This window comes from Shewanella marisflavi (assembly GCF_023283925.1).
GTDB classification, from domain to species: domain Bacteria; phylum Pseudomonadota; class Gammaproteobacteria; order Enterobacterales; family Shewanellaceae; genus Shewanella; species Shewanella marisflavi.
In genome coordinates, this window is sequence record NZ_JAKIKX010000009.1 from 1 (window position 1) to 56998 (window position 56998).

A 56998-nucleotide genomic window follows, 5' to 3' on the forward strand; every position below is an offset into this window, starting at 1 on the left:
AACTCTGCACTGAATGTCGGTCTTGTGTTCTTCATTTCTACCACCTTTTTTCTGGAAGTGAGTCTATCACTTCGTCTATTCAGGTGGCCAAATTCACTATGCCACTACATACATAAGCCAAAATCCACGTATTAGGCTTTCGTATTGAGGTCGCATCAATGCAAAGCCCGATGATGTAAAACCATCAGCGATTAACTTAAGAGAAGATAGGCCATGCTCAAATGACAAAATACCTGATTGAAATGCCATACGCCATTTTAGCTCAGGAACAGCTCCAAGATGTTGTAGTTGCTCTACGTGTTCCGCCATATAATCATACATTTCAAAGCAGCGCGGTAATAGTGTCTCTAATTTTTTGTCGTACACAGCAGTTCCATTATTGTCTCAAACTTAAAAATTAAGCTGAAGTGTTCGAGATAGGTAATCTCGACTTCTGCTAGTCGCTTTTACCATTGCATTTAATCTTTTGAATTATAAGTATGACCTTCCCCCGAAACAATAGACACCTAGCTTGCCGATTTGCGGACGGTAACAGATAGGCAAATTAGTGAGATTGAACGGGCATTAAATGCTAGACCGAGAAAGTGCCTCGGCTTCAGGCAACCTGTTGCGGTATTCAATGAATTACGCAAGGCAGCCTAATTTAGCGAGTGGTGCACTTCGGAGTTGAATTCGCGGCTTGTAGTGGTCGACTAAATTGGCCTCTACGGGTAAATAATTATTTGATGAAAAAAGCGAGCCATTTGGCTCGCTAGTAGGCGTTACAAGTCATCATTTAACCTGTCTGCCCAGTGTTGCTCAGCTTGGTCAAAATATTCATTAGGATAGAGGCCGTATAGTTCCAAAAACTCATGTTTGAACAAGTTACAGAAAGCTCTGATCTCTTCCTTTAGCAAGAGGAGAATGATGTACATGTCAATGCCCTCAAGATATTGGCTAGTGAACTCTGGAAAGTCCTCTAGGATAGACTTGCTTACGCTGATTCCTAAAATTCTTCCAGCTGAATCCCTATGCTGATAGATGTACTGTCCGAAGCTAACTTCGATGGTTCCTTGAACATTCTTTTGCTGCTCAGCAAGCAAAAGAACAGTGCAGTGGTCATCCCAGGGACTTTTTGATTTCCTTTGATACTCTCTAATAAACAGTGACTTGTTGTTGCTCATGGCTTCTCCTAGCTAATGGATGATGTGTCCTCTTCAATAACTAGGTTCGTTAGTGGCATATTATTCAAGCATTGATACAAGAACTCTAAAACAAGTTCGCATTCAATTTCATTTAAGCCATTTTTGCCAAGGTAAGATTCAACCGAGTAGAGTAGAAATTCCTGTTCAGCAAGTAGCCCGAGTTGAACATCGCTGACGGTTTCAAGCTCTATGTTTATCGCCTTATAAAGTTTTTTAATGATGGCTCTTAGGCTGATGAGCTGAAGAGCGATAGTGTTGTTTTTCATAGGTACTCCTTAAAAGATTTAGTGACGACCAGATTTAGCCGCAACACCAAGTAGTATCTGTTTGGGCAAATTTTGGAGCACTAGAATGGTTGCACTGCTGAGGAGGCGTCTAACTCATCTTTCTTGTCAAAATAATTATTTTCATGCAGCTAACGTTAAGGTTGGGCGGGGGGGATTTCCATTTTTATGCGATTTATCTGTTTAAAAGCGGTAGAAAATAAAATCGTATAATAAGGGAAATCAAGCTGTTATAGCTCTAAAATCGGTGGTTTATTTTCTACGGTCTTTTGTTAAGGTGTTGATTTTATTGATTTTGACAGCGGTCTCCAAAACCGATGGTTGCGGGTTCGAGTCCTGCCACCCCTGCCACATTCTAGAAAAGCCGTTCAGAAATGAACGGCTTTTTGCTTTTCTAAGCTTTATCATTTTACTCACCCTCCCTGATTATTTACGTACAGTGACATAGGTAGTGCCAAGGGGTATCCTTATGGAGATGATTTTTGTCGGGAGGCGACTTGGAAAGAAGTGCATATTTAGATGCTATGGGCATTACCCGTTGGGTGGAGAAAGGTGCTGATCTCCCCCTTTATCCGATCTTGGTAGACAGGGGCGCAAGTGTTTCAGCCGAGCACCCTATTATACGCCAAGTGTTGACACTCTTTCCTGAACAGGAAAAGCAGGTGGTCATCAGCGATACCTTGAGCGGTACTAAAGAGGTATTTTGGGATATGCGCAGTGTTAGATTACCTAAGGTGGCCTGTGTCATTAGCTCGGCGCCTTTGGCGGTTTTAGAGCAACAGAGCAAGGCCAAACGTGCTTTGTGGCAGGCGATATGGGAGGCAAACGCCCAATGACATTAGCGCTGAAAACCCTTAATCGAGAACAGGCTCCGCTTTTACATGAGCTGGAGAGCGTCTGTCATCGTTTCCCAATGTCTTTGACCAACCTTGAGACCTGTTTTGGGCGTTTCTACCATGTTATCGGCCTGTTCGATGATGAGGAGCTTATAGGGTTTGCCATTTTGCATCAACTCTTTGAAGATGCCACCTTGATGGATATCTGTGTCAGACCCACTTCTCAGGGACAAGGTTTAGGCAAGCGTCTCACGGAGGCATTAATCGAGCTGGCAGCGACCCAGGGCGCCGAACGTATGATGTTAGAGGTAAGGGCCTCTAATGAGCGGGCTATCGCCTTATATCGCCAAATGGGCTTTGTTGAGACAGGGATGCGCCCTAACTATTACCAGCTGGAACAAGGTAAAGAGGATGCCATCTTGATGGAGCTCTTGTTTTAGATGGCTCTTAGATATAAAAATAGCGCCATTTGGCGCTATTTTTATATAGAGGTAATGCAGAATTACTTAACTTCTTTTCCCTGAGCCTGAAGGTCGGCATGGTAGCTAGAGCGTACCATAGGTCCACAGGCTGCATGGGTAAAGCCAATCTCTTCAGCGAACTCTCTCAGTTCATCAAACTCTGCTGGCGGTACGTAACGTTCAACCGGCAGGTGGAATTTAGAGGGCTGCAGGTATTGACCGAGTGTCAGCATCTCAACATTATGGGCACGTAGGTCACGCAGTACCTCGGCGATCTCTTCGTTGGTTTCGCCCAGTCCCATCATCAAGCCCGATTTGGTCGGAATATGTGGGTGTTGTTCCTTGAATTTCTTCAGCAGATCCAGTGACCATTGGTAGTTTGCCCCTGGTCGCGCCTTACGATAATGCTTAGGTGCGGTTTCCAGATTGTGGTTGAAGACATCGGGTGGCTCGGTAGCCAGGATCTCCAAGGCGGCGTCGATACGGCCCCTGAAGTCGGGCACTAAGATCTCAATCTTGATCTCTGGGTTGAGCTTACGGATCTCGCGGATACAGTCAGCAAAATGCTGTGCACCACCGTCACGCAGATCGTCACGATCCACTGAGGTGATCACCACATACTTAAGCTTCATGTCTTTGATTGTCTGCGCTAGTTTAACCGGCTCTTCTGCATCGGGTTTCAGTGGGCGACCATGGGCCACGTCACAGAAAGGACAGCGGCGGGTACAGATCGCACCCAAGATCATGAAGGTTGCCGTACCATGGTTAAAACACTCAGCCAGGTTAGGGCAAGATGCTTCTTCACAGACAGAGTGCAGACCGTTTTTACGCAGTGCCTGCTTGATGTCGACGATACGCTGATTTGACGCTGGCAGTTTTACTCTCAACCAATCGGGTTTGCGTAGCATGGTTTCGCGCTCGGAAGGCACGACTTTGACCGGAATACGAGATACCTTTTCAGCATCGCGTAGCTTGACTCCAGGTTGTAATCTTTCAGGCCTAGTCATATTAGTCTGTTAACCCTTGATGATGTTCTAGATGTTGATAGCCCAATTCTTGGCTAAAGGTTTGTATCAGTTTTTCGCCAGCTTCTTCGACGCTCTGGGGCCCGTTGAGAGCTTTGCATTGGATCATCTCTAATCCAGCATAGCCGCAGGGGTTGATGCGTTGAAAAGGAGACATATCCATATCGACGTTAAGCGCTAGGCCATGGAAGGAGCAGCCTTTACGTATCCTCAGGCCCAGAGAGGCGATCTTACGCTCATCGACATAGACGCCGGGCGCATCGGCCTTGGGGTAGGCTTGGATATCATATAGGGCGAGCATATTGACGATACTCTGCTCGATATCGGTCACCAGTTGGCGTACGCCTATTTTGAGGCGCTTAATGTCCAGCAGCGGGTAGGCCACCAGTTGCCCTGGGCCGTGGTAGGTCACTTGGCCACCACGGTCGACTTGAATGACGGGAATATCGCCGGGATTAAGAATATGCTCACTCTTACCCGCTTGGCCTTGAGTGAAAACCGGAGGATGTTCTACGATCCAAAGTTCATCTTGGCTGTTTTCATCGCGATTATCGGTATAGTCCTGCATGGCATGCCATACCGATTCGTAATCTTGGCGTCCAAGATGGCGAATATGTAAAACCGTATCTTTCAAGGGCAACCTCTCCCCTCAGGATTAAAGTGCGCTTATTATACGCGCGAAATCAAGAAATGTAAGACAGATCACATTTCGAACTTGGGTGAAGGCGTTTTACAGGACGCGTTTCACCCCTTCGATGGCCGCTAACTCTATGTAGAGCAGTTCGATCTGTTCTTTGCTGTGGACGGTCACCTTGATGGTAATAGAGTGATAGGTGCCTTTACTTGATGCTTTAGAGGTCGGCATATAGTCGCCGGGCACGTGGCGTTGAACCACACTCACTACGTCATCGGCGAGGTTGTCTCTGGCATCACCCACCACTTTGAAAGGGAAGGCGGCTGGGAACTCTAAAAGTTCATGAAATTTGGTGTCTAACATAACGGTATATCTCTTGCCCAATCTAATGGCTATAAAATGGGGGGCATTATACCTAATTCAACCCTCGGAGGCTAAAAACAAAAAAGCCACCCTTAGGTGACTTTTCAATATAGGGGCGTTAACCCCAGCCGTTTTTAGCTAAACCAGCTGGCAAACATCTGCTTAAAGTAGTCCATGAGCTTGCTAAACCAACTACCTTCATTGACCTCTTGCAGGGTAACCAGTGGGAACTGGGCGATATCTTTGCCGTTAAGCTGGAAGTAGATGCGGCCCACGGTTTCGCCTTTGGCGATTGGCGCGGTCAGCTCTTTGTTTAGCTCATAGTTGGCTTCCAGGTTTTTGGCCTGACCACGATTGATGGTAATAGGGGTATCGGTAATAACGCCTAAGTCCACCGACTCTCTGTCGCCATACCAGATCTTCTGCGTCACAAAGCTATCGCCTGCCTTGTAAGGCGTGATCGTTTCGAAGAAGCGGAAACCATAGTTCAGCAGTTTTTTACTTTCAGCCTTACGAGCCGACTCGCTGGCGGTACCCATAACCACAGATACCAAGCGCATGCCATCTTTAGTGGCAGAGGTCACTAGGTTGTAACCGGCTCCTGAAGTGTGGCCCGTCTTGATTCCGTCGACGTTTAGGCTCTTATCCCACAGCAGACCGTTACGGTTATATTGCTTGATGCCGTTAAAGGTAAAAGATTTTTCTGAATAGACGCGGTATTCCTCAGGAACATCGCGGATCAGCGCCGCGCCCAGCAGTGCCATGTCGTAGGCTGTGGTCTTGTGGTTTTCAGAGTCTAAGCCGTGAGAGTTCTCGAAGTAGCTGTCACGCATGCCCAGCTGTTTGGCCCAGGAGTTCATTAGGTCGACAAAGCCATCTTCTGTACCGGCAATGTGCTCGGCCATGGCCACACAGGCATCGTTGCCCGATTGAATGATGATGCCGCGGTTAAGATCGTCTACTGATACCTGCTTACCCACCTCGATAAACATCTTGGAAGAGTCAGGGAAGTTTTTCGACCAGGCGTTCTTGCTGATGGTGACCTTATCTTCAGGTGAGATGTTACCTACCTTGATCTCATGACCTATCACGTAGCTGGTCATCATCTTGGTCAGACTGGCGGGGTTGAGGCTCTCGTAGGCATTCTCTTCGGCGATGATCTGTCCTGAGTTGTAATCCATCAGGATAAAGGCTTTTGCCGCTACCTTGGGTGCATCTGGCGTAACAACGGGTGCCGCGTTGGCCGCCGTGAAGGAGAGTGAGGAGACAAGGAGCAGTGTTTTGAAGCTGTGATTCAATAATTTCATATTTTCAAGGCACGTCTTTTGGTTGAATGCAAAAATTTGGGCGCTATGTCGGGCGAGTATAACATTAGTCGACCACCGAAATCAGTGAAGGTTCCTTAATCTTAAGGAAAAGCTCACTGATTTAGGGTGGTGATGTTATTCGGTCACCAGATAGCTTTGGGGATAACCGTTTTGCTGCAGGGTTTGATGCAGCTGGGCGGCGATCTGTTGGCGGCCTATCGGGCCAAGTTGTAAGCGGTAGAGATTGCCGTTTTGTTGTATGCGGGTCTTAACCTGGTATTGGTCGGCCAAGGTTTGCGCCAGATGATCGATACGCCCTTTATCGGATGAGGCGATCACCTGCACATAGTGAAGTTTGGTATTTTTGAGCGCCGCCAGTGCAACCGACTCTGGGTTTTCGATATAGATCACCTCAAGCTTCACCTTGGCGGTGCCCGTCTTGAGCATATCCAGACGATGAGCGGCGGCGTAGGAGAGATCGATGACACGATTGTCATGGAAAGGACCGCGATCATTTACCCGCACTATGACGGTCTTGTCATTGGCCAGATTCGTCACTTTGACATAGCTGGGCAGCGGCAACGTCTTGTGCGCTGCAGACATGGAGTACATATCATAGGTTTCGCCATTCGAGGTAAGGTGACCATGAAACTTGGCACCGTACCAGGAGGCGATACCTGTCTTCTGATAGCCTTTGCCTGAGTCGAGAACCCGGTAGGTCTTACCCAAGACGGTATACTCTTTACGGTTGCCGCCACGACTATAGGGTTCAAACTTGGGGTGTGCATCCTCCACCTTAGAGACATCGGGTGCATCTTTAGGTGCCAAATCGTCGGCAATCTTATAACGGCTGCCGCTCTGAGATGAACATCCCGCAACGATTAATAGCAGGACTAAGGTCAGTAGGGGGAGGCCTTTACTGGTTCGCATAAGCTTCTTTTAGTTGTTGGCTAAATTGATAAACCGCCATGGCGTAGAGCGGGCTGCGGTTATAGCGGGTGATGACATAAAAGTTGTTCAGTCCCAGCCAGTAATCGTTGCGGTCTTCTTGCACCAGCTCTACCAGGAGCGCTGGTTGCTGCACATCTAAATCGACATTCTGCGCCAGGGCAATGGTTGGCGACAGGATATCGGCCACCTTGTAAGAGAGCTTTTCACCGGACCAGGTCTTTAAGTGGTTAGGCAGCTGGTGCGTGGTCAGCGGTAGGGTAACCAAAGCGCCCTTTTGCCAGCCATGCTGGTGAAAGTAGTTGGCAACACTGCCAATAGCATCGAGCGGATCGCCAAGCAGATCCCGGCGGCCATCACCGCTGAAGTCTACCGCGTAGTGGCGATAGCTCGAGGGAATAAATTGGCCATAACCCATGGCTCCCGCGTAGGAACCTTTGAGTTCGGCGAGCTCCAGGCGTTCCTCTTTGACTAAGGACTGCAACTGCGCCAGCTCTTTGCGGAAGAAGTCGGCGCGGGGCGTGTAGTGAAAGCCTAAGGTGTAAAGGGCGTCGATGACAGGGTAGGTTCCCATGTAGCCACCATAGAAGGTTTCGATCCCGATAATGGCCACTATGATCTCTGGATCTACCTGATAGGTTTTTGCGGCCTTGGCGATCGCCTCATCATAGGTCTGCCAAAAGGTTAGTCCTTTGGCGAGACGCTTGTCGGTCAGAAAGATGGGATGATACTGATACCAGGGCTTAGCCTCCCACGGAGTGGTAATGGCATCGATGACCTTTTGGTTGTACTGGGCGCTGCCAAGAAACTTGTCTATCTCAGCCTGGGTAAAGCCAGCTGCGCGTTGCTTTACGATAAAGTCGGCCTTGAGCTGACTAATATCGCCGTCTTGAGGGATGACTTTGTCATCGGCATGGGCCAGTAAAGTGGCGCTGCCCAGCAGTAGGGACAAAAGAATGCGTGCAACGGGTTTCAAATTGTCTTCCTTTAACGGTCGATGAATCGTCTATGGGTATGTATGCTCATCAAGATGCCGAAACCTGTCATCAGGGTCAACATAGAGGTACCGCCATAACTGATCAGTGGTAAGGGCACGCCAACCACGGGCAGCAATCCAGATACCATGCCGATGTTGACAAAAACATACACAAAGAAGGTTAAAGTAATACTGCCTGCGAGTAAACGGGCAAAACTGGTCTGGGCGCGCGAGGCAATCACCAGACCGCGACCTATCACGTACAGATAGAGACAGAGTAAAATCAGACTGCCTATCAGGCCAAATTCCTCGCCGATCACGGCAAAGATGAAATCTGTGTGACGCTCGGGTAGAAACTCAAGTTGAGACTGAGTACCGTCAAGCCAGCCCTTGCCCCAGAGGCCACCAGAGCCGATGGCGATCTTAGACTGAATGATATGATAGCCGGCGCCCAAGGGATCCTTTTCAGGATCCAGCAGAGTCAGTACCCGGGTGCGTTGGTAATCGTGCATCAGGAAGTACCAGAGCACGGGGAGCATGGCCAGGACGCCACCGATAAAACTGCCGACAATGGCCCAGCTCATGCCTGAAAGAAACAGCACGAAGATCCCTGAGGCCGCTACCAGGATTGAGGTGCCGAGATCGGGCTGTTTGGCGATTAGCAAGGTTGGGACCAGCAAGATCACCCCGGCGCCAGCCAGATAACGTTTCTTCGGTGGTAGGGGATACTTACTGATATACCACGCCATGGTAATAGGAAAGGCCAGCTTTATCAGCTCTGAGGGTTGAAACTCCATGAAGCCCAGGTTGAGCCAGCGCTGCGCACCCTTATTAATCTCACCAAAAAAGTGCACCCCGAGCAGCAGGATCACCCCCGCAATATAGATGGGAAACGCCCAGCGTTTGAGTACTTCGGGATTGATCTGCGCCACGAACAACATGATCCCCAAGGAGAGCCCCATACGGGTCAGCTGACGCTCCATCAGTGCCATATCTTCACCGCCTGCTGAATAGATGACAAACAAGCCAAAACACATGAGTGCCAGCAGGCCCAGGAGCAGTGGCAGGTCGAGATGCATCCGCTGCCAGATATTGGGGCGATGACTATGGGCGTTCATTGTGAGGGCTCCCGGCGGTTTCTATGGGCAGGTTATCGCGTAGAATATATTCATCTAACAGGGCGCGGGCGACAGGGCCTGCGTTTGCGCCGCCCCAACCAGCGTTTTCTAACACCACGGCTAGCACGATACGCGGCGCCTCATAGGGGGCGTAGGCAACAATTAGGGCGTTATCTCTTAAATGTTCATCGATGGTTTCGGCGTCATACTTCTCATCTTCCGCCACGCTAAATACCTGGGCGGTACCTGTCTTCATGGCTGCCGTATATCCGGCATCCACAAAGCGTGACTTGTGGGCGGTATCTTTCATTGCCTCGTTGATGATATCCCAGTTATTGGGGTTTTTCAGTTCAACGGGCGGCATCCTATCTACCGGCGTGTCGACCTTTACGGTATCGTTTTTGATCGATTTCAGCAGGTGCGGCACAAAACGCTCACCCTTATTGGCCATGATGGCGGTAGCGTTGGCCAGTTGCAGCGGCGTGGTGGTCCAGTATCCCTGGCCAATTCCCACAGAGATAGTGTCGCCGATATACCAAGGCTGATTGTACTTGAGGCGCTTCCAATCCTTAGAAGGCATATTACCGGCCGATTCTTCAAAGATATCGACCCCTGTTCGCTCGCCAAAGCCAAACTGCTGCATGAAGTTACTGATCTTGTCTATACCTGTCTTGTAAGCCAGATCATAGAAATAGGTGTCGCAGGAATGCACCAAGGCGCCGTTAACATCGACCCAGCCATGACCCCAGCGTTTCCAGTCTCGGTATTTGCGTTCTACGCCGGGGATCTGCCAAAAGCCAGGATCCCAGACCCGAGTTTTAGGGGTTACCGCCTTATCTTCCAGGCCCAGCAGTGCCATATGGGGTTTGACCGTTGATGCCGGGGCATATTGCCCTTGGGTCGCGCGGTTGATCAGTGGGCGTGAGCGTGCATTAAGCAGATCGCTATAGGCCTTAGAGCTGATGCCGTGAACGAACTGGTTGGGGTCGTAAGTGGGGCTAGATACCATGGCCAGGATACCACCATCGCGCGGATCCATGGCCACGATGGAGCCTCTACGTCCGGCAAGGAGTTCCATTGCCTTCTTCTGCAACTGGAGATCCAATGTCAGGTAGATATCCTGTCCCGGCTCTGGTGCTACCGACTTGAGGGTGCGAATGGTTCTGCCGCGGTTGTTGACCTCTTCTTCAAGATGCCCAGGCATGCCATGAAGTAAGGTTTCATAAAATTTTTCAATGCCTTGCTTGCCGATATCCTTGGTGGCTGCATAGTTTGGCCACTGGCCATTACTCTGTAGCGCCGCCTGATCTCGGTTGTTGATGCGGCCGACATAACCCAGTACGTGGGTTAAAAGACCATCGTAAGGGTAGTGACGCTTAAGGCCTGCATCGATAGAGAAGCCAGGGAACCTGTGTTGATTGACACTAAATATGGCAACTTCATCTTCCGATAGACGGTTTTTCACAGTGATCGGTTTGAAGCGGCGATGGAATTTGAGTGACGACAATAGGCTTTCCCGCTCATCTTTGCTGATGGCGATCACTTCGCTCAAGGCATCTAAGGTGGCGGGAATGTCTTTAACCTTTTCAGGGATCAACTCAAGCGAATAGAAAGGCTGGTTCTCGGCCAGTAGCTGGCCATGTCTGTCATAGATCAGACCACGACTGGGCGCCACAGGAACGACGCGAATACGGTTGTCGTTGGAACGGGTCTCATAATCTTTATACGACAGGATCTGCAGATGATATAGGTTGGTGAGCAATATGCTCAGTAGCACCACCACACAACCAAAGGTAAAGATAGCCCGGCGTTTGAATAGCGAGGCTTCGGCAGCATGGTCATGCATGGCCATCCGTTTGCGTGGCGCCAATTATACTCTCTCCGGCAGTATGTTGGTTGTCACTATCATTGTCTATCCCTTGATTGACTCGAGTGTCGCGCTAAGCGCTACTCTCTATGATACGGGTGGTTGTTGTTGATGCTCCAGGCACGATACAGGCTTTCGGCTACTAAGACACGTACCAGTGGGTGTGGCAGCGTCAAGGCCGACAGACACCAGCTTTGGCTTGCTGCTTGTTTGCAGGCGGGGGCCAGTCCCTCTGGCCCGCCGATCAGCAGGCTTACATCGCGGCCATCGAGTTGCCAGCGGTTGAGCTGAGTGGCCAGCTCTGGCGTAGTCCAGTTTTTGCCGGGCAGATCCAGGCTGACGATATGGTTCCCCTTGGGGATAGCCGCCAGCATCTGTTCGCCCTCTTTTTGCAAGATACGGGCGATATCGGCGTTCTTACCGCGTTTTCCCGCTGGGATTTCGATCAGCTCGAAGGCCATGTCCCGGGGGAAACGGCGTTGGTACTCTTCGAAACCTTTGGTGACCCAGTCGGGCATACGCGTGCCCACGGCAACGAGTTGTAACTTCATTAAGCCGGCTTTTCAGACCACAGCTTTTCAAGCTGATAGAAATCACGGGTTTTGTCTTGCATGACGTGAACGATCACATCGCCCAGATCAACCAGTACCCATTCGCTGCTATCACGGCCTTCAACGCCATGGATATGCAGATTAGCACGCTTGGCTTCTAGTACCACGTTTTCGGCGATAGCCTTAACGTGTGTTTTAGAAGTACCAGAACAGACCACCATATAATCGGTGACATTAGATTTGTCGGTGACTTCTAGCACTACGACATCTTTGGCTTTTAAATCTTCGACTTTGTCGACTACAAACTGTTTAAGCTCGGCGCTTTGCACGCTAATTTCCTCATTCATTTTTAACAGCGAGGCAGTATAACAGGTTATCCCTTCAAAGTAATTGCTAATAGTGCCCGCCTTGCGGGCTGGCGCGCCATAAATGCTAGCGATTTATATCACCTTTAAAGGCTTGTTAACGCGAGGTTAGCGGTAGAGTCGATGGGCGTCGATATAGTCGATGACGGCTTGGGGAATAGCGTTAGGGGCTGGCGCATGTTGGCGCAGTTGCTGACGGATCTCTGTAGAGGAATAGGGCTGAGGCGTGATGGTGACCGGAAAGATGAGTCCACTGAACTGCTCGGTCGTTGCGGCATTATCCAGAGCAGGTTTATCAGCGCTGCGCTCACTGAGCAGCTGCGCCATTTGCGGCGCATCTGCCAGGCTCCAACCGGGGCGCTGACACACGGCGATATGGCAAAGCTCAAGCAGCTGCTGCCAGCGATACCAGCTGGGCAAAGTCACAAAGGAGTCCATCCCCATGATAAACACCAGTTGATCTTGAGGGTGAGCCAGCCTTAGCTGGGTCAGGGTGTCGACCGAGTAGGAGGGCGTGTTGCGTTTTGCCTCAATGTCGCAAAGCTTAAGCTGTGGGTATTGCTGGCACACCAATTGAGCCATGGCGAGGCGATGGCGCGTTGCCGTGCGGGTCTCAGATTTGTGAGGCGGTATATGGTTGGGCATCAACCAGACTTCATCGAGCCCCAGCGCCTGCTGGACTTCCAGCAGAGGCTTGATATGGCCGTAATGTATCGGGTCGAAGGTGCCCCCCAGCAAGCCTATTTTCATGTTAGCTCAGCTCGATATGACTCAGGTGAGCGTGGGCCTTAGGATCGTACAAGAGGCAGAGGTGGCTCATGGCCGTCCAATCTTCATCCCCTTGCTGTTTGAGCTTAAGCTCAGTCTTAGAGGCGCAGGCGAGCAGGGTCTCTATTTGACTCAGGCTCAGACGCGATAGCGCGCCCTGGTAGAGCCCTTTACGTTTATCCCAGATCCTGAACTTACTCCAAAGGCTTTGCAGTGGTGTACCAGCCTCCATGGCCTGCTTGAGCTGCAGCAGGGTGGTGAGCTCTTTGAATTGTCCCCAAAGCAGTATGGGGAGTGCAGTGCCTTCGGCTTGCAGCTGGGCCAGGATGTGCTGGGCCTTTTCTTGTTGGTTGGCCAGCAAGCAATCCGCCAGTTGAAATACGCTAAAACGGGATTGATCTTCAAAGTAGCTCTGCAGTTGTTCGCTGGTGATCTGCTGATGTGGACTCAGTAGTTGCAGCAGTTGTATGGCTTGATCCGCCGCTAGCAGGTTACCCTCATACAGAGATTGCAGCAGTTGCTGAGCATCAGGGGATAGGTTTAACCCCGCGGCGCGGATCCGCCCCTGCAGCCAGCGCTGGAACTGCGGTCCCTCAGGTGTTGCGCAGGGGATATAAATGCCCTTGTCGTCGAGTTGTTTAAACCATTTTGATTTGGTTTGTTCACTGGCCAACTTGGGACCCGTGACGATCAGTAGCAGATCGGGATTGTCCTGCTGCATCAGGCTTTGTAGCTGGCTGCTGCCTTCGCTACCGGGTTTGGCCTGGGGCAGGTGCAGTTCTATGATGCGTCGACTGGCGAACAGGCTCATGGTATTCCATTCATCCTGCAATTCACGCCAGTTGAATCCCGTCTCTTGGGTGAGCACAATACGCTCCTCGAACCCTTCTCGCTTGGCTTGGGCCAAGATAGCCTGCTTGCTGGTATCACACAGCCAGGGATCGTCACCAAAGATAAGGTAACAAGGCTTTAGCGGTGAGAGCTGCTTGGCGAGTTGATCCGGGTAGACGCGCATCAGTTGGTCTCGATGGACGCCAAGATCTGTAAGATCTGGTCAGCGGCTTGAATGCGCATCTCTTTGACTAAGAGCTCCATTTCACGGCTCTTTGCCAGGGCGGTGCGGGGATCGTCCAGGTAGTCGCGATGGATATCCACATCGAAGGCCTTGGCTTCGCGCTCTGGGTACTGCACCGCGAAACGCACATGGTAATTCAGCTCATATTCGGCCACGTTGCCCGTAGGGTAAAGTGACAGTGTGCTTCTGTCTAACGAGTCGCTGATGATGCGTACGCTTGGTACGCTGGCATCTCCTTCGACCACACTGATGTTATTAAGACGCAAACGCTCACGCACCAGGCGGGTAAGCTCGCTATATTCATCCTGACTGGTCAGGTTGAGGGTCTTAAGATCATCTGGGATCGAATAACTGCGCTGAAGTTTAAAACCGCATCCGGCGCTCAAGAGTACCGAAAGGGCCAAGATTGCAAAACATAAGCGTTTAATGAGCATAGGCTAAGCCATCTATTTCCATAATTGATAAGACTCGGCCACCCAAGGTGGCCGAGTAGAGAGGGCGATTAGTTTGCTACGATATTGAGTAGCTTACCTGGTACGTAAATCACTTTACGAACCGTCTTGCCTTCAGTGTGTTTGAGTACGCCTTCTTCTGCCATACCTGCCGCCTCAACCGTTTCCTTATCGGCATCGGCTGCTACGGTGATCTTGGCGCGCAGCTTACCGTTCACCTGTACGATGATCAGCTTGCTGTCCTCCACCAAGGCTGACTCGTCAACGTCTGGCCAAAGCACGTTCTCGATGGCCTCTTCGTGACCCAGTGCCTGCCAAAGCTCGAAGCTGGTGTGCGGAATGATAGGGTAGAGCAGACGGACTACGGCGCACAGGGCTTCCTGCATTAGGGCTCTATCTTGCTCGCTTTCCATCGGCGCCTTCTGTAGACGGTTCATCAGCTCCATCACAGAGGCGATGGCGGTGTTGAACATTTGACGACGCTCGATATCGTCGCCCACTTTAGCGATGGTCTTGTGCAGCTCACGGCGAAGCTCTTTTTGAGCGCTGTCGAGAGAGGCTAGATCCAGTGCGACGGTTGGGCCTTTTGACACATGGTCGTGCGCCAGTTTCCACAGACGCTTGATGAAGCGGTGAGCCCCTTCAACGCTTGACTCTTGCCATTCCAGTGTCAGTTCTGGTGGCGAGGCAAACATCATGAACAGACGCACAGTATCAGCGCCGTACTTGTCTACCATCTCTTGTGGATCGATACCATTGTTCTTCGACTTAGACATCTTGCTCATGCCGGTGTAAACCAGTTCATGACCCTGACTGTCAACGGCCTTAACGATACGGCCTTTGTCATCGGTTTCGGTGACCTTGGCATCGTTTGGCGATACCCAGACGCGCGCACCCTTCTCATCTGTGTAGTAGAAGGCATCAGCCAATACCATGCCCTGGGTCAGCAGGCGCTTGGCAGGCTCATCGCTGTTTACCAGGCCTATGTCGCGCAGTAGCTTGTGGAAGAAACGGAAGTAAAGCAGGTGCATACAGGCGTGCTCGATACCACCGATATATTGATCCACTGGCAGCCAGTAGTTGGCCTTGGCTGGATCCAGCATCTGGTCTGCCTTAGGGCTACAGTAGCGGGCATAGTACCAAGATGACTCCATGAAGGTGTCGAAGGTATCAGTCTCTCTGAAAGCTTCTTGACCGTTCACCTGCGTCTTGGCCCACTCTTTGTCGGCCTTGATTGGGCTTTGGATACCGTCCATGACCACATCTTCAGGCAGGATAACGGGCAGCTGATCTTCTGGCGTTGGCATCACAGTGCCATCGGCTAGAGTCACCATAGGAATTGGCGCGCCCCAGTAACGCTGACGTGACACACCCCAGTCGCGCAGACGATAGTTCACCTGACGCTTACCTTTGCCTTCACTGGTCAGTTTGGCGTCGATGGCATCAAATGCCGCTTGGAAGTCTAAATCATCGAATTCGCCAGAGTTAAATAGGATCCCCTTCTCTGTGTAGGCTTCTTCGCTGATATCCAGCTCGCCGTCCACAGGCTTGATCACGCCCTCAATAGGCAGACCATACTTAGTGGCAAATTCGTAGTCGCGCTGATCGTGACCCGGTACCGACATCACGGCGCCCGTGCCATAGTTCATCAGGACGAAGTTGGCGGCCCAGATAGGCACTAGCTTACCAGTGAGCGGATGAATCGCCTTAAGGCCAGTATCGACACCTTTCTTCTCCATGGCGGCCATGGCGGCTTCTGTGGTGTCGGCGCTCTTGCACTCTTCGATAAAGTCGGCCAGTACAGGGTTGTTTGCCGCTGCTTGCTCAGCTAACGGATGACCCGCGGCGATCGCCACATAGGTTACGCCCATAACAGTGTCGGGACGAGTGGTGTAGATGTCGAAGCTCTGATCGCTACCTTCAACCTGGAAGGTCATCTCGATACCTTCGCTGCGGCCAATCCAGTTGCGCTGCATGGTCTTGACCTGCTCAGGCCATTCGTCCAGTTGGTCGATATCGTTTAGCAGTTCTTCGGCGTAGTCGGTGATCTTAATGAACCACTGAGGGATCTCTTTTTGCACCACTTGAGTATCACAGCGCCAGCAGCAACCATCTTGAACCTGTTCGTTGGCCAGTACGGTTTCATCGTTTGGACACCAGTTGACCGAGGCAGTCTTCTTGTAGACCAAGCCCTTCTCGTAAAGCTTAGTGAAGAACCACTGTTCCCAACGGTAATATTCTGGGGTGCAGGTGGCGATCTCACGGCTCCAGTCGTAGCCAAAACCCAGCATCTTGAGCTGGTTTTTCATGTAGTCGATGTTTTCATAGGTCCAAGGCGCTGGGGCGGTCTTGTTGTTGATTGCTGCGTTTTCAGCAGGTAGACCGAAAGAGTCCCAACCTATGGGTTGTAATACGTTTTTTCCTTGCAGGCGCTGGTAACGCGCAACGACATCGCCTATGGTGTAGTTACGGACATGGCCCATATGCAGTCGGCCTGAAGGGTATGGAAACATAGAGAGGCAGTAAAACTTCTCTTTGCTTTCGTCCTCGGTAACTTCAAATGTTTTAGTGTCTTGCCAGTGCTGCTGCACCTTAGCTTCAATCTCTGAAGGTAGATATTGCTCTTGCATTGATGATTCCCGGCCATGCCGCTTATTTATTTGATCTTGCGCATCTTGCGCGCGAGTTAGATCTGCATAGAATAAACTAGAAGTGAGTCATTAAAAAGGTTCGCATGAAGGAGTATTGAACATGAGCAAAAGAAGTACCGAGTTGCTATCGTTATACGAGGCCCTGTTTGATCAGGTGAAATCGGATTTCTCTGAAGATAACTCAATGACTGCAAAGGAATTATATAAAGTCGTTACTGCGAGCAAGGAGTTCTTGCTACTCAAGAAGCAGGCCAAGGAAGAGGAGCTTGCTTTGGTGGAAGAATTTTTAAAGCGTGATATCGGCAGCTTCCTTGCCGAGAAAAACGCTAAAGATCTCAGCCACAGTCCTACTGTTATCGCCGCGGAGAACACTTTGTGGCACTGGTTGAGTGAGATCACTGACAGGAGCCAGGTTGAGTGGCATGAGGTGACCCAAGACTTCAAACATCACGGTTATTACCAAAGTGGTGAGATTGTGGGTCAGGGCACTATGGTCTGCACAGACTGCGGTCATGAGATGCGCATCGAGTTTCCTGGTGTGATCCCTGAGTGTCCCGAGTGCGATGGCAGCCAGTTTACCCGTGAGGCTCTCGCTCCCTAAATAGGAGCTTCTTAAATACTAGCCCTTAACTAGGTGCCGATAGAGATTGCCAGTGTTATTAAAAAATCCCCGCTAAGGCGGGGATTTTTGTTTGTTGTGGGCTTGCTTATCTAAGTTGCAGACGTCTTATCACGGCGCCAATTAACACTAGAGTGCACAGAAGCAGAAGCGGCGTCTGACCCCATCGGGCAAATCCTGTCATCCCTGCCACTAGCGGCACCTCAGCCTTAAGTACTCCGGTTTCAAACTGGGGTAAACTATGGGTTATCTTGCCTTGGGTATCGACGATTGCCGTGACCCCGTTATTAGTGGCTCTTAGCAAAGGTCTACCTAATTCGATGGCGCGCATCTGGGCGATCTGCATATGTTGCAAGGGGCCATTGGAGCGGCCAAACCAGGCATCGTTGGAGACGGTAAGTAGTAGCTCTGTCCCTGCGTTGACGTTGGCTCTGAGCTGCTCGGGGAAGGCGATTTCATAGCAGATGGCAGGTGCTATCTGATGTCCCACAGCGCTCAGGTTCGGCTGCTTAAAATCGCCTCTGGCGAAAGAGGACATGGGCAGGTTAAAGAAGGGCGCCAGTGGCCTGAGTAGATCTTCAAGGGGCACAAACTCGCCGATGGGCAGCAGATGATGCTTACGGAATTCGTTATTGCCATCGCCGCTATAATCGGCGCTTTTCTGTTGTCGCTGCTGGTGGTTGCCTAGGACAATCAGCGAGTTATAGAAGCTATTTTGCTGCTTGCTGATAATGCCAGTGATGATGGCACTATCGTTCAGGCCCGCAACCTTGTTAGCGTTATCGAGAAACTCTTCGACCATATATTCGGGCGCAGGAATCGCCGCCTCCGGCCAGATAAACAGATCTGTGTCCGCCAGCGAAGGCCGTGAAAGATCCATATATTTCAGCATGGTTGGCCAAAGCGCTTCTGGTTGCCACTTCATGCTTTGAGCGATATTGCCTTGCACAAGGGCGACCTTTACCGATTTACCCGTAGGCGTAATGCCAGACCAGTGACCGCTGGCATAACTGCCGCTACCGGCAAGGATTGAGATGAGGATGAGAGGCGTAAACCTGACTGCGAGTTTGTGACCCGGCCTTGCCGCGATAACCAGAGCACCAGAGAGCATCACCAGCAATAAGCTAAGGCCTAATGCGCCTATGTTGCTGGCCAGTGGCGCCAATGGACCACTGGTTTGACTGTATCCTGCCCAGATCCAGGGGAACCCGGTCAGCACCCAGCCTCTAGCCCATTCCATTAACACCCAAGAGGCGGGAAAGACGGCAAGATAGCGTAACCAATATGAATGAGGGGATAACTTGGCGCTGAGATAACCGGCAAGCGCGGGGTAGATCGCCAAGTAGAGCGCCAACATTGCCATCAGACCGAGGGAGGCAATAAGTGGGAGGCCACCGTAGACGTCCATGCTGACATGGACCCAACTGATGCCGATAGAGAAACAGCCAAAACCAAAACTTAGCCAGTAGCCAAATGCCTGTTTAGGGGCAAGTGAATGACTGTGACCAAGGGCGAAAGCGAGTGCCAGCAGATAGATGGGCCAGTAACCATAAGGGGCGAAGGCCAGTGCGGTACTGGCACCCGCCAGATAGGCGAGTACCAGCCGTATTACAGGATGATGGGCAATTGCCCTAAGTCGTAGCAGCATTATAGCCTCATCAAGGGACTGAAAAGTTAAGCGTTTTCTTCTTCAGTCTGGGGATCGGGGAGCTTGACCCTAAGCTGAACCAGCCTGCGGGTATCGGCGCTAATCACCTTAAATTCAATGTCATCTATGGTGATCTTTTCGTTACGCTCGGGCAGGTGGCCAAAGGCATGGGAAACCAGGCCGCCGACGGTATCAAACTCTTCGTCACTAAACTGAGTGCCGAAGGTTTCATTGAAATCGTCGATGGGGGTGAGCGCCTTAACCATATAGAGTTGTTTGCCGACCTTGCGGATCTCTGTCTCCTCGGCTGAGTCATGATCGAATTCATCTTCGATTTCACCGACGATCTCTTCGAGAATATCTTCGATGGTGACCAGGCCTGATACTCCGCCGTATTCATCGACTACGATGGCCATATGATAACGCTGAGAACGAAACTCCTTGAGGAGGACGTCGACGCGCTTGCTCTCTGGCACAACGACCGCTGGGCGAATCACCTGTTCGAGGGAAAAGGGTTCGTCGTTATTTTTAAAGCCGTACTGCAACAAATCTTTAGCCAGCAGTATGCCTTCGATATGATCTTTATCTTCATTGACCACGGGGAAGCGGGAATGCGCCGAGCTGATAACGGTCGACAGCAGCTCCTCTACCGTGTTGTCTATTTTTAGCGCCACAATTTGTGCTCGTGGGATCATGATGTCACGCACGCGCAGATCGGAGACTTCTAAAACACCTTTAATCATTTCGCGCGTGTCTTCGCTGATCACTTCTCTTTGTTCAGCGTCGTGGATCACCTCCACTAACTCGTCGCGACTTTGTGGTTCGCCCTGGAATAACTGACTTACTTTTTCTAACCAGCCCTTCTTATGGGCGTTGGTACTCGGTGGGTTATCGTCACTCATAGTATTTACCTGACCAAAAAGGTCGATTATTGCTCCTTGTAAGGATTGGGAAACCCCAAGCTTTCAATAAGTTGAGTCTCTAAAGACTCCATCTCTTCTGCTTCGTTATCAATGATATGATCATACCCTAGCAGATGCAGACAACCATGTACAACCATGTGAGCCCAGTGGGCTTCGAGGCTTTTTGCTTGCGCTTTTGCCTCCTGTTCAACCACAGGCACACAGATGACTAAGTCGCCAAGTAGTGGCAGTTCGACCTCTGGTGGAGACTCGAACGGGAATGATAGCACATTTGTCGGCTTGTCTTTGCCTCTATAGGTATGATTTAACTGCTGACTTTCAGCCTCATCCACCAAGCGAATAGTCAGCTCGGCTTCTGGCATAGTATTGCCAAGAGCGAGGCGTACCCAAGACTCAAACTGCGCCTGAGTCGGTACCTCGCTAGCCTCTGTGGCGAGTTGTAGATCCAGATTAAGAATTAAGGGGGTATCAGGCGTCATGGTGCTTTGGTTCCTCAGCCCTAAATTGGCTCTCACGCTTGGCCTTTTCGCTGGCCACCTTCTGTTCGTGAACCTCATAGGCTTCGACGATACGGGCCACCACAGGGTGACGTACCACATCCTTGGCCTGGAAGAAGTTAAAGCTCACTTCATCGACTTCGCTCAATACCTCGATAGCATGGCGTAGGCCTGACTTTTGATGCTTAGGTAGGTCAATTTGCGTGATATCGCCTGTGATCACCGCTCGGGAGTTAAAACCGATACGGGTAAGGAACATCTTCATCTGCTCTACCGTAGTGTTTTGGCTCTCATCTAAGATGATAAAGGCATCGTTAAGGGTGCGACCACGCATGTAGGCCAGTGGCGCAACTTCAATCACGCTGCGCTCAATTAAGCGCTCCACCTTTTCGAAGCCCATCATCTCAAATAGGGCGTCATATAGGGGGCGCAGATAGGGGTCGACCTTTTGGCTGAGATCGCCAGGCAGGAAACCCAGCTTCTCGCCCGCTTCAACTGCCGGGCGGGTTAGCAAGATGCGTCTCACTTCCTGACGCTCCAGGGCATCGACCGCCGCAGCGACTGCCAGGTAGGTCTTACCTGTACCAGCAGGACCGATACCAAAGCTGATGTCGTGGCGCACAATATTGGCCACATATTCACTTTGATTCGGGTTGCGGGGCTTGATCACGCCACGCTTGGTCTTGATATAGAGTTCTTTATCGTCGCGGGGCGCCTCGGCTTCCAGGGCTATCGCCTCCTGAATTGCCATATGCACCTTATCGGGTTCCAGGTCTGGGGTGCTGCCGCGTACCGGTTGTGTCTCGATATAGAGTTCTTTGAGCAGATTATTGACCGTTAGACAGTTACGCGCCTGACCGACAATTTGAAAGTGGTTGTTGCGGTAGTTGATCTCTACACCGATGCGGCGCTCGAGTTGTTTGATATTGTCATCAAAGGGACCGCATAGTGACGCGAGTCGACGGGTATCAGAAGGCTCTAGATACAGATTGAGCGTAGTGAGTTTGTTTGACAAAAATAGCTCCAGTTGCAGATTGTCGTTAAAGCATATCTCGTGAGGCTTAACCTCAACAGACTATAGAGACAGTTTACGAGGCATTAAGTTTAATTGCTAACGCTATTTGTTTGAAGTTATACGCTCGGTAAGTCAGCGTAGCGCCAAGCACAAAGCGGCAGCAATAAAAAAGCGACCCGATTAAGGTCGCTTCTTGTCTGCTGTTAGCTGATCACGGTTACGGGATAAACTGAGTCACGCCGAGGTCGTCATCTTTCTTGTGCTTGGCCAAGATGTCAGATGGGCGCAGGTCGCGGCGCAAATCCATCTCATCTTCTCCGCGAATGAACTTGCCACGCAGTGAGTTGGTAAACACATCGACAATCTCAACATCGACGAAGCTGCCAATATGTTTAGGGTCAGCCTCGAAGTTGACCACGCGGTTGTTTTCGGTGCGGCCGCGCAGCTCCATCGGGTTTTTCACCGAAGGGCCTTCTACCAAAATACGCTGGACTGTGCCGAGCATCTGACGGCTGTAGCGCATTGCCTGCTGGGTGATCCTGTCTTGCAAGATCGCCAGACGTTCCTTCTTCTCTTCCAGCGACACATCATCGGGAAGATCCGCTGCCGGTGTACCCGGACGCGCGCTGTAGATGAAGCTGAAGCTGTGGTCGAATTGCACATCTTCAATCAGCTTCATGGTATCGGCGAAGTCTTGCTTAGACTCGCCTGGGAAGCCGATGATGAAGTCAGAGCTGATTTGGATATCAGGTCTTGCCTTACGCAGACGGCGAATGATCGACTTGTATTCGATCGCCATATGGCCACGTTTCATCTGGGTGAGAATGAGATCCGAACCCGACTGCACCGGCAGGTGCAGGAAGCTCACCAATTCAGGCGTATCCTCATATACATCAATGATGTCTTGGGTAAACTCGATAGGGTGGCTGGTGGTGAAACGAATACGATCGATACCATCGATGGCGGCCACATAACGCAGCAGCTCGGCGAAGGTACAGATATCGTCATCATGGGTCGCACCGCGATAGGCGTTAACGTTCTGGCCTAGCAGGTTCACTTCGCGCACGCCTTGCTCGGCAAGCTGGGCGATCTCAAGGATCACATCGTCCACCGGACGACTCACCTCTTCACCGCGGGTATAAGGCACCACGCAGAAAGAGCAATATTTGCTACAGCCTTCCATGATGGAGACGAAGGCGCTTGGGCCTTCGGCGCGCGGCTCAGGCAGACGGTCGAACTTTTCGATTTCGGGGAAGCTGACGTCGATAACCGCCTTGCCACCTTGTTGGATCTGCTCGATCATCTCAGGCAAGCGGTGCAGCGTCTGTGGACCGAAGATCAGGTCGACACACTGGGCTCTGTCTTTGATCGCCTTACCTTCTTGAGACGCCACGCAGCCACCTACACCTATTATCAGGTTAGGGTTCTTATCTTTTAGCGTCTTCCAGCGCCCCAGCTGGTGAAAGACTTTTTCCTGTGCTTTTTCGCGAATCGAACAGGTATTTAGCAGTAGGACATCTGCCTCTTCTGCCTCTTCGGTCAAGGTATAGCCTTGATATTCGTCGAGTAGGTCGGCCATCTTTGATGAGTCATACTCATTCATCTGACAGCCCCAGGTTTTAATGTGGAGTTTCTTACTCATCAGTTTTGCGCCGTTGTTGCAACTACTGGGAAAAATAGCGCGACATTTTACCCTCTGAGCACTCCGCTGGCTAGCTTTTGCGCGTCATAAGCGTGAATTTACTCTGCGCGCGCCATTTGCTCAGCCGGGAAATCCACTAGCGCGACCTGTCTGGGCGTGTCCTGTGCAAAAAATGCTTCGGCCATCGCCTGGCTGCTGTTTTTAGCTTGTCGTTGTATGCTTGTTCGGATCTCGGCTCTATAATGGCTCATTAATTCAATCGTATATTGATATAGGGCATAATCGAGCGAGTTACGATAGGTTACAGTCATCGTCTCCATTTGGGAGGTGACGCTAGCACCTGCCAGGTTAGATAACAGGGCTGATGCGGTGAATACACTAGCTATCATTAACTTTTTCATCGGACACTCCATGACACTCAGTAAGTGGTAAAGATTGCTTTGAGGTGAGAGTGTAGGGGGCATAGCTCAGGCTTGCCCCCTGGCTTTGTAACTGAGTGTGAGCAGTAGCCGTGCTGGTAACATTTATATACGCAATCCGCCCAAGTGACATATTTGGTAATAAAAGAAGTAGGGAGTCGAACTCAAGGTGAGTCAGAACCAGCGCAAGACCTTAGTAAAAGATGTCGTCGTCATTGGCGGCGGTATGGTGGGGGCGGCAACCGCCCTTGGCTTGGCGCAGCTTGGCCTGTCTGTAGCTGTGGTTGAGGCCTATGCGCCGCAGGCTTATGACAGTGAACAGGCTTTAGATCTTAGGGTTTCGGCGATCAGTGTGGCGTCAGAGCAGTTGCTTGAGCGTCTAGGGGCCCTAGCGTCGCTTGGCGAGATGCGGCAGGTCGCCTACAAGGGGCTGGAAACCTGGGAGCTCGATGCTTGTATCACCCAATTTCATAGCGACCAGATTGGCGCCTCTCACCTGGGTCATATCGTCGAGAACCGTCTGGTGCAATTAGCCTTGTGGCAGCAATTTGAGCAACATGAGCAGTTAAGTTTGCTTTGTCCGGCTAAGGTGAGTCAATTCGAGCGCATGGATGAAGGCGTTCGGGTCAAACTAGAGGATGGCTGCGAGATAGAGACCCGTCTATTAATCGGCGCCGATGGTGCCAACTCTCAGGTGCGTCAGTGGGCGGGTATTGGCGTTACTGGGTGGGACTATGGCCAGTCGGCTATGCTGATTAATATTGCCACAGCGCAAGAAGAGCAGGATGTGACCTGGCAACAGTTCACCCCGAAAGGACCAAGATCTTTACTGCCGCTACCGGGCAAACATGCCTCTTTGGTGTGGTATGACGATGCCAGTCGCATTGCACAGCTACAAAGTCTGAGTAACCAGGCGCTCTTTGAGCAGATAGATGCTCACTTTCCTAAACGCCTGTCGCGGGAGTTTAAGGTGCTCTCGAAGGGCAGCTTTAAGCTGACCCGACGTCATGCTCAGCGTTACTATGATGATCATCTGGTGATCCTGGGTGATGCCGCTCACACCATTAATCCGCTAGCCGGTCAAGGGGTTAACCTGGGCTTTAAGGATGTCAGCGCCCTTATCGACACTTTTGCCGATGCTATTGCCAATCATAAATGCTGCTGGGATAGGGCAGTGCTCAAGAATTACCAATGTAAACGCTATAGCGACAACCAGCTGATGATGACCACCATGGATCTCTTCTACGCAGGTTTTAGCAACAATCTGTTGCCATTAAAAGTGCTGCGAAACGGCGCCCTCAAACTTGCCAATATCGACGGTCCCATCAAGCAGAAAGTGCTCAAGTACGCCTTGGGGCTTTAAGATGTTCAGATCAGGGTTTCTCTAATAAAGCAGACTTTGGGGGCGTTTAGCCCCCTTATTCTCTGGGCTCGGGATAAATTTGTTGCTGGCTCGATTGAGTGCTAAAATGCCGCGTTTTTTATTGGCACTTGCGAGATGGACTAGAGTGAGATGAGCAACATAAAGCTGATTGTCGGGTTAGCTAACCCGGGCGATAAATATGAGCAGACTCGGCACAACGCAGGTGCATGGTATGTCAACGAGCTAGCGCGAGTGTGTGGCGTGAGTTTAGTTGCCGACAGCAAATACTATGGCCTTACCGCCAGAGCCACCCTCTATGGTAAAGATGTACGCCTGCTGATCCCGACCACCTTTATGAACCTTAGCGGTAAGTCGGTAGCGGCCTTGGCGAATTTCTTTCGCATCGAACCCGAGGAGATCTTGGTGGCCCATGATGAACTGGACATGCCGCCGGGTGTGGCTAAGTTTAAGCTGGGTGGTGGGCATGGGGGGCATAATGGCCTCAAGGATATCATCGCCAAGCTGGCGAATAACAAAGGCTTCTATCGATTACGTATCGGTATCGGTCATCCAGGGGACAAGAGCTTGGTCAGCAACTATGTGCTGGGCAAGGCGCCACAAACCGAACAGCGCCTCATAGAAGAGGTGGTTGATGAGGCGGTGCGGGCGACTGAGATCCTCTTTAAAGAAGATATGAGTAAGGCGATGCACAGGTTGCACTCTTACAAGGCAGGTTAATGCCAATCGTACTAAATAACTGAGCTTTCTAACTTGTTAAAACGCTCGATAACTGTGTTTTTCAGTGCTATGACTGATCACTTATTTACTGTGATTGGTAGAGCCAAGAATTCGACAGTGAACAGCTTCATTATCGCTCAGGCGATAAGATTAATTGAATAAAGGTAAATATATGGGTTTTAAATGTGGCATCGTCGGCCTACCAAACGTAGGTAAATCGACACTGTTCAACGCCTTAACTAAGGCGGGTATCGAAGCGTCTAACTTCCCGTTTTGTACGATCGAACCTAACACGGGTGTAGTGCCTGTGCCCGATCCACGTTTGGAGGCCCTGGCGGAGATCGTTAATCCTGAGCGTGTATTGCCAACCACCATGGAATTTGTCGACATCGCTGGCTTAGTTGCTGGCGCCTCGAAAGGGGAAGGTCTGGGCAACAAGTTCCTGGCTAACATTCGTGAAACCGATGCGATTGGTCACGTGGTACGTTGTTTCGAAGATGACAATATCGTGCACGTTGCTAACAAGGTGTCGCCAGCTAGCGACATCGAAGTGATCAACACTGAATTAGCGCTGGCCGACTTAGATTCTTGCGAGCGTGCTATTTTACGTCAGCAAAAGCGCGCCAAAGGCGGTGACAAAGATGCTAAGTTTGAGGTAAGTGTCCTTGAAAAGATGCGCCCTGTGTTAGATGAAGGGCATATGCTTCGCTCTATGGATCTGACCAAGGAAGAGCTGGCGGCAGTTAACTATCTTAACTTCCTGACGTTGAAGCCGACCATGTATATCGCCAACGTTGCCGAAGATGGATTTGAAAACAATCCGCACCTGGATGTGGTACGTGAGATCGCCTCGAAAGAGAATGCGGTTGTGGTTGCTGTGTGCGCCGCCATCGAATCTGAGTTGGCCGAAATGGATCCTGATGATCGCGACGAGTTTATGGCCGATCTTGGTTTGGAAGAGCCTGGTCTTGACCGCGTGATCCGCGCCGGTTACCAGTTGCTGGACCTACATACTTACTTTACTGCGGGTGTGAAAGAGGTTCGAGCTTGGACTGTGCCTGTGGGCGCCTGTGCACCACAAGCGGCTGGCGTGATCCACACTGACTTTGAACGTGGCTTTATTCGTGCTCAAGTCATGTCTTATGATGACTTTATCGCCTATAAGGGTGAGGCCGGCGCCAAAGAAGCGGGTAAACTGCGTGTCGAAGGTAAGACCTATGTGGTTAAAGATGGCGATGTGATGCATTTCCTCTTTAATGTCTAGCATCTAGCGCCGAGTTCGGCGCCCTAGAAGTAGATGACATAAAGGCGGCTCGGTAGTGATATCGGGCCGTTTTTGTTTTAACAAAGGGGCAAAATAGCCGCAAATCTTCGCTTTTAAGGGGGAAATTGCATAAGGCCTGGCCACTTTGGTGAGTTTATAGGCGAACGGCTTAGATAGTTTAAATTAGCGAAAAAAAGCTGTTGACCTGCCTACGCTGAATAAGCATAATACGCCCCGTTCCTCAGCAAGAGGGGCGCGAAATATTGATGGCTATGTAGCTCAGCTGGTTAGAGCACAGCACTCATAATGCTGGGGTCGCAGGTTCAAGTCCCGCCATAGCTACCATCTATTCAAGATGTAAAATTGATTGTGGCATACGCCGCCATCTGTTCAAGATGTAAAACTAGAAGCAGTGCGGGAGTGGTGGAATTGGTAGACACGCCAGATTTAGGTTCTGGTGCCGCAAGGTGTGAGAGTTCAAGTCTCTCCTCCCGTACCATTTATTTTTGACTAGAGGTTGTCTACTTTTAGTCTTAAGCAAGATTGATTGGGGTATCGCCAAGCGGTAAGGCACCGGGTTTTGATCTCGGCATTCCCAGGTTCGAATCCTGGTACCCCAGCCATATTCTTTCTCGCTTACAATGTTTTTGGGGTATCGCCAAGCGGTAAGGCACCGGGTTTTGATCTCGGCATTCCCAGGTTCGAATCCTGGTACCCCAGCCATTTATCAATAAGATAAATGTGGCTATGTAGCTCAGCTGGTTAGAGCACAGCACTCATAATGCTGGGGTCGCAGGTTCAAGTCCCGCCATAGCTACCATCTTATTCTAGGTAAATCCGCCGTTATCGGCGCCATCTGCTCGAGATGTAAAACTTGAGGTTTGCTAGTTAGTTGAGCCCTTAGTGGTTCAGACATATGACTAGAATCTTTATCAGGATGTAAAACTAGATGCAGTGCGGGAGTGGTGGAATTGGTAGACACGCCAGATTTAGGTTCTGGTGCCGCAAGGTGTGAGAGTTCAAGTCTCTCCTCCCGTACCATTATTTTTTAGGTTATAGGTTTAGCCTGTAATCTGAGCCAAGCTTGTTGGGGTATCGCCAAGCGGTAAGGCACCGGGTTTTGATCTCGGCATTCCCAGGTTCGAATCCTGGTACCCCAGCCATTTTTATCTAGCTTAAGATGTAAAACTAAGCCATCTGATCAGATGTAAATCGATGCGGGAGTGGTGGAATTGGTAGACACGCCAGATTTAGGTTCTGGTGCCGCAAGGTGTGAGAGTTCAAGTCTCTCCTCCCGTACCATTATTTAGACACAAAAAAGCCTGTCCAAGTGACAGGCTTTTTTGTGTCTAAAATTTAAAGGGATGTTGAGGACTTCTGAAATTAAGATATATCAATCAGTATGAAGCTGTAATTACTCTGTGGTCGTTTAGCGCTTTTAATGCAAGCTCATTCAATGCACTTCTGCTTTGGTATCCGCAGTAATAACTCAATGTGTTGACCTATCTCCAGATGACCCCCATCTATCGTCGTTAGATGCTCTCTGCGTTACCCTAGCGCTTCCTTAATCCCTCTATGCAACATCTTACCTATAGCGGGGGAGTGAGAAATACATTAGGTATGAAAACTGAATGAATACACTATTGATTGTTACAGGCGATTTGAATAACTGAACTAGATTCAAGTTAGTTAATACAGTAAAGGAAGCGCTAAAACTCGCCTGTTAGATGTGTTGCTGTCTGCTTACTTCAGCAAAGAATGCTCTCAAAATTACGTCATTACATGCTGTGCTCAGAGTCAGGAGCGATGCACTCTTCTTGAGTGACGGTATTAAATTATCGGTGGGATAATTGCAAACAGGTTTTAAATCCTAGTGCTTGGTAACAAATCACCTTTTTGTTAACTTTTGTTAGCCGTTTTAGTGCTAACAGTCACGCTTTTTTTGTCTGGGTTAACATTTTCACAGCAGGGGTGAGTGGTTTTTTTAACATGTGTCGGCTTGATTGTTAACAATTTGGCCTTTGTTTGTGCTGTATTTCTCGTTGAGTAATTTGTTCTAAAATGCAACCGAGACCGTCACACTTTTATTGCACTCGGTTAGTTACATTTCGCTTGCCTCAATAAAGAGGGCTAAATAAAAAAGTGAGTTGAACAGATGATGAAACGAGTCGATATAAAAGTTACTGCTTTAGCAGCCTTCATTGGGCTGGCTTTAACGGGTTGTTCTGGAGATGATGGACAAAATGGTAAAGATGGTGAACCAGGTGCTCCAGGTCAACCAGGGTTCCCTGTTGCAACGGATGCTAAAGCATTAACGGTAGCGGTTGATAAGATAGTCGTTGGAACACAGTCTGACATTACGTTCACCGTGACCAACGAAAAAGACCTTCCTGTTGTTGGTTTAGAAAAATTTGGTTTTATACTCTCTGGCCTTGAGGAAGGCACTGAAGGAGATGCTAACAACTGGAAGCTGCTTAGCTCAGAAGCATGTCCCGCCAGCAAGTACGCTAAGTGTGGTAGCTTGGTAGATAATCAAGACGGAACGTATACCTATAGCTTTGAAAAAGACGTTACTGCAGAAACTGCCTTTACCATTTCCGATGAAAAGACACTAAGACTAGTGGTAAGAACCGGTGGCGAAGCCGTTGGTGCAACAGAGTTAAGCTATGCCAATATGCATTATGACTTTAGAGGCCAAGGTTTAGAGCCACTATATACCAAGAATGTGGTCAACAACCAAAACTGTGTAAGTTGTCATGACGGCTTTACTATTCATGGTGGTAAATACACTGAAGTAGAAACTTGTGCTTCTTGCCATGCTGACAACAAAGTCAGTGATATCAGCAAAGTATTTCCAATGTTAGCGCATGAAGTTCATATCGGTGTGATCTCTGCGCCTGTTGGTGGTTGTGATAATTGTCACTCTCAAAATGAGCAAGCCACTGACTTTGCAAACTGGAAAAACGTTCCAACCCAAGAAACTTGTATTACTTGTCATAGTGACGTCAATTTCAAGGAAGGCATTGGTCATTGGCCATATCAGGACAATGCACAATGTGCTAACTGTCATACCTCAGAGACTCTTGAGATGGTGCATTTGTCTACCTACAAGGGCCAGAACGAGCGTCGCGAAAACCTTCATCTGACTGTGACCGACGCCAGAATGGTTGATGCTCCAGAAGCCAAAGCCAACATCGATGCTAACTTAGATACCGATAAGACTGGCTATGTGCAATTAACTGTCGACATCTTAGATAAAGATGGCAATAGCCGTAATGAGCAGTTGGATCTGGTTAAGTATATGTACTACGCCGAGTTCTATATCAACTGGGGTGGGCAAGATATGGGCATGGAGCGTGGCAAGGTTCTGCGGGTTCACACTAACAAAGAGAACTTCCCTGGTTACGTAGACGAGCCAATCGTACTTAACTATGAAAATGGAAAGACGACGTTTGAGATAGGCCCATTTGACCTTGAAGATGATTTCGACGGCGACCTTAACGCTAGCTACGGTATGGTGACGCCGCGGATCTGGTTCTGTATCGACAAAGATGGTGAAACCATTCAGGACTGTGATGGTAAGACTGATTGGAGTAACGGCGCTGCGGGTTACAACTGGCAACACTTCTTCAATAAGCAAGGGTTGCTTGAAGAGCGCCCACGTCGCCAGATTGTTACCAATGAGCTTTGTGGGGACTGTCATGGTACGACTACCTCAGGAGAAGGTTTCGTGCAAATGACGCTTAATTGTCGTAGCTGTCATTCTGTGGTTAAGAACGATAGTACTTACTTTGGGACCACCTGCGCTTCAGGTTCAGTTGACTCCGATGGCGACGGTGTTTTAGACCCAATGATTATGATGAAGAATTTGATGCCACGCGGTGAACGTGATTGGACCACTGCATCGAATGCAGCTGAAGAATGTGTAGCTTGTCATAACGCCAACAATATGCCGACTCAGGTCATCCGAAATTCACAGACGAAGCAAGGTGATGATGATTACGTTGAGCAGTTGACCATGAGCCACCCCGATCAGAAGGTATGGATTCATGCTATGCATGCTAATAACCGTGCTAATCAAAGTGGTGAAGGCTGGAGACGTAATGTCGAATACTCAGCAGATTTAGCAAACTGTGCCAAGTGTCATATTGGTGACAGCTTTGATGCTAAATATCTAATAGGGCGTAAGCCGTTAGCGCTTGACCTTGATTACATGGATACTTATGACGGTCTAGACCCTGCAAATGGTAAAGACACTAGCGGTAATAAACGTTATGCCGTCGATGCTGTTGCCGATGCTTTCGTATCGCCAACTGCGGCAGTGTGTTTAAGCTGTCACGGTAAACGTGCGGCCAAAGAGGGCGAAGATCGTCGTCAGGTGCGTAAAGATGTTGTGAGTCATATGAAACAAAATGGGGCACAGTTTGGTGTGGAGCTCGGTCAGTACACAGGCGAAGAGTCATGTGCTGTGTGTCATGATTTAAATAACCTCAAGGAATCACATAACCTGAAATAAAGTTTTCATCCTGCAATATTTTTGGCCCTAGTTTTTTGCTAGGGTCTTTTTTTACGGGGATCACAAATATTAACAAAGCGTCAATTGTTTAATTGGAACTCAGCATTATGTCAGATTTAGGATTAATAAAGTGCCGTAGAATACTGATTGGGGGCTGCTAAAAGTAGTAAGGGTTAGGTTGTGAAAATTACAGAATTTTTAATGATTGATTTAGATGCTAGAGAGTTAGTCGATACTAAACTTTCTACTCGTTGTGCATTATCGCTCTCTGAATTAGAAGTACTAAAAAGCTTAGTCAAGAATGTAGGTGAGGTGGTTAGTAAAGAGACTCTAAATGCCGCCGGCTGGCCAGGCAGAGTCGTTGCGCCTTCATCATTGACTCAATGCATGAGTAGCTTAAGAAAAAAGTTGCATGGAAAAACAGACATTGAAATAAAAAATATCCCGCGTTACGGATACAGCTTGTGCATTATTGAGTCGGTAGAAGCAGTAACACCTGCATCGCCTGCTAATGTAAGTTCTCTAAGTAATCAAGAATCATATCATTCATTAACGGCTACGACTCGCGAGGGGAAGGCAACAGCTTATCCGACCAAGAGTGTAAGCAGGCTTAAGTCCATGCTCTATCGTATTGTAGCAATTAGCCTTATTGCCGCGCTAATTATTGGGCTGCACTTTTCTGGTGGGTTAAAGCTTATAGTTAATGACCTTTCTTTACTTGCTGAACCCGAAGTGGCATCGATTACTGCAAAACCTTTTTTACTGGCTCAAAACCAATCCTTGTTACATACAGTGCAATTAGATGACCAAGCAAAAAACATAGCTACAGAAAATGTGGGTGATAATTGGTTTAATTATGACAATATTTTCAACAACTCGAGTGAAAAACAGTTGTTTACATTTGAAAATGGCCGTTATGAATCGGTGGCATTATGTAACCAGTTTAACGGTAGTTGTATTGACAAACAGCCACTCAATTTAGTCAGTGCCGTGAATAACCTAACTCCACCACTCGATATCCAATGGTTAGCTGATACCAAGCTCAGAATGGAACAAGTGACTTACAACAATATCCTTTTAGATAAATTTTCACCCGCAGATAAGGGGCTAGTTGAAGATGTTTATAGAGCAGATGTTTACTACTATTCAGATAGTAAGAATGTGGTTCGTGCAGATGTTCGTTTATCAATGATATTTGATTCTGCAAACCGAGGTAAAATGGTTGCAGCTGCATGTATCACCGATGATATGTTGAAAGAGATCTCTATTCGTTATCAGTTTAGTGGTGAGTTTAAGGTGACGCAAAGTGAAGTCGATGGTAAAACTGTTCGCACTTTCCTTGTAGATGTAGAAGACCATTCATTTACTAGCCCACAACAGATATCAAAAGAGTCTGCAACCATCTATCGTGAGATCCGTAAGCATGTATTGAAAAACGAGCAAATGGTGTTAAGGCAGCTTTATCAAGATGATGATAGCGGTGTGTGGATGCTGCCGTTATGGGGTGAGACTATGGTATGGGCTCACAGAGAGCTGGTGTCACTCTAACGATAATCGAACCGAGTGATAATATTGATGTAATGAGCCTGTCCAAGTGACAGGCTTTTTCGTGTCTGTCCGTTAGGATCTTAAATCTCTCGCCTGTATCTGTTTCAGCTTACCTCAGAGTATGAAACGGTTTTTTATCTGGCTCTGCTAGGGCGAATAGTCGGCTGCTGGTGGCTGCTAGCGCCTTGTGATAGCATGAGTTTTTTATCACAGGGAGTGAATACCTTGAGCCTTAAAACCTTACTCTGTGGCCTTAGCCTGCTGACCCTAAGTCCATTTGTACTGGCCGAGCCCAGTGTCTTATCGATAAAGCAGAGCGTCAAACCAAAATCTTCAGATCGTTATATTCGCGCCGTACACCAAGAGATAGAGACCAATAACCTAGGGCTAGAAAAGATTCGCTACGCCATCTTGATGGGCATGCTCAATACCAAGGGCTTCGCCTGGGTGTATGATGGTGAGGGCGAGGGCTATATCTTGGCGCGCTTCGACTATCGCGGCGACACTAACGTCATGCGTATCGAATACGATGAGTCTTTGGTGCAGCTCAAGTATCAGGACGCGCTAGGAGATTATCAGTGCGCCAATCTCATCGATGGGATCTGCTATAAAAATGGTCGCGGCTATTACAACTACATTAAAAATCTTAGGGCCAGCATAGCCAGACAGCTGCAAATGCGTTAGGGAAGGATGAAGATGAAGAAGATAACATTTGGAATGCTATTAACGCTAAGTCTTATCAGCCCGCTACAGGCTGAGGGCCTGCACATCTATCAAGATCCCATTCCACTGGGGAGCTATGTGAGCGATTATGATGACATGCTGGATAAAGCCGTTGCCCGTAATCATTGGGTCTTTGAGCGCCAGGGAGACAAGCGTTTCGCTAGGCTTAATTACAAAACTTATCTGATCAATGTTGAGCTTGTTGAAAGCGATAAGGGAATTGCCGTTACCTTGCTTGATGCCAAACGCGAAGGTTGCACTAAAAGTTGTGACGTCGACATGGACAAGGTCACTGGCTGGTTAGTGAAACTGCGCCGTGCTATCGCCTATGAACTAACACTTCTGGTTCGTGACGACGCTTTGCGGCGCGCGGTTCACTAACCCATATATGTGATTATGATAGACACAAAAAAGCCACTCAATTGAGTGGCTTTTTTCGTTAAGCAGCAAGCTTGCGATTAGTGCTTGAACATCGCAGAGATAGACTCTTCGTTGCTTACGCGGCGAATCGCTTCGGCCATCACGCTAGACATAGTCAGCTGAGTCACTTTATCCTGCGCCGCCATCTCTTCGCTCAGCGGGATAGTGTCGGTAACGATCACTTCATCGATCACAGACTCTGCGATGTTCTTAGCTGCGTTACCCGAGAATACTGGGTGAGTAGCATAAGCAAATACGCGGTTTGCACCGTGTTCTTTCAGGGCTTCAGCGGCTTTACATAGTGTGCCACCGGTATCGATCATGTCGTCGACTATGATGCAGTCACGGCCTTGTACGTCACCTATGATATGCATCACCTGGGCAACGTTTGCCTGTGGGCGACGCTTATCGATGATTGCCAGGTCAGAATCGTCCAGTAGCTTAGCGACGGCGCGAGCACGGACAACACCACCAATGTCAGGTGAGACAACAACAGGGTTGTCTAGCTGCTTAGCTAGCATATCTTCAAGCAGCACTGGGCTACCAAATACGTTGTCAACAGGTACATCGAAGAAGCCCTGGATCTGCTCGGCGTGCAGGTCACAAGTCAGTACGCGGTCAACCCCAACGCTTGATAGGAAGTCGGCGACAACCTTAGCGGTAATAGGTACACGAGCACTACGAACACGACGGTCTTGACGTGCATAACCAAAGTAAGGAATAACCGCAGTAATACGGCCAGCAGATGCGCGACGTAACGCGTCTACCATAACGATAAGTTCCATCAGGTTATCGTTAGTAGGTGCACAAGTAGATTGAATGATAAACACATCCGCCCCACGTACATTTTCGTTAATCTGGACACTGATTTCACCGTCGCTGAAAACGCCAACCTCAGCGTCTCCGAGTTTACAAAATAGGCGATCTGCTATCTTCTTTGCGAGACTGGGTGTGGCGTTACCGGCAAATAGTTTAATGTCAGGCACTGTATGGACCTCAGGCGTATGCTTCATTGTAATGACCGGGATAAATGGCTTATCCCGCATGATCTTAGCGCTGCTCTAATCTCAGCACTAATGGTGATTTATTTGTCCCTTTGGCGATAAAACCGCGCAATTCCGCCGGCAACTGGGCAAAGACCTGCTCTGCTTGCTGGCGAGTGTCAAAGATACCGAATACACAAGCACCGGTTCCCGTCATTCTGGACGGCGCATATTCTATCAGCCACGCCAATGCTTTGGCAACTTGGGGGTATTGCTCGGCGACCCTCTGTTGGCAATCGTTGTGCCAATCACTGCTCATTAAATCGTCCATCGACAACTTAGGCGTATCCCTTGGGAGTTGCGGATCGTTAAACACCTCGGCGGTGGAAACGTGTACATCAGGCGTCAGGATCAGGTACCAATTTTCAGGGGCGTCGACTGGGATTAGCTTTTCCCCGACCCCTTCGGCAAATGCCGCTAAACCATTAATAAAAACAGGGACATCAGCGCCAAGAGACAGGCCTATCTGTGCCAGTTCATCCTGTGATAATTGAGTCTGCCACAGATGGTTCAAGGCGACCAGTGTGGTGGCCGCATCGGAAGAACCGCCGCCAATACCGCCGCCCATAGGCAGTTTTTTATCCAGCCAGATTTCGGCGCCGAGGGGAGTACCTGTATACTCCTGCAGTGATTTTGCAGCTTTTAGAATTAAGTTATCGCTATTTGCGACAACTGCTTCCATCTCAGAATGGAGAGTAAGGGTTCCTTGCTCATTGATGGCAAAATCCAGATAGTCGCAGTAGTCAATAAACTGAAACAGGGTTTGCAGTTCATGGTAGCCATCAGGACGGCGACCGTTGACGTGAAGAAACAGGTTGAGTTTAGCTGGCGCCGGCCAGCCCTTAGAGAGGTTATTTGTCATCTGTCGATTCCGATTGCGCGTCGGTTATGCTGTGCGGTGTTAGAGCTTGCCATTGATTAACTTGCAGTTTCAGACGAATCTCATCTCGTTGTAACGTTAATAATCTGGGTACGTCTGCGCCGCTTTGTTGCTGCCAGCTGTTAAAGCTGACCTGCCAAGGGGTATTGTCTGTGTGGTTAAGCACTTCTTGTGGGCGGCCTTGCGCATCAAAGGTGATCACCTCATCTTGGGGCGAGATCTGGCCGGTGATCCACAGAGGTAGCGTGTCGACGGGGATAGACCAGCCTGTGAGACGCTTGAGCAAGCGCTCCGCTTCGGTATCCTGATAGACCTTGCCGTCGAGGGCTAAGGTTGCCTGGTTTGGACGCTTGGTAAGTGTCATTACCGTGGTGCCTAACATAGTCGTCAGGGTAAGCTCGTCATTGGATTGAGTGTGAAACCAGTAAAGGTTTGTGCTGAATTTGTCGTCTGGAGTACGAACGGCCAACTTACCTTGTAGTTCCCAGGCATGGGCCTGACTGGCATGTTCTAATTGGGTAGGGAGAAGACTAGTTGGCTGACGGGAAGCACAACCTGAGAGTGCCAACAGGACCAAGACTACACCGCTTATCGATATTTTTGTGAAGTAGTTCAAATTATTCGTCTATTGCTAAAATGACTGGTGCCTATGATACGAGGGCTGACATTAAATACCAATGACTAATCGTTAAATTTCCTGCCAGCCTAGGCTAGGGTTAGCAATGGCTAATTTTCCAGAGTGGACCGCGAACTTGATTTAAGCCTGCAGGTTTAATAGAAAAAAGTTGTGACAAGCCAGATTATTGTTCGGTTTTGTTAAGCGTATTCTGTTTTTAGTTGATTCAATTGCGTAGAATGACTGCCATTAAGTGAGATGATTTCGGGCGAGTACCCCAGTAGTCATAAACTCCCAAGATTAACAGACCCTAGAGACCAGAAAGAGTCAGATGAGCCTTGTAGCAATCGGTATTAATCATAAAACAGCCACTGTAGACCTACGTGAAAAGGTAGCGTTTGCGCCTGATAAAATTCATGAAGCAATGAAGAGTCTTGCCAGTCGGACAAAGACAGGTGAGGCGGTGATCGTTTCTACCTGTAATCGCACCGAACTCTATTGCAACACGGGTGATGAGGCGGATGTGATCAGTTGGCTGGAATCTTATCATCAATTATCCCACGATGATGTCTTGCCATGCCTGTACAAGTATCAGGGGCAGGAAGTGGTACAACATCTGATGCGTGTCTCTGCCGGCCTGGATTCGCTCATTCTGGGCGAGCCGCAGATCTTAGGTCAGGTTAAACAGTCGTTTGTGAAAGCCAAAGAGGCTGGCACAGTGGCTGTGACCATGGACAGATTGTTTCAAAATACCTTCTCGGTTGCTAAGAAGGTGCGCACCGAGACTGAAATCGGTGCTGCGGCGGTTTCCGTTGCCTTTGCGGCAGTGAGCATGGCTAAACATATCTTTTCGGCGCTCAGTGCCACTAAGGTGCTGCTGATTGGCGCCGGTGAGACCATAGAGCTGGTCGCACGTCATCTAAAAGACAATGGTGTCGATTCTATGATAGTCGCTAACCGCACCATTTCTCGCGCCGAGGCTATGTGCGAAGAGTTCGGCGCCACAGCAATTACGCTCGAACAGATACCAGATTTTCTCCCTAAGGCCGATATCGTGATATCCTCTACCGCCAGCCCATTACCTATACTGGGTAAAGGCATGGTAGAAAAAGCGCTTAAGCAGCGTCGTCATCAACCTATGTTATTGGTTGATATAGCAGTTCCTAGAGATATCGAGGCCGAAGTTGCCGATCTGGACGATGCCTTCTTATACACGGTTGACGATCTGCAAAGCATCATTGAACAGAATATGGCCTCCAGACGTGAGGCGGCCGAGAAAGCTGAATTAATTGTTGAAGAGGAATCTCATCAATTCATGGAATGGATTCGATCGTTAGAGTCGGTCGATAGCATTCGTGAATACCGAAGCCAGAGTATGGCGATCAAAGATGAGTTGGTTGAGCGAGCAATCAATAAATTGGCCCAGGGTGGTGATAGCGAACAGCTAATACTGGAACTGGCGAATAAGTTAACCAATAAGTTGATCCACGCGCCGACCCAAGCGCTCACCCAGGCGAGTCGCCGTGGTGACCTCAATACCATTGGACAATTAAGAGCAGCGCTCGGACTAGATAAAGACTAAGGTTAGCGTTGTAATGAAGGACAGTGTTATTCGCAAGCTCGAAGGCTTGCTTGAGCGTAATGAAGAAGTTTTGGCGCTGCTGAGTGATGCGGAAATCATCGCCGATCAGGAGCGTTTTCGCGCTCTGTCCAAAGAGTATGCTCAACTCGAAGATGTCGTCAAAAGCTTTCAAGCTTATCGTCAGGCCGAAGAGAACCTCGCCTCAGCGCAAGAGATGCTTGCCGAAGATGACGCTGATATGAAAGAGATGGCTCAGGAAGAGATCAAAGAAGCCAAGGCGACTCTGGAGACCTTGGAAAGTGAACTGCAGATCCTCTTGCTGCCTAAAGACCCTAAAGATGATAACAACGCCTTCCTTGAGATCCGTGCCGGTGCCGGTGGTGACGAGGCGGCAATCTTTGCGGGCGACCTTTTCCGCATGTACAGCCGTTACTGTGAAGCAAATCGTTGGCAGATGGAGATCATGAACGCCAATGAAGGCGAACATGGCGGCTTTAAAGAGATTATCGTCAAAGTCTCTGGCGACGGTGTTTACGGTAAGCTCAAGTTTGAGTCTGGCGGACATCGCGTGCAGCGTGTACCAGAAACAGAATCTCAAGGTCGCGTACATACCTCTGCCTGTACCGTAGTCGTGATGCCTGAGATCCCAGAAGCCGAAGCGATTGAGATCAATCCTGCTGATCTGAAGGTCGATACCTTCCGCGCCTCGGGCGCCGGTGGTCAGCACGTTAACAAGACAGATTCTGCTATTCGTATTACCCATATTCCTTCGGGCATAGTCGTAGAATGTCAGGATCAACGTTCACAGCATAAAAACCGCGCCCAGGCCATGAGCGTCTTGGCGGCCCGTATTCAAGCTGTCGAAGATGAGAAACGCCGCAGTGAAGAGGAATCGACTCGCCGTAACTTGGTGGCCAGTGGTGACCGTTCAGAGCGTGTGCGTACCTATAACTTCCCTCAAGGACGTGTGAGTGAGCACAGAATCAACCTGACCCTTTATCGCCTCAACGAGGTAATGGAAGGGGATCTCGATGCCATCCTAGGCCCCTTGATGCAGGAAAACCAAGCCGACATGTTAGCAGCCCTTTCCGAAGGCTAATCCTGCTTGCATTGCCGCTGGGTAATTAAGGAAATTCTTTGTTTCAAACGTTAGCACAGGCCCTTGAGTGGGCCTCGACTCGACTACAGGATGTGTCTGACAGTGCCAAGCTCGATGCTGAGGTGATGTTGCTGCATGTTATTCATAAGCAGCGCGCTCATCTCTATACCTGGCCAGACGAACGCCTGACCAGCGAGCAGGTCACCGAATATAAGCAGATGGTCGCGCGTCGTCTGCTGGGAACCCCTATCGCACATATCGTCGGAGAGCGTGAGTTTTGGTCCTTGCCCTTCATGGTCAATCCCACCACGTTGATCCCGCGCCCAGATACCGAGATCTTGGTTGAAACCGCCCTTAACCTGCCGCTGGCCGATAACGCCAAAGTGTTGGATTTGGGCACGGGCACCGGGGCCATCGCTTTGTCGCTGGCCTTTGAGCGCAGTAACTGGCAGATCACCGCGGTCGATAAGGTGCTCGAAGCCGTGGTGCTTGCCAAAGCGAACCGGGACAATCTTAAGCTGCCTCAGGTTGAGGTGCTGCAGAGTGATTGGTTTGACGCCATTACTCACTATGACTTCAACCTGATCGTCTCCAATCCGCCCTATATCGATGAGGAAGATGAGCATCTGTCTCAAGGGGATGTGAGGTTTGAACCCCACAGCGCCCTGACGGCGGGGGAACATGGCTATGCGGATCTGTTCCACATTGCCACGGCCGCCCGGGATTATTTGGCACCAGGCGGTTATCTGCTGCTTGAGCATGGCTTCGGCCAGGCGATCACTGTGCGTGATAAGATGATCGAGCTGGGTTATGAGGCGGTGTCGACGGTGCGAGATTTTGGCAGTAACGACAGGTGCACCTTGGGTCGCTGGCCAAGATAGCCGTTGAGTGTCCTAAGTCCAAATCACAAGCGCCATGGGTTTACCCCGTGGCGTTTCTGTTTTTGCCTTAGGAAAAATAGTTGAGTTTTCATCTAGCTTGTTATCGGCGCAGTCGGTAGGCCATAATTTAGCAAGTAAAAAGGCAGCGGCGGGGACAATCGCCGTGACGTCGTGAGGAGAACTGCATGAAGATGATCGTTATGTTACTGGCCTTGTTGATCCTTGGTTTATTGTATTATCAGCAACTTGGCAAGCAACCACAGCTCAGCGAGCAGACTGAGGCGGCTTTGGAGACAACCCAAGGCGCGGGCCCTAAGGTGCCGACGCGGCCCGAGGAGATAGCCGACTTCGAGAAGGAGATGAACACCATGATGCAGGAGGAGGCTGATAAACGTGCCAAGGCGTTAAAGGAAGCTCAAGAGCAGTAATTGCAGCGCAGCAGGTCAACAGGGGGCAATGGCTTGAAGTACCTGAAATCAACACCACAGCCCTGATGCTCAATCTACTAGAGAGTCTTGGTCATAAAATACTTACAGCCCGTTGCCGGATAGGCCTTTTGCGTCCATTCGAGTCGATAGCCTCTGGCCTCATAGAAAGGCTTAGCCTGAAAGTTTAGGGTGTCGAGTATGGCATAGACACAGCCTCGTTCTTTGGCAATGCGCTCGGCTTCGGCCAACATCTTGCTGCCAATAGCTTTTCCTCTTAGCGCTTCGCTGACCCAGAAGTTATCTATCATTAGCCAGTTGCCGAAGGTGCGCGCCGATAGACCGGCTATCAGCTCTCCAGCCTCATTTTCCAGCTTTAAACCTAGCGGTAAGCGCTCGCTAACCTCCCAATGTTGCCAGTTAAATTCAGCGATTTTCTGTTTAACCGTCTCGGCGAATTCGGCCGAGTCATCATGTATTAAACGAGTGTCCTGTAGTGTTTTCAAAATGCCTTCTCTTATTGAAAATGATTGTGTCCATTTAACTTAGATAATCTCAGTACGATATTGGTGCCTCGGCCTTTGATCGGGTACACTAGCGCCTTTGCGAGCCACTAAAGAAGAGACAATGGACAGTTTATACCCAGCTATTAAGCATATTCACCTCACCTTAATTGCCGTGAGCGTGCTGTTTTTTATTGTACGTTTTGCGCTGCATCTTAAGCAATCTGCCATTATGGAGAAGAAATTTGTTAAGATAGCCCCCCATGTTATCGATACCTTCTTGCTCCTATCTGGCTTAGCTTTATGTTTCATCATTAAGCAGTATCCGTTTCAGGATGCCTGGTTAACCGAGAAGATCGGTGCCGTCTTTGCCTATATCTTCCTGGCAACCATAGCGATGAAGGCAAATCGCAACAAACTTTTCAAGACTTTTGCCGCCTTAGGCGCTCTGGCTTGGGTGATGTACGCCGCTAAGCTAGCGATGTTTAAACAAGCAATATTAATGAGCTAATGACAAATCCGATCCTAAAAGATGAACTCTCCTTGCCTGAGAGTGCGTTTGACATCTCTACTCACTTAGGGTTTTCCGATAAGGAAGCCGCTAAGTGGGCTTGGTATGAATTGGCTGGTTCAGTGTTAAGCCATTACCTGGTGGACAGAGAGGCACGTCTGGATGCGCTGCTGAACTGGTTTTATCAGGACCTGGGCTTTTGCGCCCGAGATTCTTACTTCAGTATCGAAGCGGCCGATCTGGCGACCTGTATTACCACGCGTCAGGGTAACAGTACCACACTGGCGACAGTGCTGATGCTGCTGGGTAAACAGCTGGATCTGGTATTGCAACCTCTGCTATTGCCTGGCACGACTGTGCTGGCTTGTCGTTTGGATGATGTGGTGCGTTATATCGATCCTTTGACCGGTAAATCCCTTACGCGTCACCAGCTGCATGTATTGGTACGTGGAGAGCTGGGCAATGGCGCGCCATTTAAGCCGCGCTATTTGAAGGCTGCGAGCCTAAAGCGCCTGCTGTCGCGTATGCTCCATGAACTGAAAGCCGGTGCCATATTGGCCAGTCAGTTTGAGAGTGCGATGGAGTGCTGTAATTTGCTGTTACAGTGGCATAAAGATGATTTAAACCTGAATCGTGAAAGGGCCTTTATCGCCCAGCAGCTAGGCTGTATCAGTGTCGCGGCGGCGGATCTGAGACACTTTGTCGACAATAGCCCTCACGATCCTGTGACCGAACTGGTCAAGTTACAATTAAAAGAGCTCAACGATGAGGTTGAGGTCTATCATTAACCCTTAGCGTCGAGGCCAGGAAGGCCTCTCGCGGGGCAAAAGATAAAGCCCGCATCCCCACTGTGATGCCGCGGCCACCCATATAACTACAACAATAAATAACGAATACAGAATAATAAATACTAAGGGAGATGAAATGAGTAGTACCGCATTAGTGACCAATGACGCCACGGGCCTGGGGCTACTGGCGATTATTTTAGGCTTCGTATTTTACACCAACAGTAGCCAACATCCTTTTTGGGTTAAGTTTTACCGATTTATCCCCGCCTTACTGCTTTGTTATTTTCTTCCCTCGTTACTGAATTCATTCAATATACTCGACGGTGATACCTCTAATCTTTATTACGTGGCCTCCCGTTATCTGTTACCCGCCTGTTTGGTACTGTTGATCTTAAGTGTCGATCTCAAGGCGATCTTAAGCCTGGGGCCTAAGGCGATAGTGATGTTCCTGACCGGTACCGTAGGCATAGTGATCGGTGGGCCTATCGCGCTGCTGATCATTTCGACTATCAACCCTGAGGTGCTGGGTGTTAGCGGACCCGAAGCGGTTTGGCGCGGTATGACCACGCTGGCCGGTAGCTGGATTGGCGGCGGCGCCAACCAGGCGGCGATGAAGGAGATCTATGAGGCGGGCGGCAGCATCTTCTCTATCATGGTGACAGTGGATGTGATTGTCGCCAATATCTGGATGGCAGTACTGCTGTTTATGGCCTCAAAGGCCAAAGAGATCGATGCCAGGACAGGCGCCGATACTCGTGCTATCGAGACACTCAAGCAGAAGGTTGAAAAGTATCACGCCGAAAACGCGCGTATTCCCAGCCTGAGAGACCTTATGATGATTGTGGCCGTAGGCTTTGGTATTACCGGTCTTGCCCATATGATCGCCGATTTTCTCGGGCCCTTCTTTGAAGCAAATTATCCTTGGACGCGTGACTACAGCCTGACCTCTAAATTCTTCTGGTTGATCGTTACCGTTACCACCATTGGCTTGGCCATGTCTTTCACGCCAGTGCGTCACTTGGAAGCTGCTGGTGCCTCCAAGGTCGCCTCGGCCTTCCTGTACATTCTGGTGGCTACAATCGGTCTGCATATGGATGTATTTAAGTTGTTTGATCCGGCCAACCTTTGGTATTTCGCCATCGGGATTATCTGGATGGTAGTGCATGCTAGCTTTATGTTGCTGGTGGCCAAGTTGATTCGCGCGCCGCTGTTTTACATGGCGGTGGGTAGCCAGGCTAACGTGGGCGGCGCCGCTTCGGCACCTGTTGTCGCCGCAGCCTTCCATCCGGCGCTGGCCCCGGTCGGTGTACTCCTGGCGGTATTAGGCTATGCTGTAGGCACTTATATGGCGTGGTTATGTGGGCAAATATTACAGGTGGTCGCGCTATAATCAGGTGATCCGCCCGATAAGATTCAGTTGATTCATGCCGGGTATGGCCCGGCAACTTAAGAGAGAAGTAGCAATGAGTAATAAGACCATAAAGTTAGGTAGCATTGAAATTGCAAACGATAAGCCGTTTGTTTTGTTTGGCGGCATGAATGTGCTCGAGTCTCGCGACCTGGCCATGCAGATTGCAGAGACCTATGCGGAAGTTACTCAGAAGCTGGGGATCCCTTATGTGTTTAAGGCCTCATTCGACAAGGCTAACCGCTCGTCGGTTAACTCTTACCGTGGTCCCGGCATGGAAGAGGGATTGAAGATCTTTCAGGAGATTAAAGATACCTTTAACCTCCCCTTGATCACTGATGTTCACGAGACACATCAGTGCCAGCCTGTGGCCGAGGTAGTGGATATTATCCAGCTGCCTGCCTTCCTGGCGCGCCAAACCGATCTCGTGGTGGCGATGGCTAAGACCGGCGCCATCATCAATGTGAAGAAGCCGCAATTTTTGGCCCCACATGAGATGCGCCACATCATCACTAAGTTCAATGAAGCGGGCAATGATGAGATCATCCTGTGTGAGCGCGGTTCTTGTTTTGGCTATAACAACCTGGTTGTCGATATGCTGGGTATGGACGAGATGAAGCAGTCGGGTTACCCAGTGATCTTCGATGCGACTCATGCACTGCAGCGTCCTGGTGGACGTTCCGACAGCGCAGGTGGTCGTCGCGCACAGGCGACAGAGCTGGCCCGTAGCGGTATGGCACTTGGCTTGGCCGGTCTGTTTATCGAAGCCCATCCCGATCCTGACAATGCTAAGTGTGATGGCCCTTGTGCATTGCCACTGCATCAGCTTGAAAATTATCTCACTCAGATGAAGGCTATTGATGATTTGGTGAAATCTTTCGCACCGATTGACACTAGCAAGTAGTCACCAGCAAATAGACACCAGCAAGTAAAAGTTGCTGCATCGAAAGCCTCGCTCATTGAGTGGGGCTTTTTTCTGTCTGTGATTTAAGGTTGATTACAGCCTCAGTTTGTATCCTGTTGCTATATTAAGAAAGCCGATTAGTTAAAAAATCGGCGTTATAAATCAGAAGGGTAGAATGATGGCAAGTAATGATAAAGCGCCAGGCATGCTGGGAAGGGCATTGGATGGCATTGAACGTGTGGGCAACAAGTTACCAGATCCAGCGATGCTGTTTCTGATGTTGCTCTTTACCGTGTGGGGCCTTTCCTGGCTGTTATCCGGTGTGAGCTTCGAGGCGATAGACCCTCGCTCTAATGAGCCAATTCAGGTGAGCAATTTGCTCAGTGGTGAAGCACTTACTCACTTTCTAACCTCCATGGTATCGACCTTTACCGCCTTTGCTCCCTTGGGGGTTGTCCTGGTCGCCATGCTGGGTGTCGGTGTTGCAGAACATTCTGGTTATATCAATACCGCGCTGAAACAGATGTTGAAAGTCACGCCAGCCAAATTGCTTACGCCTGCGGTGGTATTGGTGGGGATTATTTCTCATACCGCGACAGATGCCGGGTATGTGGTTGTGATTCCCTTGGCCGGGGTGATTTTCTTTACCGTTGGGCGACACCCGTTAGCGGGAATTGCGGCGGCATTTGCCGGCGTATCAGGCGGTTTTTGCGCTAACTTTATTCCCTCAGGCATAGACCCTCTACTACAGAGCTTTACCCAATCGGCAGCGCAAATCGTCGATCCGGATATACGAATCAACCCGCTGAATAACTGGTTCTTTGCCGCTTCTTCTTGTATTCCCATCACTTTGTTGATCTGGTATCTCACCGATAAGGTGCTTGAGCCTAGGTTAAACCGCACCCATAAGGTGGCGCGGGAGCAGGTGGATATTCCTGCTATGGAGCAAACCACGGCAACAGAATTGAAAGCTTTTCGTATTGCCACTGTGGTGATGTTGCTTGCCATTGCTGGTTTCTTTTCTCTGACCCTGTCGGAAACATCGACTCTTAGGGACGCTAATGGCTCATTGACCAGTTTTAGTGCGCCTTTGATGCAATCGATCGTGCCGCTGATCTTTCTCTTCTTCGTCTTACCAGGGGTCGTGTTTGGTTACTTGACTAAGACATTTAGCAGCTCAGCTGATGTAGTGCAGGCAATGTCAAAGTCCATGAGCGGTATGGCGCACTATATCGTGATGGCGTTTTTCTGCGCCCAGTTTGTGGCTGCTTTTTCTGCCTCAAATCTTGGGGCGCTTATTGCCGTAGAGGGTGCTGGCGCGCTAAAGGCGATGAACCTTTCGGCTGAAGTTACCATAGTGGGTATGATTATCTTGGTCGGCTTCGTGAACCTTTTTGTCGGCTCATCATCTGCCAAGTGGGCGCTAATTGGTCCGGTACTTGTCCCCATGTTGATGCAGTTGAATATTAGCCCTGACTTATCCCAGGCTGCCTATCGCGTTGGTGACTCTAGCTCGAACATTATTACCCCTTTGATGCCATATTTCCCCTTGGTGGTGGTCTACTGCCAGCGCTACGTTAAAGGGATTGGCATAGGGACCTTAATCTCTATGATGCTGCCATTCAGCTTGGCCTTGCTCACTATCTGGAGTGCTTGGTTGCTGCTCTATTGGTCGCTGGGGATCCCACTTGGCTTAGGGGCAAGTTATATCTATTAATTTACAGCCTAAGTGTCACAGTCTCTCTTAAAAGCGGCTGATACAGGCTTTAAACCTGAGCATTAAAAATGGCCGCCCTGGGTTAGCATGGCGGCCATTTTTTATACCTTACCTTTTGTTCAGGCGGTTTGGTAACGTGCGAGGATTTTACCCAGACTCTCAGAGGCTTGGGACAGCTGACTTACGCCAATTGATGATTGGTTTGCCAGCTCTTTAATAACATTGGCCTGCTGCCTAATTTCACTCAGTTCTGAGGCGATGTCGTTAGCCACTGCGCTCTGCTCTTCGGAAGATGCGGCGATCTGGAAGCTCATATCGATAACCGATTGCGATGATTCGTTAATGGAGCTGACATCTGTGCCTATTTCAGTGATCAACGATTGACTGGATTCGGCCTGCTTAACGGTGCGCTGGGTGATGTTGTCTATGTTATTGGTTTCCTGCTGCAGATTCTCAATCATCGCCTGGATTTCTACCGTGGCAGACTGAGTGCGGCTGGCCAGGGTTCTTACCTCGTCAGCGACAACGGCGAAGCCGCGGCCCATTTCACCTGCGCGGGCCGCCTCAATGGCAGCGTTGAGCGCCAACAGGTTAGTCTGCTCTGAGATGGCGTTGATGGTGGTGATCACCTCATTAATCTTCGTGGCGTTGATCTTCAGGGTGCTGACCGAGTCGGAGGTCTGCTCGATAAAGCCTGAGAGCTGCTCGATATCCTTAATGGCGCGCTGCACGCGCTCATAGCTTTGGCGGACTGATTGTGAGTTCTGCTCCACTTTTTCTACCGAGCTATTGGAGATGTTAGAGACTTCACCAGCAGAGGCCGTCATCTCCTCCATGGCGGTCGCTACCGAGTCGAGTGATTGGTATTGCTGCTCGATCTGACGCTCGCTCTCCTGATTTTCCGCTGCAAAAGAGCTGGCGGTGGCATGCAGGGTCTCGGCATTTTCTTTCACCGTGACCACAAGCTCGGTGAGGGTGTCCATGGCATTATCCAGGGCGCAACCTATGGTGCCAAACTCATCGCGACCAGGGTGAAAGCCTAGGCGAGAGGTGAGATCGCCCTTGGCGATATTCTTAGTGGTCGTCCACAGCACCCAGAGTGCGCCGCCAATAAAGGTCGCGTTCCAGTAGAGCAGAATAGAGAAGGGGATTAGCCAGAGATAGGTGAGCAGCAGGCTGTATAGTGCCGATTGCTTGGCCTCGCGCTCCTGACTGGCGACATTCTGTGTCAGAGACAGATTTTGTCCGGCGCTGCTGCGAACCACTGCGGTGACACTGTCTTGGTTGCGGCTAGATTTCGCTTGTCCGCTGGATTGAATATTGAGGCTGGCAAATTTGTCCGTTTGGCCGCTGGCCTCAAGGGCTCGTATCATACCCGTGAGCTCACCTTCGAGGGCCATGACGGACGCCTGCTCTATCTTGTCGATACTCTCCTGATAGCGGTTGACGCCTAAAAAGGTGATGGCGATGAAAAACAGCGTACCAATGACCCAAAATTTATCGTTGATAGACATCTTGATGAAGAGTTTATCTATGGTGCGAAAATTCACTTCTCTCATAGTTTTTTTCCGTCTTAAACTAAGGCTGAGGCCTTAGGCAATAGTAGAACAAAATAGGGCAACACATTTAAAATTACGCCCTTTTTGCTAATAAATACAGGCTGGTTTAACGTTTTTTTACACCTATGGCTTGCCGTCAGACTCATTATGCTGACGGATGAATAGCCTGAGTTTGTGATGCAGGCTGAGGGACAGCTGACTGGCGAGTAGGCCAAAGCTTGCTCCTGCCAGCAGATCCCCTAGGTAATGATAGTTGAGACTTAATTGCCCGGCGATGACGGCAGCCATACAGCCTAGCCATAGTGGCATCAACTTGGGCGAGTGGCGCCAGAAGGTAAAGGCGAGGGCGAAGGTGAGCAGAGCATGGCCTGAGGGAAAGGAGTCGTAGGCTTGCCCCTGGGCAAAGGGGTGAAATGCCTCTACCTTGTCTGCAATCCACGAGGGGTTTAGCCCATCGCCGAGTTTAAACCAACTTTCTGGCCAGGTTCGGCCAAATAGTATCTTACCAAGCCAGCGCAGCGAAAATGCCAGTATCAGAGTGAAGGTAAGCTCAAGTGCCAGTGCTTGAAACCTCAGTCTAAATCTTTCGCTAATACAGGCGAAGATGGTGAGGCCTGCCAAAAATTCCAGCAATAGCGGGGTCTTGCTTAGAGTTTTTAACCATGTGCTCGACAACTGCTGGGCGTGCATCAGCTCCGCCAGAGGTCGATCGACAAACAGTACACAAATCAGCACCAAAGCAATCAGTAGTGTGTAGAGAATCAGTGCATTTTTAAGAGTGTTGGGAAATAGGTGTTTTAACATGCTCGGCTAGCGGTTCTTGTCATGATGGGAAGCTCCAGCCTAAGGCAAAAGCGCTCGCATGCAAAGCATGCTAATTCACATTCTGAGTAGCCCAGTGGCCACTCGCAGATATAAGCGGCAATGCTTTGGCAGTATTTGCTTTTGGGCAGAATTTGCTTTTGGGTAGAGTTATCGCGACCGGGCAAGGCCTGGCCGCGATAATGGGCGATTAGCTGCGCAGGCTCTCTATCAGATAGTTGAGGCTGGGGCTCTCTTCTAAGTTACTGCTCGGGAAGAAGTTATACTTAGGAGGCACAAGCCAGTCCCGCTGCACCAGCTCATCGAGCAGATCCAAATACTGCACACTGGTCTTGCCCACAAGGAGGTTGTCCAGGCTGCGAGTATGAGATAGATGCAGCATCTCCAGGAAGCCGCTTAGATAGAGGTGATCCTTAGTGAAGCCGCCGCCGCGATAGACGCGGGCCGTGGTCACAAAGGCGTCGTCCTTATCCATCTCCAATTCATCTATCAGGTAGCAATAGGTGAGGTAGAAGTCCTGCTCTTTCAGCATAGAGTCCACCGCCAATACCCGACATGCCAAGGTATTCAGGCGTGAGTGCGCCATAAAGCCTGCCTTGAGCTCTGCTAAGATAGCAAGCCCTTCCTGGGTATAGGTTGAGCCTGGTAGTCCCAGACGTAAGACCTTAAGGGATTGCTGCTTGGCGTTAAGCGTGGTGGCCATATGTACCCCCAGCTCATGCTGGATCAAGCGCTGCACTTCGCTCTCATGAAATTGGGCATGGCTGCTGATCGCCAGCTGGGCAGGATTTGAGCTCACCATGGCACGGGCAACTATGGTGCCGCTAAGGCCTATCTTACAGCGCATATCCCACTGCTCGGCGCGCTGTTTCATCATCTGGCACACTTGCTGAGGGTCAAGGGCAGGCCCCTTATCTTCCGGGATCTCCTTGGCATATAACAGGAACTTGGCGTTAGCGATGGCACTTGGCTGTGGCCGGCCATGATAACGTAGAGAGTTATAGACAAAACCCTCCTGGCCGACACTGGTGAGCAGATCTATCTGCTCGCCCAGCTTATTGACGATATCCTTGTAGAGCTGCTTAAGCGCGGGATCGGCGATATTATCTATGGGCAGACGGTAGAGACGGTACTTAAATTCGTTAGCGTCTATTGGCAGCTGACGATAGGCAAAGTTAGGCTTATAGCGACTCGGCGCCTTCATGAAGCGTCGACGTTCGGCCGCCAGGTTGGTCGGATTGACATACTTTAAGGTGTCGACCTTCTGCGCCAGGCGGAACAGGGCGGCATCTATCTCCAGCACCTCTGGTTCGATGGCACTGCTTAGCATGTCGGCGCGGCGGGTCTTGCTTTGACGATTGAGCTTACGCTGAAAGTAGGCGCTGGTGGCGCTAAAGGCGTTCTTCAGTCCAAGCTTGAGATCGTCCAGTACTATGGGATAGACCTCGCCGGTCAACTCATCCATAAACACCTTTTTGATCTCCGTCGGCAGCACTAAGGTGCGGTCGAAGCGGGCGTTGGTGTGGGCGATCAGATAGCCGCGGCCCTCGAAGGCCACATCCAGCTCGGCATCCACCTCGACATTGGGTAGGGTGATGGTTTTCAGCTCGCGCTTAAACTTGTGCACTACGCTACCCCAGCGCTCCATATCGATCTGCGAGGTGCCTATGTTAAATACTGGCGTCGGCTTTTCGATGCGCTTGTAGTTGTAAGAATGCAGATCGAACACGACGACCATGCCGAACATACTTTCTAACTTGGCGATCAGTGCCTCGTAGAGTTGATAGAACTCCTGATGCTTGGCGTGACTGATGGCGCGCTGTTTAGCGCTTAGCGGCTTGCGCCATACCTGCTTCATCCAGGCGGATTTGTAATAGGTACTCAGGCTCTTAGGGCGATTGAGATCGTACTCGAAGCGCGAATCGCAGCCCGCCAGCGTGATCGGCTGAGAGGCAATAACCTCATCGGTAAAGGGATCTTCTTCGAAGTAACGTTCCTCGGCACTGAGCTGACATAACTTTATCAGCTCGGGGCGCAAGTTGTGCCCCGCGTGGATCGCGGTGCACACAACGGGCAGATACTCTTGGATGGTGATAACGCAGCCGGAGGAGGCCAGCTGGCCTGAAAATGTCTCCCCGCGTTTAATCAGGGAGAGCATTTGGTCGAGACTATAGGTTTGCATTTTCTACCGCTTGACGATATGCACTCTTACGTTGCATCAATAGCTCTTTGGAGTTGATGATATTTTCGGCGAAATCGATCACCTGCTTTTGCAGTCGTACGCGGTTAAGCTTGTTGATACGCGTGATGCCGCCTGGGCTGAGCACGTTAACCTCAACCAACTTATTACCGATCACATCCAGACCCGTAAAGTAGAGGCCGTCGCGCATCAGCTTAGGGCCAATGGCGGCGCACAGTTCACGTTCTTCACGTGTAATAGTGTGTTTGACCACGCTGCCACCGGCGTGGACGTTAGATCTAAACTCGCCACTGGCTGGGACACGGCGCATGGCGCCAATGGGTTCACCATTGAGCATCAGAATGCGCTTGTCACCCTCTTCTGCACCTTCGATATAGTCCTGCAGAATCACATAGTTGCTCTGCTCTTCAGTGCCTATGTAGAAGTCCAGCAGCGAGCTGAAATTTTGGCGAGCGCTTTTTTCGATCACGATAACGCCATGACCACCGAAGCCATTGAGGGGCTTAAGGATCATCTTATCGCTTTCACTTTCTTCCAGCACCCTTTGCAGGTAGTCGCGATTTTTCGACACATGGGTGGTGGGAATATATTGGCTCGCGGCACCGCTCATGCTGGCGGTGTAAAGTTTGTTGTTGGCGACCCTGAGGCCTTCAAGATCATTGATGATCAGGGTGTCGCCTTTGACCGAATCTAAGAAGTTTAACGCTAGGTTATCCAGCGGTGGGTTAGCGCGCATAAAAATACAATCAAAGCCAGCCATGGGCAGGCGCGCTTTATGAAATTCGGCGGAGCGGTAAAAACGTGGAATGTTATCCGATATTTTCATCCCTTTTTTGATGATTTGACAAAACCCGTAGACACTACTGTCACGAATGGTCAGCCCACTGGTCGTGGTGATGGCAACGGTATGACCACGCTGCGCGCACTCATGAACTAATCTTAGGGTGGTATCGCTCTCTGGATCGATACGCTCCCACGGGTACATCAAAAAGCAGATGTGCATTCTTTAAGCAACCTCATCTTCAGGGTGAGATTCCACATACTCAAACTGATCAACACGCTTGTTATTCGTGCTGTTTAGGGTGTGGAACTTTTTTGGCTCTCGGGTAAGCTTGGTGTATTTCAACCATACATGCTCAAGCTTGGTATTAGCCTTGTTGGGGTGTTTTAGGACCTTAACAAAGTGTTTTTCCTCTGCAGTTTCAGGCTCAAGATCGCCTGCTTCAAAGGCTTGCATAGTGTCGCCATATAGGCTCAACAATTCAGCTTCAGACAAGGTAAACTCTCCGGACTTACTAAAGCCGCGGGGAAAGTTTTTGTCATCAAAAAAACGCTTTTGACCAAAACGAAATGACTCTTCTGACATAACAACCTCTCACTGTGATAGCAACGCTGTAACTACAGGGTTTTTCGATCGCGAAATTATGATTTTTGTCGTCAAAAGAGAAACAAAACTTTTTTATCGTCACCATTAGGATTAGTTGTTATTCTCTCGGTGAAATTGACTGAGAGAATAAAATGGACGTCAAAGTATTTAAAACCTTTCTAGAAGTGGCCAGAACCCGTCATTTCGGCCGTGCGGCGGAGAATCTATATATCACTCAGGCGGCGGTGAGTGCCCGAATTAAGCAGCTGGAATCCTTCTTCGATTCCGCCCTGTTTGTGCGCAATCGCAATAGCATACAGCTTACCACTTCGGGTGAGCGACTGGTGCCTTATGCTGAGGTGATGGTGAGTACTTTAGAGCAGGCAAAGAACGAGCTGGCTTTGACCAATCACAAGGCGTTGCAGTTGACCATGGCAGGTACTCCCAATATCTGGGATGCCTACCTTCAGCACTGCCTGAGTAAGGTGACCGACGCCTTCGGCGGTTATGGCTTTCTGGCCGAGGCGCTCAGTCGTGAACAGTTAAATCGTAACCTGCTGGAGCGCACCTTAGATATGGCCTTCGCGTTCGACCCGCTTAAGTCGGAGGAGTTGGTGTGTAAGCAGGTGGCCGATCTTATTCTGGTGCTGGTTTCTACCCAGCCCTGCGATCAGGCCCAGGCGCTGAGTCAAAAATATGTTTATGTGGATTGGGGAACACGCTTCGCTTCGGAGCATGCCGAGCGTCACTATCGTATGCCACCACCTTATTTAAGAACCTCCACCGGACGTATCGCGCTGGATTTTATCTTGGATAAGGCGGGGGCGGCTTATCTGCCGCTGTCGATCGTTGAGCCCTTTTTACAATCTAAACAGCTTTATCGGGTCGAAGGGGTCGAGCCTTGGAACCGCCCCATCTATCTTTCCTATCGCAAAGACAGTGGATCCCTTGAGGCGATCATCAAGATTGAGGAACTGGTTAAGGAGATCGACCCACTAACGGCCTTTAGCCTGCAGCAGATAGGTCAACTGGGTTAACCTTCTTGGATTGGATGAGAGGGGGCCGGCTAATCGTCGGCCTCCTCTTTTTGTTTGCGCTTGATGGCAATGGCGATACACAGGGCGGCGCCACCCCAGGTGAGCGCCAAGGCAAACAACATCATGATAAAGGCACTCTGGCTCATCTTTTACCTCCTGGGTGTTGATCTGGATAGCCTGGCGACTTGCTGGTGAAGTTGATCAGTATGGCGAAGAAAAGCATGGTGCCCACCAAGCCCCAGCCTAAGATCAATTGATCGGCTATCGGATAGTCGCCATAACCATCGACCAAAGTGTTGTAGAGATTCTTCATTAATATGGTGGCTAAGATCGCTGGGCTGATAAAGCGCAGGCAGATCACAAACCAGCTGCCCACTTTAAACTCAGAGCTTTCGTTGGCGTGTTGGTGGATAACCGTGACCTTTAATAACCAAGTGATGATCAGCAGCTCGACCAAACAACTGAGCAAGAGAGCAATATTGTTAATAAAGTAGTCCACCAGATCCAACAGCAAGAGACCGCCATTGGTCGCAAACGCCATGGAGACCAGATAGCCTAGGCTACACACCATTATCGCAGCTACTTTTCGTGGCAGATGAAACTTGTCGATAACGGCGCTGGTGACCGCTTCTATGATAGAGATATGGGAGCTTAGCCCGGCGATCACCAGGGCGATAAAGAAGAGGGGCCCGAGAATATAGGGCGCCGGCATCAAGTTGATGGCGGTGGGGATGGTGACAAAAGCCAGTCCTATGCCTGAACTCACCACCTCAGTCAGTGGCTTCATCTGCTCCTCGGCCATATAGCCCAGCACACCGAAGATTAAGATCCCCGCTAAAATAGAGAAGCCGCAGTTGATCAGCACCGTCATAAAGGCGTTGTTATTGATGTCAGCCTTGGTCGGCAGATAGCTGGAGTAGGCCAGCATGATGGCAAAGCCAACACTGAGGGTAAAGAATATCTGCCCATAGGCGGCAGACCAGACCTGGGCATCGAGCAGGCGGCTAAAGTCAGGTTCAAACAGATAGTTGAGCCCGGATAGCGCCCCTGGCAGAAACAATATACGGCCGATCAGCACCAGCACCATGATAAACAGTATGGGCATCATGATCTTGTTGGCTCGTTCAATTCCTCCCTTTACCCCGCTAAAGACGGCAAGGAAGGTCATTAGCCAGGCGATACTCATGGAGAGAGAAATGCCCAGCTGAAATTCTCCCAGATGGGACGGCGAGTTGTTGCCCAGTTTAAGATACTGATTAAAGAAGAAGTCGTTAGGATTATCGCCCCAAGCCTGGCTGAAGGAGAAGCCGAGATAGGAGAGAGTCCAGCCGATGACGGCTACATAGTAGACGGCGATCACCGCGGCGATAAACACCTGAAACCAGCCGAGCCATTCGAGTTTTATGCCTAGGGTGTGTCCTAGCTGGGCGAAGATGCGTGGCGAGGTCTTCTTTATCTTATGGCCCAGGCTAAACTCCATAATCATAAAGGGGATACCAGCGGTTATCATGGCAAACAGGTAAGGAATAAAGAAGGCGCCGCCACCATTTTCATAGGCCATATAGGGGAAACGCCAGATGTTACCCAGGCCAATAGCTGAGCCGACGGCAGCCAAAATAAAACCTACCCTAGAGTTCCACTGCTCTCGCTTCATCTATCACCTCAAGCCCTGCGCCTTGTACAGATAATTCTAGACCTTAATACTCAGGTGAGAGCGGAAATTTCCACAGATTATGCGGGGTTATATTGTGCGTTCGACCAATAGGGTCAAGATGTTAGCGCTTTAGTACGGGAATTGCTGCGTGGTTCTCTATCGCTTGACGGCTTGGCGTTCCACTGCTTTCAGTTGCTGGTAGATTACCAGGTTTTCAGGTGTCGCTATGCCATGGCTTTCGGCGCGGCGAAGCAGATAACCTGTGATCGCTTCTATCTCTGTCTGGCGACCGTGATGAATGTCCTGATGCATGGAGGAGTAGTTACTGGCCGTTAGCGCTATCACCTGATATACACGTTCAATTAGCTCAGTTTTGTCGAGCGGGATTTGCTCGGCGCTTGCCACTGTGACCACCTCGTCGATAAGCCTTAAGATGCTTGGCCTATAATGCTCATCGGCCAGATCGCCGTTGTGACAGTCATTGATGGCGGTCAGCGGGTTGATAGCGATGTTGATGGCGAGTTTCTGCCACAGCATAGGCAGAATGGGCTCACACCACTGACTATTAGCGATAGCTCTTAGTAAGGCTTGGCGTGTCGCTGCTGGCAAAGCCGGCCCTTGTGCGTGACCCAGTTGAGTTAGACCCGCACCAGTTTGTCTTATCTGCCACTTGGCCAGCCTCAATGCTCCCTGAGAAGTGGTTCCCAGGCTTAAGCCTCGACCATTTAGCTTATCGGCGAGCTGCTGATGGGGCCCAAGGCCGTTGTGAAGCAGTAAGATATGGGCATGGGGATTTAAGTTATCAAGGCATGGCAATAGGGCGTCCTCGACTTGATAAGCCTTAACACAGACGATAAGCAGTTTGCAGGCATTTAGGGCTGAGCTATTGATAAGGCATGCCTCTCGCTCAATGGTGACACCGTTTAAACCGGTGAAGGTTAAGCTTTGGCTTGCGGCGAGCCCCTCTCTTGCCATCAATACTGGCTTGAGATCATGGGCGGACAGCTGGTGGAAGATCAACTGACCTATCGCGCCAGCCCCGAGGATCACTATTTCACCTTGTGACTCGCCCAGAGAGTCGCCTAGAAGAGAGGTCGCCGCAGATTTCATGGCTGGCTGTTGGCTCCCGTTTTGGTGATCACACTGGCCTTAATATAGCGGCGATAGAGCCAGAGGCCGAAATAGAAGAGCAAAACGCCCATCATATCGGCAATAAAATCGGCGCTGGAGGCGCTGCGGTAGGGCAGGCGCGACTGTACCAGCTCGATAAACAGGGCGTACCCGGCCAATATGCCAGCCAGGCTGTACCATTTGGGCTCGAAAGCAAGATGGGTTAATAGCGCCAGAAAGAAGAAACTGCCCAGATGGCCAACCTTATCCATGTGAGGGATCATTTGAGGGTAGTTAGGGCGAGAGAATACCAGGTAGCTGATCACTATGATGGTGAGAAGTAGCGCTATTTTAAAAAAGGTTTTTCGAGAATTCACGAGTCGCTTCAGTTAAGTGGTTTTGCCAATCATAGGAAAATGTCACCTTAAAGTCATTAAGAAACGCCCTTGGTTTTGCCAAGAATTTTTGGCGAATGCCGGTCTGAGCGGGTAAACTAGCGGGCAGATAAAGTGACTATAAAGAGGATGATAAATATGCCTTCGATGGATATCGTATCGGAAGTGAACGAAGTTGAACTGCGCAACGCCGTCGACAATACCCGCCGTGAGCTGGATAGTCGTTTCGATTTTCGGGGTGTCGAGAGCGAGATCACCTATAAAGATCATCAGGTGACTCTGTCATCTGAATCAGATT

Annotated in this window: 57 protein-coding genes, 8 tRNA genes and 1 pseudogene (1 of these 66 cut by a window edge); 30 read left to right on the forward strand and 36 right to left on the reverse strand. The window is 49.9% G+C overall.

Going from position 1 to position 56998, the window contains the following annotated elements; genetic code table 11:
* Window positions 1-96: 96 nt before the first annotated feature.
* Window positions 97-366, reverse strand: a complete 270-nt coding sequence (locus L2712_RS15630) for a DUF6988 family protein (RefSeq protein ID WP_248978328.1) — start codon at window positions 364-366, stop codon at window positions 97-99.
* A 150-nt stretch (window positions 367-516) separates the two neighbouring features.
* Here L2712_RS15630 and L2712_RS15635 point away from each other — a divergent pair.
* Window positions 517-642: pseudogene (locus L2712_RS15635) on the forward strand (IS30 family transposase); the annotation flags it as partial.
* A 119-nt stretch (window positions 643-761) separates the two neighbouring features.
* Here L2712_RS15635 and L2712_RS15640 read toward each other — a convergent pair.
* Window positions 762-1163 carry a hypothetical protein gene (locus L2712_RS15640; protein ID WP_248978329.1) on the reverse strand — a complete coding sequence of 134 codons (402 nt, stop codon included), beginning with the start codon at window positions 1161-1163 and terminating at the stop codon, window positions 762-764.
* 8 nt (window positions 1164-1171) lie between these two features.
* Window positions 1172-1450, reverse strand: a complete 279-nt coding sequence (locus L2712_RS15645) for a hypothetical protein (RefSeq protein ID WP_248978330.1) — start codon at window positions 1448-1450, stop codon at window positions 1172-1174.
* Window positions 1451-1965: 515 nt separating this feature from the next.
* On the opposite strand from L2712_RS15645, the gene L2712_RS15650 reads away from it, so the two are divergent.
* Both L2712_RS15650 and rimI read left to right on the forward strand, forming a co-directional pair.
* Entirely contained in the window at window positions 1966-2304 is a 339-nt protein-coding gene (locus tag L2712_RS15650) for a DNA polymerase III subunit psi (RefSeq protein WP_157704941.1), read from the forward strand.
* A complete protein-coding gene (gene rimI, locus L2712_RS15655) occupies window positions 2301-2744 on the forward strand; it encodes a ribosomal protein S18-alanine N-acetyltransferase (RefSeq protein ID WP_248978331.1) in 444 nt (147 codons plus the stop codon). Before L2712_RS15650 ends, rimI begins: the two co-directional genes overlap by 4 nt.
* A 62-nt stretch (window positions 2745-2806) precedes the next feature.
* On the opposite strand, the gene lipA is transcribed toward rimI, so the two are convergent.
* The 14 genes from lipA to leuS all read right to left on the reverse strand — a co-directional run bounded on the left by lipA (window position 2807) and on the right by leuS (window position 16844).
* Entirely contained in the window at window positions 2807-3772 is a 966-nt protein-coding gene (lipA, locus tag L2712_RS15660) for a lipoyl synthase (RefSeq protein WP_033537316.1), read from the reverse strand.
* A 1-nt stretch (window position 3773) separates the two neighbouring features.
* The gene (gene lipB, locus L2712_RS15665) at window positions 3774-4424 is read right to left on the reverse strand and encodes a lipoyl(octanoyl) transferase LipB (RefSeq protein ID WP_033537317.1); all 651 of its coding nucleotides are present in this window, start codon (window positions 4422-4424) and stop codon (window positions 3774-3776) included.
* A gap of 96 nt (window positions 4425-4520) precedes the next feature.
* Window positions 4521-4787 carry a DUF493 family protein YbeD gene (gene ybeD, locus L2712_RS15670; protein WP_248978332.1) on the reverse strand — a complete coding sequence of 89 codons (267 nt, stop codon included), beginning with the start codon at window positions 4785-4787 and terminating at the stop codon, window positions 4521-4523.
* Window positions 4788-4921: 134 nt separating this feature from the next.
* Complete coding sequence (locus L2712_RS15675) at window positions 4922-6094, reverse strand: serine hydrolase (RefSeq protein WP_033537319.1); 1173 nt, start codon at window positions 6092-6094, stop codon at window positions 4922-4924.
* 135 nt (window positions 6095-6229) lie between these two features.
* Window positions 6230-7024 (reverse strand): septal ring lytic transglycosylase RlpA family protein, encoded by a 795-nt coding sequence (locus tag L2712_RS15680; protein ID WP_033537320.1) that lies wholly within the window; start codon window positions 7022-7024, stop codon window positions 6230-6232.
* Complete coding sequence (gene mltB / locus L2712_RS15685; protein WP_248978402.1) at window positions 7011-7964, reverse strand: lytic murein transglycosylase B; 954 nt, start codon at window positions 7962-7964, stop codon at window positions 7011-7013. The genes L2712_RS15680 and mltB overlap by 14 nt, the downstream gene beginning before the upstream one ends.
* Before the next feature lie 65 nt (window positions 7965-8029).
* Window positions 8030-9136, reverse strand: a complete 1107-nt coding sequence (gene rodA, locus L2712_RS15690; protein ID WP_033537322.1) for a rod shape-determining protein RodA — start codon at window positions 9134-9136, stop codon at window positions 8030-8032.
* Window positions 9123-11006 (reverse strand): penicillin-binding protein 2, encoded by a 1884-nt coding sequence (gene mrdA, locus L2712_RS15695; RefSeq protein ID WP_033537323.1) that lies wholly within the window; start codon window positions 11004-11006, stop codon window positions 9123-9125. The genes rodA and mrdA overlap by 14 nt, the downstream gene beginning before the upstream one ends.
* 77 nt (window positions 11007-11083) lie before the next feature.
* Window positions 11084-11554: a 23S rRNA (pseudouridine(1915)-N(3))-methyltransferase RlmH gene (gene rlmH, locus L2712_RS15700; RefSeq protein WP_033537324.1), complete on the reverse strand. Its 471-nt coding sequence runs from the start codon at window positions 11552-11554 to the stop codon at window positions 11084-11086.
* Window positions 11554-11883, reverse strand: coding sequence for a ribosome silencing factor (gene rsfS / locus L2712_RS15705; protein WP_033537740.1), 330 nt, complete (start codon window positions 11881-11883; stop codon window positions 11554-11556). The genes rlmH and rsfS overlap by 1 nt, the downstream gene beginning before the upstream one ends.
* Window positions 11884-12027: 144 nt before the next feature.
* Complete coding sequence (gene nadD, locus L2712_RS15710) at window positions 12028-12669, reverse strand: nicotinate-nucleotide adenylyltransferase (RefSeq protein WP_248978333.1); 642 nt, start codon at window positions 12667-12669, stop codon at window positions 12028-12030.
* A gap of 1 nt (window position 12670) precedes the next feature.
* The gene (gene holA / locus L2712_RS15715) at window positions 12671-13702 is read right to left on the reverse strand and encodes a DNA polymerase III subunit delta (RefSeq protein WP_033537326.1); all 1032 of its coding nucleotides are present in this window, start codon (window positions 13700-13702) and stop codon (window positions 12671-12673) included.
* Entirely contained in the window at window positions 13702-14196 is a 495-nt protein-coding gene (locus tag L2712_RS15720; RefSeq protein ID WP_088904053.1) for an LPS-assembly lipoprotein LptE, read from the reverse strand. The genes holA and L2712_RS15720 overlap by 1 nt, the downstream gene beginning before the upstream one ends.
* A 68-nt stretch (window positions 14197-14264) precedes the next feature.
* On the reverse strand, window positions 14265-16844 hold the full coding sequence (leuS, locus tag L2712_RS15725; RefSeq protein ID WP_248978334.1) for a leucine--tRNA ligase: 2580 nt from the start codon (window positions 16842-16844) through the stop codon (window positions 14265-14267).
* Window positions 16845-16965: 121 nt separating this feature from the next.
* Between leuS and L2712_RS15730 the strand changes: the two genes are divergently transcribed.
* Window positions 16966-17466, forward strand: a complete 501-nt coding sequence (locus L2712_RS15730) for a zinc ribbon-containing protein (RefSeq protein WP_248978335.1) — start codon at window positions 16966-16968, stop codon at window positions 17464-17466.
* A gap of 106 nt (window positions 17467-17572) precedes the next feature.
* Here L2712_RS15730 and lnt read toward each other — a convergent pair whose 3' ends face one another.
* From lnt to L2712_RS15760, 6 genes are all read right to left on the reverse strand, one after another.
* Window positions 17573-19132, reverse strand: coding sequence for an apolipoprotein N-acyltransferase (gene lnt / locus L2712_RS15735; RefSeq protein ID WP_248978336.1), 1560 nt, complete (start codon window positions 19130-19132; stop codon window positions 17573-17575).
* 26 nt (window positions 19133-19158) lie between these two features.
* The gene (corC, locus tag L2712_RS15740) at window positions 19159-20034 is read right to left on the reverse strand and encodes a CNNM family magnesium/cobalt transport protein CorC (protein ID WP_033537331.1); all 876 of its coding nucleotides are present in this window, start codon (window positions 20032-20034) and stop codon (window positions 19159-19161) included.
* A gap of 26 nt (window positions 20035-20060) precedes the next feature.
* Entirely contained in the window at window positions 20061-20534 is a 474-nt protein-coding gene (gene ybeY / locus L2712_RS15745; protein ID WP_248978337.1) for an rRNA maturation RNase YbeY, read from the reverse strand.
* Window positions 20524-21567, reverse strand: a complete 1044-nt coding sequence (locus tag L2712_RS15750; RefSeq protein WP_033537333.1) for a PhoH family protein — start codon at window positions 21565-21567, stop codon at window positions 20524-20526. The genes ybeY and L2712_RS15750 overlap by 11 nt, the downstream gene beginning before the upstream one ends.
* A 217-nt stretch (window positions 21568-21784) precedes the next feature.
* Entirely contained in the window at window positions 21785-23209 is a 1425-nt protein-coding gene (gene miaB, locus L2712_RS15755; RefSeq protein ID WP_033537334.1) for a tRNA (N6-isopentenyl adenosine(37)-C2)-methylthiotransferase MiaB, read from the reverse strand.
* A gap of 98 nt (window positions 23210-23307) precedes the next feature.
* Window positions 23308-23610 carry a hypothetical protein gene (locus L2712_RS15760; RefSeq protein WP_248978338.1) on the reverse strand — a complete coding sequence of 101 codons (303 nt, stop codon included), beginning with the start codon at window positions 23608-23610 and terminating at the stop codon, window positions 23308-23310.
* 187 nt (window positions 23611-23797) lie between these two features.
* On the opposite strand from L2712_RS15760, the gene L2712_RS15765 reads away from it, so the two are divergent.
* The 15 genes from L2712_RS15765 (at window position 23798) to L2712_RS15835 (ending at window position 34161) form a co-directional block, all read left to right on the forward strand.
* A complete protein-coding gene (locus tag L2712_RS15765) occupies window positions 23798-24991 on the forward strand; it encodes an FAD-dependent oxidoreductase (protein ID WP_346347572.1) in 1194 nt (397 codons plus the stop codon).
* A gap of 150 nt (window positions 24992-25141) precedes the next feature.
* Window positions 25142-25729, forward strand: a complete 588-nt coding sequence (gene pth / locus L2712_RS15770; protein WP_033537336.1) for an aminoacyl-tRNA hydrolase — start codon at window positions 25142-25144, stop codon at window positions 25727-25729.
* A gap of 172 nt (window positions 25730-25901) precedes the next feature.
* A complete protein-coding gene (ychF, locus tag L2712_RS15775; RefSeq protein WP_033537337.1) occupies window positions 25902-26993 on the forward strand; it encodes a redox-regulated ATPase YchF in 1092 nt (363 codons plus the stop codon).
* A gap of 268 nt (window positions 26994-27261) precedes the next feature.
* Window positions 27262-27338, forward strand: a tRNA-Met gene (locus tag L2712_RS15780).
* Between the two features lie 69 nt (window positions 27339-27407).
* Window positions 27408-27492 (forward strand) — tRNA-Leu (locus tag L2712_RS15785).
* A gap of 49 nt (window positions 27493-27541) precedes the next feature.
* Window positions 27542-27616 (forward strand) — tRNA-Gln (locus tag L2712_RS15790).
* Between the two features lie 25 nt (window positions 27617-27641).
* A tRNA-Gln gene (locus tag L2712_RS15795) sits at window positions 27642-27716 on the forward strand.
* Between the two features lie 20 nt (window positions 27717-27736).
* A tRNA-Met gene (locus L2712_RS15800) sits at window positions 27737-27813 on the forward strand.
* 136 nt (window positions 27814-27949) lie between these two features.
* Window positions 27950-28034: transfer RNA gene (locus tag L2712_RS15805), tRNA-Leu, on the forward strand.
* A 47-nt stretch (window positions 28035-28081) separates the two neighbouring features.
* A tRNA-Gln gene (locus L2712_RS15810) sits at window positions 28082-28156 on the forward strand.
* Window positions 28157-28210: 54 nt separating this feature from the next.
* Window positions 28211-28295, forward strand: a tRNA-Leu gene (locus tag L2712_RS15815).
* 853 nt (window positions 28296-29148) lie between these two features.
* Window positions 29149-31509, forward strand: a complete 2361-nt coding sequence (locus L2712_RS15820; RefSeq protein WP_248978339.1) for a multiheme c-type cytochrome — start codon at window positions 29149-29151, stop codon at window positions 31507-31509.
* A 180-nt stretch (window positions 31510-31689) separates the two neighbouring features.
* Window positions 31690-33057 carry a winged helix-turn-helix domain-containing protein gene (locus L2712_RS15825; RefSeq protein WP_248978340.1) on the forward strand — a complete coding sequence of 456 codons (1368 nt, stop codon included), beginning with the start codon at window positions 31690-31692 and terminating at the stop codon, window positions 33055-33057.
* Between the two features lie 216 nt (window positions 33058-33273).
* Window positions 33274-33741, forward strand: coding sequence for a hypothetical protein (locus tag L2712_RS15830; RefSeq protein WP_248978404.1), 468 nt, complete (start codon window positions 33274-33276; stop codon window positions 33739-33741).
* Between the two features lie 12 nt (window positions 33742-33753).
* Window positions 33754-34161, forward strand: coding sequence for a hypothetical protein (locus L2712_RS15835; RefSeq protein ID WP_248978341.1), 408 nt, complete (start codon window positions 33754-33756; stop codon window positions 34159-34161).
* Between the two features lie 77 nt (window positions 34162-34238).
* Here L2712_RS15835 and L2712_RS15840 read toward each other — a convergent pair whose 3' ends face one another.
* From L2712_RS15840 to lolB, 3 genes are all read right to left on the reverse strand, one after another.
* Window positions 34239-35186, reverse strand: coding sequence for a ribose-phosphate pyrophosphokinase (locus tag L2712_RS15840; protein WP_033537742.1), 948 nt, complete (start codon window positions 35184-35186; stop codon window positions 34239-34241).
* Between the two features lie 64 nt (window positions 35187-35250).
* Window positions 35251-36105 (reverse strand): 4-(cytidine 5'-diphospho)-2-C-methyl-D-erythritol kinase, encoded by an 855-nt coding sequence (gene ispE / locus L2712_RS15845; RefSeq protein WP_248978342.1) that lies wholly within the window; start codon window positions 36103-36105, stop codon window positions 35251-35253.
* Window positions 36095-36700: a lipoprotein insertase outer membrane protein LolB gene (lolB, locus tag L2712_RS15850; protein ID WP_248978343.1), complete on the reverse strand. Its 606-nt coding sequence runs from the start codon at window positions 36698-36700 to the stop codon at window positions 36095-36097. The genes ispE and lolB overlap by 11 nt, the downstream gene beginning before the upstream one ends.
* A gap of 370 nt (window positions 36701-37070) precedes the next feature.
* Here lolB and hemA point away from each other — a divergent pair, with 370 nt between their 5' ends.
* The 4 genes from hemA (at window position 37071) to L2712_RS15870 (ending at window position 40729) form a co-directional block, all read left to right on the forward strand.
* The gene (gene hemA / locus L2712_RS15855) at window positions 37071-38321 is read left to right on the forward strand and encodes a glutamyl-tRNA reductase (RefSeq protein WP_033537343.1); all 1251 of its coding nucleotides are present in this window, start codon (window positions 37071-37073) and stop codon (window positions 38319-38321) included.
* Window positions 38322-38334: 13 nt separating this feature from the next.
* Window positions 38335-39420 carry a peptide chain release factor 1 gene (gene prfA / locus L2712_RS15860; RefSeq protein ID WP_033537344.1) on the forward strand — a complete coding sequence of 362 codons (1086 nt, stop codon included), beginning with the start codon at window positions 38335-38337 and terminating at the stop codon, window positions 39418-39420.
* Window positions 39421-39458: 38 nt separating this feature from the next.
* Window positions 39459-40301: a peptide chain release factor N(5)-glutamine methyltransferase gene (gene prmC, locus L2712_RS15865; protein ID WP_248978344.1), complete on the forward strand. Its 843-nt coding sequence runs from the start codon at window positions 39459-39461 to the stop codon at window positions 40299-40301.
* 185 nt (window positions 40302-40486) lie between these two features.
* On the forward strand, window positions 40487-40729 hold the full coding sequence (locus L2712_RS15870; protein ID WP_248978345.1) for a hypothetical protein: 243 nt from the start codon (window positions 40487-40489) through the stop codon (window positions 40727-40729).
* A 77-nt stretch (window positions 40730-40806) separates the two neighbouring features.
* Here L2712_RS15870 and L2712_RS15875 read toward each other — a convergent pair whose 3' ends face one another.
* Window positions 40807-41232: a GNAT family N-acetyltransferase gene (locus L2712_RS15875; RefSeq protein WP_248978346.1), complete on the reverse strand. Its 426-nt coding sequence runs from the start codon at window positions 41230-41232 to the stop codon at window positions 40807-40809.
* 121 nt (window positions 41233-41353) lie between these two features.
* Between L2712_RS15875 and L2712_RS15880 the strand changes: the two genes are divergently transcribed.
* From L2712_RS15880 to L2712_RS15900, 5 genes are all read left to right on the forward strand, one after another.
* Window positions 41354-41740 (forward strand): SirB2 family protein, encoded by a 387-nt coding sequence (locus L2712_RS15880; RefSeq protein WP_033537348.1) that lies wholly within the window; start codon window positions 41354-41356, stop codon window positions 41738-41740.
* Window positions 41740-42528 carry a transglutaminase family protein gene (locus L2712_RS15885; protein WP_088904066.1) on the forward strand — a complete coding sequence of 263 codons (789 nt, stop codon included), beginning with the start codon at window positions 41740-41742 and terminating at the stop codon, window positions 42526-42528. The genes L2712_RS15880 and L2712_RS15885 overlap by 1 nt, the downstream gene beginning before the upstream one ends.
* Before the next feature lie 136 nt (window positions 42529-42664).
* Window positions 42665-43918: a DUF819 family protein gene (locus L2712_RS15890; protein WP_248978347.1), complete on the forward strand. Its 1254-nt coding sequence runs from the start codon at window positions 42665-42667 to the stop codon at window positions 43916-43918.
* 73 nt (window positions 43919-43991) lie between these two features.
* Window positions 43992-44840, forward strand: coding sequence for a 3-deoxy-8-phosphooctulonate synthase (gene kdsA, locus L2712_RS15895; RefSeq protein WP_033537351.1), 849 nt, complete (start codon window positions 43992-43994; stop codon window positions 44838-44840).
* A gap of 175 nt (window positions 44841-45015) precedes the next feature.
* Window positions 45016-46557 (forward strand): AbgT family transporter, encoded by a 1542-nt coding sequence (locus L2712_RS15900; RefSeq protein ID WP_428848624.1) that lies wholly within the window; start codon window positions 45016-45018, stop codon window positions 46555-46557.
* Between the two features lie 119 nt (window positions 46558-46676).
* On the opposite strand, the gene L2712_RS15905 is transcribed toward L2712_RS15900, so the two are convergent.
* From L2712_RS15905 to L2712_RS15925, 5 genes are all read right to left on the reverse strand, one after another.
* The gene (locus L2712_RS15905; protein WP_088904068.1) at window positions 46677-48116 is read right to left on the reverse strand and encodes a methyl-accepting chemotaxis protein; all 1440 of its coding nucleotides are present in this window, start codon (window positions 48114-48116) and stop codon (window positions 46677-46679) included.
* Window positions 48117-48239: 123 nt separating this feature from the next.
* Window positions 48240-48920: a phosphatase PAP2 family protein gene (locus L2712_RS15910; protein ID WP_248978348.1), complete on the reverse strand. Its 681-nt coding sequence runs from the start codon at window positions 48918-48920 to the stop codon at window positions 48240-48242.
* A gap of 208 nt (window positions 48921-49128) precedes the next feature.
* Window positions 49129-51120 (reverse strand): flavohemoglobin expression-modulating QEGLA motif protein, encoded by a 1992-nt coding sequence (locus tag L2712_RS15915; RefSeq protein ID WP_248978349.1) that lies wholly within the window; start codon window positions 51118-51120, stop codon window positions 49129-49131.
* Window positions 51107-52141: a glutathione synthase gene (gene gshB, locus L2712_RS15920; RefSeq protein WP_248978350.1), complete on the reverse strand. Its 1035-nt coding sequence runs from the start codon at window positions 52139-52141 to the stop codon at window positions 51107-51109. The genes L2712_RS15915 and gshB overlap by 14 nt, the downstream gene beginning before the upstream one ends.
* 3 nt (window positions 52142-52144) lie before the next feature.
* Window positions 52145-52504: a MaoP family protein gene (locus L2712_RS15925; protein WP_033537357.1), complete on the reverse strand. Its 360-nt coding sequence runs from the start codon at window positions 52502-52504 to the stop codon at window positions 52145-52147.
* 152 nt (window positions 52505-52656) lie between these two features.
* Between L2712_RS15925 and L2712_RS15930 the strand changes: the two genes are divergently transcribed.
* On the forward strand, window positions 52657-53541 hold the full coding sequence (locus tag L2712_RS15930; protein WP_088904071.1) for a LysR family transcriptional regulator: 885 nt from the start codon (window positions 52657-52659) through the stop codon (window positions 53539-53541).
* Window positions 53542-53570: 29 nt separating this feature from the next.
* Here the strand turns inward: L2712_RS15930 and L2712_RS15935 are convergent, their stop codons facing one another.
* The 4 genes from L2712_RS15935 to L2712_RS15950 all read right to left on the reverse strand — a co-directional run bounded on the left by L2712_RS15935 (window position 53571) and on the right by L2712_RS15950 (window position 56682).
* Entirely contained in the window at window positions 53571-53687 is a 117-nt protein-coding gene (locus L2712_RS15935; RefSeq protein WP_140946870.1) for a MetS family NSS transporter small subunit, read from the reverse strand.
* Entirely contained in the window at window positions 53684-55195 is a 1512-nt protein-coding gene (locus tag L2712_RS15940; RefSeq protein ID WP_248978351.1) for a sodium-dependent transporter, read from the reverse strand. The genes L2712_RS15935 and L2712_RS15940 overlap by 4 nt, the downstream gene beginning before the upstream one ends.
* 156 nt (window positions 55196-55351) lie before the next feature.
* Window positions 55352-56305, reverse strand: coding sequence for a ketopantoate reductase family protein (locus L2712_RS15945; RefSeq protein WP_248978352.1), 954 nt, complete (start codon window positions 56303-56305; stop codon window positions 55352-55354).
* Window positions 56302-56682 carry a VanZ family protein gene (locus L2712_RS15950; protein ID WP_248978353.1) on the reverse strand — a complete coding sequence of 127 codons (381 nt, stop codon included), beginning with the start codon at window positions 56680-56682 and terminating at the stop codon, window positions 56302-56304. Before L2712_RS15950 ends, L2712_RS15945 begins: the two co-directional genes overlap by 4 nt.
* Window positions 56683-56838: 156 nt before the next feature.
* Between L2712_RS15950 and L2712_RS15955 the strand changes: the two genes are divergently transcribed.
* Window positions 56839-56998 carry the start of a YajQ family cyclic di-GMP-binding protein gene (locus L2712_RS15955; RefSeq protein ID WP_033537361.1) on the forward strand. It continues 326 nt past the right edge of the window, so the window shows 160 of its 486 coding nt (coding positions 1-160); it begins with the start codon at window positions 56839-56841; its stop codon lies off the right edge, out of view.

Excerpts from the sequence above, each read along its gene's own strand:
- L2712_RS15890 (WP_248978347.1), top strand. The coding sequence starts at position 42,665 with ATGAGTAGTACCGCATTAGTGACCAATGACGCCACGGGCCTGGGGCTA.
- prfA (WP_033537344.1), top strand. The coding sequence starts at position 38,335 with ATGAAGGACAGTGTTATTCGCAAGCTCGAAGGCTTGCTTGAGCGTAAT.
- L2712_RS15720 (WP_088904053.1), bottom strand. The coding sequence starts at position 14,196 with ATGCTCATTAAACGCTTATGTTTTGCAATCTTGGCCCTTTCGGTACTC.
- L2712_RS15640 (WP_248978329.1), bottom strand. The coding sequence starts at position 1,163 with ATGAGCAACAACAAGTCACTGTTTATTAGAGAGTATCAAAGGAAATCA.
- rimI (WP_248978331.1), top strand. The coding sequence starts at position 2,301 with ATGACATTAGCGCTGAAAACCCTTAATCGAGAACAGGCTCCGCTTTTA.
- L2712_RS15915 (WP_248978349.1), bottom strand. The coding sequence starts at position 51,120 with ATGCAAACCTATAGTCTCGACCAAATGCTCTCCCTGATTAAACGCGGG.
- L2712_RS15835 (WP_248978341.1), top strand. The coding sequence starts at position 33,754 with ATGAAGAAGATAACATTTGGAATGCTATTAACGCTAAGTCTTATCAGC.
- L2712_RS15730 (WP_248978335.1), top strand. The coding sequence starts at position 16,966 with ATGAGCAAAAGAAGTACCGAGTTGCTATCGTTATACGAGGCCCTGTTT.
- rodA (WP_033537322.1), bottom strand. The coding sequence starts at position 9,136 with ATGAACGCCCATAGTCATCGCCCCAATATCTGGCAGCGGATGCATCTC.
- hemA (WP_033537343.1), top strand. The coding sequence starts at position 37,071 with ATGAGCCTTGTAGCAATCGGTATTAATCATAAAACAGCCACTGTAGAC.
- lipA (WP_033537316.1), bottom strand. The coding sequence starts at position 3,772 with ATGACTAGGCCTGAAAGATTACAACCTGGAGTCAAGCTACGCGATGCT.
- miaB (WP_033537334.1), bottom strand. The coding sequence starts at position 23,209 with ATGAGTAAGAAACTCCACATTAAAACCTGGGGCTGTCAGATGAATGAG.
- L2712_RS15820 (WP_248978339.1), top strand. The coding sequence starts at position 29,149 with ATGATGAAACGAGTCGATATAAAAGTTACTGCTTTAGCAGCCTTCATT.
- ybeD (WP_248978332.1), bottom strand. The coding sequence starts at position 4,787 with ATGTTAGACACCAAATTTCATGAACTTTTAGAGTTCCCAGCCGCCTTC.
- ychF (WP_033537337.1), top strand. The coding sequence starts at position 25,902 with ATGGGTTTTAAATGTGGCATCGTCGGCCTACCAAACGTAGGTAAATCG.
- kdsA (WP_033537351.1), top strand. The coding sequence starts at position 43,992 with ATGAGTAATAAGACCATAAAGTTAGGTAGCATTGAAATTGCAAACGAT.
- gshB (WP_248978350.1), bottom strand. The coding sequence starts at position 52,141 with ATGCACATCTGCTTTTTGATGTACCCGTGGGAGCGTATCGATCCAGAG.
- rlmH (WP_033537324.1), bottom strand. The coding sequence starts at position 11,554 with ATGAAGTTACAACTCGTTGCCGTGGGCACGCGTATGCCCGACTGGGTC.
- lnt (WP_248978336.1), bottom strand. The coding sequence starts at position 19,132 with ATGCTGCTACGACTTAGGGCAATTGCCCATCATCCTGTAATACGGCTG.
- L2712_RS15930 (WP_088904071.1), top strand. The coding sequence starts at position 52,657 with ATGGACGTCAAAGTATTTAAAACCTTTCTAGAAGTGGCCAGAACCCGT.
- L2712_RS15645 (WP_248978330.1), bottom strand. The coding sequence starts at position 1,450 with ATGAAAAACAACACTATCGCTCTTCAGCTCATCAGCCTAAGAGCCATC.
- L2712_RS15880 (WP_033537348.1), top strand. The coding sequence starts at position 41,354 with ATGGACAGTTTATACCCAGCTATTAAGCATATTCACCTCACCTTAATT.
- L2712_RS15675 (WP_033537319.1), bottom strand. The coding sequence starts at position 6,094 with ATGAAATTATTGAATCACAGCTTCAAAACACTGCTCCTTGTCTCCTCA.
- pth (WP_033537336.1), top strand. The coding sequence starts at position 25,142 with ATGAGCAACATAAAGCTGATTGTCGGGTTAGCTAACCCGGGCGATAAA.
- ispE (WP_248978342.1), bottom strand. The coding sequence starts at position 36,105 with ATGACAAATAACCTCTCTAAGGGCTGGCCGGCGCCAGCTAAACTCAAC.
- L2712_RS15940 (WP_248978351.1), bottom strand. The coding sequence starts at position 55,195 with ATGAAGCGAGAGCAGTGGAACTCTAGGGTAGGTTTTATTTTGGCTGCC.
- nadD (WP_248978333.1), bottom strand. The coding sequence starts at position 12,669 with ATGAAAATAGGCTTGCTGGGGGGCACCTTCGACCCGATACATTACGGC.
- L2712_RS15760 (WP_248978338.1), bottom strand. The coding sequence starts at position 23,610 with ATGAAAAAGTTAATGATAGCTAGTGTATTCACCGCATCAGCCCTGTTA.
- L2712_RS15905 (WP_088904068.1), bottom strand. The coding sequence starts at position 48,116 with ATGAGAGAAGTGAATTTTCGCACCATAGATAAACTCTTCATCAAGATG.
- L2712_RS15910 (WP_248978348.1), bottom strand. The coding sequence starts at position 48,920 with ATGTTAAAACACCTATTTCCCAACACTCTTAAAAATGCACTGATTCTC.
- L2712_RS15945 (WP_248978352.1), bottom strand. The coding sequence starts at position 56,305 with ATGAAATCTGCGGCGACCTCTCTTCTAGGCGACTCTCTGGGCGAGTCA.
- L2712_RS15870 (WP_248978345.1), top strand. The coding sequence starts at position 40,487 with ATGAAGATGATCGTTATGTTACTGGCCTTGTTGATCCTTGGTTTATTG.
- corC (WP_033537331.1), bottom strand. The coding sequence starts at position 20,034 with ATGAGTGACGATAACCCACCGAGTACCAACGCCCATAAGAAGGGCTGG.
- L2712_RS15925 (WP_033537357.1), bottom strand. The coding sequence starts at position 52,504 with ATGTCAGAAGAGTCATTTCGTTTTGGTCAAAAGCGTTTTTTTGATGAC.
- ybeY (WP_248978337.1), bottom strand. The coding sequence starts at position 20,534 with ATGACGCCTGATACCCCCTTAATTCTTAATCTGGATCTACAACTCGCC.
- L2712_RS15885 (WP_088904066.1), top strand. The coding sequence starts at position 41,740 with ATGACAAATCCGATCCTAAAAGATGAACTCTCCTTGCCTGAGAGTGCG.
- leuS (WP_248978334.1), bottom strand. The coding sequence starts at position 16,844 with ATGCAAGAGCAATATCTACCTTCAGAGATTGAAGCTAAGGTGCAGCAG.
- L2712_RS15680 (WP_033537320.1), bottom strand. The coding sequence starts at position 7,024 with ATGCGAACCAGTAAAGGCCTCCCCCTACTGACCTTAGTCCTGCTATTA.
- L2712_RS15900 (WP_428848624.1), top strand. The coding sequence starts at position 45,016 with ATGATGGCAAGTAATGATAAAGCGCCAGGCATGCTGGGAAGGGCATTG.
- holA (WP_033537326.1), bottom strand. The coding sequence starts at position 13,702 with ATGCGCGTCTACCCGGATCAACTCGCCAAGCAGCTCTCACCGCTAAAG.
- L2712_RS15935 (WP_140946870.1), bottom strand. The coding sequence starts at position 53,687 with ATGAGCCAGAGTGCCTTTATCATGATGTTGTTTGCCTTGGCGCTCACC.